General features: G+C 36.0%; 38 protein-coding genes and 2 pseudogenes (1 of these 40 only partly in view). 11 read left to right on the top strand and 29 right to left on the bottom strand.

Features of this window, described 5'->3' with window-relative positions:
• Positions 1–246 precede the first annotated feature (246 nt).
• The 9 genes and pseudogenes from OR571_RS07110 to OR571_RS07075 form a co-directional block, all read right to left on the bottom strand.
• Positions 247–684 carry a YusW family protein gene (locus tag OR571_RS07110; RefSeq protein WP_282242141.1) on the bottom strand — a complete coding sequence of 146 codons (438 nt, stop codon included), beginning with the start codon at positions 682–684 and terminating at the stop codon, positions 247–249.
• 86 nt (positions 685–770) lie between these two features.
• Complete coding sequence (locus OR571_RS07105) at positions 771–998, bottom strand: hypothetical protein (RefSeq protein WP_282242140.1); 228 nt, start codon at positions 996–998, stop codon at positions 771–773.
• A gap of 118 nt (positions 999–1,116) precedes the next feature.
• The gene (locus OR571_RS22785; RefSeq protein WP_348775029.1) at positions 1,117–1,698 is read right to left on the bottom strand and encodes a hypothetical protein; all 582 of its coding nucleotides are present in this window, start codon (positions 1,696–1,698) and stop codon (positions 1,117–1,119) included.
• Positions 1,695–2,114 carry a YecA family protein gene (locus tag OR571_RS22780; RefSeq protein ID WP_348775028.1) on the bottom strand — a complete coding sequence of 140 codons (420 nt, stop codon included), beginning with the start codon at positions 2,112–2,114 and terminating at the stop codon, positions 1,695–1,697. Before OR571_RS22780 ends, OR571_RS22785 begins: the two co-directional genes overlap by 4 nt.
• 266 nt (positions 2,115–2,380) lie before the next feature.
• Positions 2,381–3,145 carry an SDR family NAD(P)-dependent oxidoreductase gene (locus tag OR571_RS07095; protein WP_282242139.1) on the bottom strand — a complete coding sequence of 255 codons (765 nt, stop codon included), beginning with the start codon at positions 3,143–3,145 and terminating at the stop codon, positions 2,381–2,383.
• Positions 3,145–4,089, bottom strand: coding sequence for a 3-hydroxyacyl-CoA dehydrogenase family protein (locus OR571_RS07090; protein WP_282242138.1), 945 nt, complete (start codon positions 4,087–4,089; stop codon positions 3,145–3,147). The genes OR571_RS07095 and OR571_RS07090 overlap by 1 nt, the downstream gene beginning before the upstream one ends.
• 92 nt (positions 4,090–4,181) lie before the next feature.
• A pseudogene (locus tag OR571_RS07085) lies at positions 4,182–5,503 on the bottom strand (GntP family permease).
• A gap of 73 nt (positions 5,504–5,576) precedes the next feature.
• Entirely contained in the window at positions 5,577–6,854 is a 1,278-nt protein-coding gene (gene hisD, locus OR571_RS07080; RefSeq protein ID WP_282242137.1) for a histidinol dehydrogenase, read from the bottom strand.
• Between the two features lie 108 nt (positions 6,855–6,962).
• Positions 6,963–7,949, bottom strand: a complete 987-nt coding sequence (locus tag OR571_RS07075) for a LacI family DNA-binding transcriptional regulator (protein WP_282242136.1) — start codon at positions 7,947–7,949, stop codon at positions 6,963–6,965.
• Positions 7,950–8,249: 300 nt separating this feature from the next.
• Here OR571_RS07075 and OR571_RS07070 point away from each other — a divergent pair, with 300 nt between their 5' ends.
• A complete protein-coding gene (locus OR571_RS07070; protein WP_282242135.1) occupies positions 8,250–10,388 on the top strand; it encodes a sensor domain-containing protein in 2,139 nt (712 codons plus the stop codon).
• A gap of 105 nt (positions 10,389–10,493) precedes the next feature.
• Here the strand turns inward: OR571_RS07070 and OR571_RS07065 are convergent, their stop codons facing one another.
• The 5 genes and pseudogenes from OR571_RS07065 to hxlB form a co-directional block, all read right to left on the bottom strand.
• Positions 10,494–11,327 (bottom strand): SMI1/KNR4 family protein, encoded by an 834-nt coding sequence (locus OR571_RS07065; RefSeq protein WP_282242134.1) that lies wholly within the window; start codon positions 11,325–11,327, stop codon positions 10,494–10,496.
• A gap of 6 nt (positions 11,328–11,333) precedes the next feature.
• Positions 11,334–12,461 (bottom strand): MFS transporter, encoded by a 1,128-nt coding sequence (locus OR571_RS07060; RefSeq protein ID WP_282242133.1) that lies wholly within the window; start codon positions 12,459–12,461, stop codon positions 11,334–11,336.
• A 140-nt stretch (positions 12,462–12,601) separates the two neighbouring features.
• Positions 12,602–13,249: a 3-hexulose-6-phosphate synthase gene (hxlA, locus tag OR571_RS07055; RefSeq protein WP_348775027.1), complete on the bottom strand. Its 648-nt coding sequence runs from the start codon at positions 13,247–13,249 to the stop codon at positions 12,602–12,604.
• Positions 13,250–13,302: 53 nt separating this feature from the next.
• A pseudogene (allD, locus tag OR571_RS07050) lies at positions 13,303–14,312 on the bottom strand (ureidoglycolate dehydrogenase).
• 10 nt (positions 14,313–14,322) lie between these two features.
• Positions 14,323–14,859: a 6-phospho-3-hexuloisomerase gene (gene hxlB / locus OR571_RS07045; RefSeq protein ID WP_282242132.1), complete on the bottom strand. Its 537-nt coding sequence runs from the start codon at positions 14,857–14,859 to the stop codon at positions 14,323–14,325.
• Positions 14,860–15,106: 247 nt separating this feature from the next.
• Here hxlB and OR571_RS07040 point away from each other — a divergent pair, with 247 nt between their 5' ends.
• Both OR571_RS07040 and OR571_RS07035 read left to right on the top strand, forming a co-directional pair.
• Entirely contained in the window at positions 15,107–15,415 is a 309-nt protein-coding gene (locus OR571_RS07040) for a nucleotide pyrophosphohydrolase (protein ID WP_282242131.1), read from the top strand.
• Between the two features lie 125 nt (positions 15,416–15,540).
• On the top strand, positions 15,541–16,683 hold the full coding sequence (locus OR571_RS07035) for a SpoIIE family protein phosphatase (protein ID WP_282242130.1): 1,143 nt from the start codon (positions 15,541–15,543) through the stop codon (positions 16,681–16,683).
• A 745-nt stretch (positions 16,684–17,428) separates the two neighbouring features.
• Here OR571_RS07035 and OR571_RS07030 read toward each other — a convergent pair.
• The 5 genes from OR571_RS07030 to OR571_RS07010 all read right to left on the bottom strand — a co-directional run bounded on the left by OR571_RS07030 (position 17,429) and on the right by OR571_RS07010 (position 24,927).
• The gene (locus OR571_RS07030) at positions 17,429–18,259 is read right to left on the bottom strand and encodes a CheR family methyltransferase (protein ID WP_282242129.1); all 831 of its coding nucleotides are present in this window, start codon (positions 18,257–18,259) and stop codon (positions 17,429–17,431) included.
• A 14-nt stretch (positions 18,260–18,273) separates the two neighbouring features.
• A complete protein-coding gene (locus OR571_RS07025; protein WP_282242128.1) occupies positions 18,274–21,018 on the bottom strand; it encodes a response regulator in 2,745 nt (914 codons plus the stop codon).
• 225 nt (positions 21,019–21,243) lie between these two features.
• Positions 21,244–22,350 (bottom strand): Ger(x)C family spore germination protein, encoded by a 1,107-nt coding sequence (locus OR571_RS07020; RefSeq protein ID WP_282242127.1) that lies wholly within the window; start codon positions 22,348–22,350, stop codon positions 21,244–21,246.
• Positions 22,347–23,426 carry a GerAB/ArcD/ProY family transporter gene (locus tag OR571_RS07015; RefSeq protein WP_282242126.1) on the bottom strand — a complete coding sequence of 360 codons (1,080 nt, stop codon included), beginning with the start codon at positions 23,424–23,426 and terminating at the stop codon, positions 22,347–22,349. The genes OR571_RS07020 and OR571_RS07015 overlap by 4 nt, the downstream gene beginning before the upstream one ends.
• 31 nt (positions 23,427–23,457) lie before the next feature.
• Positions 23,458–24,927, bottom strand: coding sequence for a spore germination protein (locus tag OR571_RS07010; protein WP_282242125.1), 1,470 nt, complete (start codon positions 24,925–24,927; stop codon positions 23,458–23,460).
• A 217-nt stretch (positions 24,928–25,144) separates the two neighbouring features.
• Between OR571_RS07010 and OR571_RS07005 the strand changes: the two genes are divergently transcribed.
• Positions 25,145–26,314, top strand: coding sequence for a hypothetical protein (locus OR571_RS07005; RefSeq protein ID WP_282242124.1), 1,170 nt, complete (start codon positions 25,145–25,147; stop codon positions 26,312–26,314).
• 49 nt (positions 26,315–26,363) lie between these two features.
• Here the strand turns inward: OR571_RS07005 and OR571_RS07000 are convergent, their stop codons facing one another.
• The gene (locus tag OR571_RS07000) at positions 26,364–27,191 is read right to left on the bottom strand and encodes a DegV family protein (protein WP_282242123.1); all 828 of its coding nucleotides are present in this window, start codon (positions 27,189–27,191) and stop codon (positions 26,364–26,366) included.
• Between the two features lie 186 nt (positions 27,192–27,377).
• Here OR571_RS07000 and OR571_RS06995 point away from each other — a divergent pair, with 186 nt between their 5' ends.
• The 3 genes from OR571_RS06995 (at position 27,378) to OR571_RS06985 (ending at position 29,017) form a co-directional block, all read left to right on the top strand.
• Positions 27,378–28,199, top strand: coding sequence for an EcsC family protein (locus tag OR571_RS06995; RefSeq protein WP_282242122.1), 822 nt, complete (start codon positions 27,378–27,380; stop codon positions 28,197–28,199).
• 130 nt (positions 28,200–28,329) lie between these two features.
• Positions 28,330–28,659, top strand: coding sequence for a hypothetical protein (locus tag OR571_RS06990; RefSeq protein WP_282242121.1), 330 nt, complete (start codon positions 28,330–28,332; stop codon positions 28,657–28,659).
• Positions 28,660–28,798: 139 nt separating this feature from the next.
• Positions 28,799–29,017, top strand: a complete 219-nt coding sequence (locus OR571_RS06985) for a YfhD family protein (protein WP_282242120.1) — start codon at positions 28,799–28,801, stop codon at positions 29,015–29,017.
• 48 nt (positions 29,018–29,065) lie between these two features.
• Here the strand turns inward: OR571_RS06985 and OR571_RS06980 are convergent, their stop codons facing one another.
• Positions 29,066–29,674, bottom strand: a complete 609-nt coding sequence (locus OR571_RS06980; RefSeq protein ID WP_282242119.1) for a protein kinase family protein — start codon at positions 29,672–29,674, stop codon at positions 29,066–29,068.
• A gap of 675 nt (positions 29,675–30,349) precedes the next feature.
• On the opposite strand from OR571_RS06980, the gene OR571_RS06975 reads away from it, so the two are divergent.
• Positions 30,350–30,658: an ArsR/SmtB family transcription factor gene (locus OR571_RS06975; RefSeq protein ID WP_282242118.1), complete on the top strand. Its 309-nt coding sequence runs from the start codon at positions 30,350–30,352 to the stop codon at positions 30,656–30,658.
• A 13-nt stretch (positions 30,659–30,671) separates the two neighbouring features.
• The gene (locus tag OR571_RS06970; protein ID WP_282242117.1) at positions 30,672–31,616 is read left to right on the top strand and encodes a cation diffusion facilitator family transporter; all 945 of its coding nucleotides are present in this window, start codon (positions 30,672–30,674) and stop codon (positions 31,614–31,616) included.
• A 70-nt stretch (positions 31,617–31,686) separates the two neighbouring features.
• On the opposite strand, the gene OR571_RS06965 is transcribed toward OR571_RS06970, so the two are convergent.
• Positions 31,687–32,106 (bottom strand): pyridoxamine 5'-phosphate oxidase family protein, encoded by a 420-nt coding sequence (locus OR571_RS06965; protein WP_282242116.1) that lies wholly within the window; start codon positions 32,104–32,106, stop codon positions 31,687–31,689.
• 742 nt (positions 32,107–32,848) lie between these two features.
• Positions 32,849–33,721: a patatin-like phospholipase family protein gene (locus OR571_RS06960; protein ID WP_282242115.1), complete on the bottom strand. Its 873-nt coding sequence runs from the start codon at positions 33,719–33,721 to the stop codon at positions 32,849–32,851.
• A gap of 237 nt (positions 33,722–33,958) precedes the next feature.
• On the opposite strand from OR571_RS06960, the gene OR571_RS06955 reads away from it, so the two are divergent.
• Positions 33,959–35,224, top strand: coding sequence for an Nramp family divalent metal transporter (locus tag OR571_RS06955; protein ID WP_282242114.1), 1,266 nt, complete (start codon positions 33,959–33,961; stop codon positions 35,222–35,224).
• Positions 35,225–35,275: 51 nt separating this feature from the next.
• Here the strand turns inward: OR571_RS06955 and OR571_RS06950 are convergent, their stop codons facing one another.
• The 3 genes from OR571_RS06950 to OR571_RS06940 form a co-directional block, all read right to left on the bottom strand.
• A complete protein-coding gene (locus OR571_RS06950) occupies positions 35,276–35,455 on the bottom strand; it encodes a hypothetical protein (RefSeq protein WP_282242113.1) in 180 nt (59 codons plus the stop codon).
• Between the two features lie 72 nt (positions 35,456–35,527).
• Complete coding sequence (locus tag OR571_RS06945; RefSeq protein ID WP_282242112.1) at positions 35,528–36,619, bottom strand: threonine aldolase family protein; 1,092 nt, start codon at positions 36,617–36,619, stop codon at positions 35,528–35,530.
• 90 nt (positions 36,620–36,709) lie between these two features.
• Positions 36,710–37,426, bottom strand: coding sequence for a gamma-glutamyl-gamma-aminobutyrate hydrolase family protein (locus OR571_RS06940; RefSeq protein ID WP_282242111.1), 717 nt, complete (start codon positions 37,424–37,426; stop codon positions 36,710–36,712).
• 156 nt (positions 37,427–37,582) lie between these two features.
• On the opposite strand from OR571_RS06940, the gene OR571_RS06935 reads away from it, so the two are divergent.
• A complete protein-coding gene (locus OR571_RS06935) occupies positions 37,583–38,464 on the top strand; it encodes an SDR family oxidoreductase (RefSeq protein ID WP_282242110.1) in 882 nt (293 codons plus the stop codon).
• Positions 38,465–38,525: 61 nt separating this feature from the next.
• Here the strand turns inward: OR571_RS06935 and fabF are convergent, their stop codons facing one another.
• The 3 genes from fabF to OR571_RS06920 form a co-directional block, all read right to left on the bottom strand.
• Positions 38,526–39,761: a beta-ketoacyl-ACP synthase II gene (fabF, locus tag OR571_RS06930; protein ID WP_282242109.1), complete on the bottom strand. Its 1,236-nt coding sequence runs from the start codon at positions 39,759–39,761 to the stop codon at positions 38,526–38,528.
• A gap of 134 nt (positions 39,762–39,895) precedes the next feature.
• On the bottom strand, positions 39,896–40,735 hold the full coding sequence (locus OR571_RS06925; RefSeq protein WP_282242144.1) for an aldo/keto reductase: 840 nt from the start codon (positions 40,733–40,735) through the stop codon (positions 39,896–39,898).
• A 4-nt stretch (positions 40,736–40,739) separates the two neighbouring features.
• On the bottom strand, positions 40,740–41,583 hold the 3' portion of the coding sequence (locus tag OR571_RS06920) for an MFS transporter (protein WP_282242108.1). The gene runs 365 nt beyond the window's last position; the window shows 844 of its 1,209 coding nt (coding positions 366–1,209); the start codon falls outside the window, past its right edge — the gene reads right to left on this strand; the stop codon is at positions 40,740–40,742.

Here is a 41,583-nt window from a genome sequence, read left to right as displayed (position 1 = left end):
CAGGAGCGTGCGACGAGGAGGCTCACCGCCCGCCCCGCGGTAAGCGTCCACCTGGAGCGGAAATCAATTGCCTTTGCCGTATCTCTTTAAGTCGCAGTTTCTATATACTGCTTTCCCCTCTATTACTAACAAAATAAAAACTTGCCATTCCTTAGCTACTTGAATAAAGCTATCCACATGTCTAAATCTTTTGTAATTATCTAACCAACAAAAAAAGCCGTGAAATTAATCACGACTCTGTTTCCTTTATTTATGATCTGAAAATTCTTGATCATCGCCATCCGAAAATTCAATTTCCAAATCAAATTCTGTATATTCCTCTACTCCAAAAGCTTTCGAAACCTTTTCAATCACTTCATCTTTACTCATATCTTTCGTTAGAGCTAGATCTTTGAAAATCGGTTCTAATTCAGCATAAGCCTCATCACCTGTCAAATTCTTAGATTCCAATTTATTTTCGTATTCAGCTTCCGTTTCGGATACATCCATATCAAACGAAGCATCAATTGCGTCTTTTTGATCTGCAGTATCGATATCTAAATCGAAGGATTGAAATCCAAATTCATTTTGCATATCACTATTCGTCGGTGCATCTGTCACTTCTTCTTTATCGCCACATGCGCCGAGTAAAAGAGTCGTTGATAGCACTGCACTTCCGATTATCGAATACTTTTTAGTTTTCATACTAATTCTCCTCACTAATTGCGTAATTAACCCGTAAGGTTAGTTATCTCCATTTTTTATGATGGATAAACATCGAATAAGGTTACTTATCCGGGATAGCGTTTTTCGCTTGATGATGTCGATTTTGTATGGTCTTTATCCTCTTCATCTTTTACTTGTTCATTTAATTCCTCTACTGGAATTGGATCCACGTTTTTCATCTGTTCATCTCTATCGAAAATACTTTCTTTTTCTGTGTTCACCAAATCAGGGTTATCTAATATACGACCAGCAATATCCTGTTTTTCACGATCTTCAGTTGGTTTCTTTGTCATATCAATCTCTCCCTTGATTGTTTTTATTTGTTTATCCTATTTTTAAAATGCTAAACATAAAAATAGAGTATGGGAATTATGAAGGTTCCCACACTCTATCTGTTGATAGTTATTCAGTTTACTTGGAGCTAGTCCAGTTTTTATAATACAAATTCAATTCATTATAGTATTTGTTCAATGAAGAAGTGGATACCTCAAATGACTCTGCAATTTCTTTAATTGTCATGTCTAGCGGTTCAAAGAAACCATTTTCCTGACCGAACCTAATAGCACCTGCTGAAATCGCAACTTCTTTACGTGCATTGGGTTGTTGTTCGACTAAATAATCTTCCACTATTTCTAAAAGTTTTTGATAGTCTCTATTATTTTTCTCGAGGAAATCTATTGCCACTTGAAGTACTCCCGCTTCAAAATGTGTATATTCCCCACCTTCGTACCCATTTTCCCCAAGTAAAGTCCACAAGATCGTGGCCTTTTCTTTCATAAATGTCGGAGCTGATAACTTATCCTGAGCTTCGAATTGGCTAACAAAATCGGCAAATACGTTTTCGTGATCTGTCGGGAAGAAGATTAAGCTAGAAATAGCTAAATAATGTTCTTCTTTCGATGTTCCATCTGGCAAGATGAAGCAATACATATGTACACCAACCGGCACTGGTTTCTCGCCTTCGCGTCTTAATCGAATCGTTTCTTTCGTCAAATATGCACTACAGTCATATAATGATCGTCTACGTCTATTACTTCGCCCACGAACACACGTGGCTCCTTCCACTGTTTGATTGCATTCAATGTAGACGGTCGTACGATTTTCTTCCGTTGTTTTTCTAAATAGTTTGTCCATATTTCTGGCTTGTGATGGAAGAAAAACTCATCCAGTACGATGGCTTCAATCATTTCCATATCCAAGTACTGCTTTAACGAGTCATTCCACTTTTCCACTAGTTCCTGGAATGCAGGTACGTCTTTTCGTTCCGGATATTCATCATAAAATGTTTGTAATATACGTTCCAGTTCTTCTGTTTGTACCTCTTCTATTGTAATGGTCTCTTTTGACTCACAACATTTTTTATATTTTTTTCCGCTCCCACATGGGCATGGATCATTTCGACCTATCATTAAAACACGTCCTTCAATAAGTTAAAAATTTGCTGAAGTCTTAGTTTATCATGTTTCGCATGAAATATTAAGGTACGAACGACTTGGGACATACTTCCAAGGAAAATGCCCCTCTCAATATAACTTCCACTTTCCTGGATATTACAACTAAAAGCTCATTTTTTCCAACTAAATACGTCAAAATTCCAACTAAACCATTCAATATTCCAACTAACGAAAAAAGTGCTCTTAAGTCAATGACTAGAAGAGCACTTTTCAAAGCAATATTAAATAGAAGTCCATCCACCGTCTACTTTTAACGTTTCGCCTGTTACAAAATTAGCTAGATTAGAAGCTAAATATAGAACTGCTCCGGATACATCTTCCGGTTTGGATAGCCCTTCTAATAAAATACGGCTGTCCACATCCTTTTTAAATGCTTCATCCGCAAACATCTTTTCCGTAAACTCAGTTTCCACGAATGTAGGTGCTACTGCATTCACTTTAATACCCAGCTTCGCCCATTCAACAGCTAGAGCCTTCGTCATTTGAACGAGCCCACCTTTACTTGAACAATATGCCGCTCGTTTATAATAGCCAACAAACGCCATTTGAGAAGCTATATTAATAATTTTTCCACTTTTTTGAGCAAGCATATATCTTGCAGCTGCTTGACTAGCAAAAAACGCAGATTTCAAATTCAAATCGAGCACAGTATCCCAGTCTTCTTCCGTTACTTCCATTGCTGGCTTTGCGATATTCACACCTGCATTATTTACGAGCACATCTACCGTTCCAAATCGGCTTGCTGCTTGATCGATTAAATCCTTTACAACAGCAATATCGCTCATATCTCCTTGTACAGCAATACAATTTTCATTGAATGCATGTAATTCGCTGAGTGTTTCGTTCAAAACTGCTTCACTTCGTCCGGAAATAACTACATTGGCATTCAATTTAGCAAAAGTGAGTGCAACATCTTTTCCAATGCCTTTACTTCCACCGGTAACGATTATTGTTTTATTTGCTAATTCAGAGAAAAAAGGTTGCATTATTTTTCCTCATTTCTTTTTAAATCATTTTTTAAGAAATGAATAAGCGTTTGCTCACGCTCCGCATTTTTCTGCTCGGAGAACTCGGCATCCCAAGTATAAAATCCTTCTCCGTTTTTATCTCCCAATTTATTCTCTTCTACTAGATTCGAAAGTACCGTGCCTGACTTCTGATCCGTACTTAAATCTTCAAATAAATAATTGGAAATCGCGGAAAATACATCAAGTCCACCCATATCGGCCGTCATTAACGGACCTGTTACCGGCAAACGGCGCCCAATACTATATGTTACCGCTGCATCAATGTCTTCTTTTGTTGCAACTCCTGCATCTAGTAAAGACTGCGCTTCACGGAACAAAGCATATTGTAAACGGTTTCCGATAAATCCTGGAATCTCTTTATTTAGTAATATTGGTTGTTTATTCATATCTTTAATTACTTGCATTGCTCGCTCTACTGTATGTTCATCCGTTTTTTCTCCTTTTACGATTTCTACCAAAGGAATTAAGTGTGCTGGATTCCAAAAATGAGTGACAACAAAACGATTTGGATATTGCATCTCTTCTGCTAGTAAGCTTGGTTTAAATCCAGAAGTATTACTTGCAATAACTACCTCTTCACTTATCATGCTTTCAATTTGTTTATACATTTCTTTTTTCATGTCCAAAACTTCTGGAATAACTTCAAAGATAAAAGTAGAACCTGCAATCGTTTCTTCTAATGAAGTGGATAATACTATTTTCTCTCTAATCTTTTTCGCTGTAGCTTCATCAAAGACATCGCTATCTGTCATGACTTTTAATTTATTATGTAAACCTTTTTCCGCATTTTCCAAGTCTTTTTCATTAATACCATAAACCTTTACAGATTGCCCCGCCCAAGCAGCAGATAATGCAATCGAATGCCCCATTGTTCCACAACCGATAATTGATACGTTTTCCATATAATCCACATCCCCTTCATGTTTGTTATATAAAATATGCCCAACAAACTTTAAAGCATATAGTTTGTTGGGCATGTGTTTACTTCTATTTCTTAAATTCCTAAGCCAAATGAGAATAATATAACAGCTAAAATAACACCTAGTATCGGCACTACTACTGTCAATGCCCCAAATGCAGGATATGCATCTTTGTGTGTTTCTCCACAAATTGAACGGATTGTAGTTACAACATATCCACCTTGTGGCAATGAATCAAGTGATCCAGAAGAAATTGCAACTGAGCGGTGCAACGCCTCTGTGTTAACTCCTAAATCAATATAATGAGGTGCTAAAAGTGGTAATGCAATTGCTTGTCCACCTGAAGAAGATCCAGTAAGACCTGCAATAACTGCTACTGCAAGTGCTCCGCCAATTAGTGGGCTACCTGGAATATCCGTCATAAAGTCAACAGCCGATGTGAAGGAAGGTGTAGCTTTTACGACTCCACCGAAACCAACAACAGCCGCTGTATTTGCAATTGCTATAACAGCTCCCAAAGCCCCCTCACCAAATGCCTTACCAATATTATGGAAATATTTTCTGTTGATTAGATAAGTTGCTATAATACCACCGCTTAAAGCAATGATTAGGGCTGAAGTTCCTAAAGTGTTGTGGAAGAAAAATGAAATCGCTAATACAACAAGTAAAGGAACCATACTTAATAATGGGTCCGGCAGCTTCGAACGAGTAACCGCTTCTTCATCTGTATCTCTACCAACAAATCTCTCTCCTTGAGACTTGGCCTTGGTTATCATTTTTTTAGCCACCAGTAACCAAAAACCATCATAAACACAGCAACAATAAAACTTACTTCCCAACCAGCATATGGAGTCGTCCCTAAAAATTCAATAGGGATCCAGTTTTGAATTTCAGGAGAACCCGCTGAAGTCATTGTAAAAGTTGTAGAACCAAAACCAAGCGCCGCTGGTATAAAGCGTCTTGGCAGATCTGCTTGTTTAAACAAGCTTAACGCCATTGGATAAACAGAGAACGCAACAACGAATAAGCTAACTCCACCATAAGTTAATACAGCACAGGCAATAACAACAGCTAACGCCGCACGTTTCATACCAATTTTGCCAACAATCCATTGTGAAACGCTTTCTGCCGCTCCGCTATCTTCCATTACTTTACCAAAAATTGCTCCTGCTAAGAACATTAAATACCAAGACCCTATAAAACCAGTAAACCCTGACATATAATTCGTTAAAAAGTTTGCTGCACCTTCTTCCGCGAGCTGCGGAAAAATTGGCAAGCCATTTAAAATTGCCACTAACAGCGCCATGAGCGGGGCGGCAATAAGAAGGTTCATCCCCTTCATCGTTAAATAAATCAGCAGTGCTAAGCCACCAAATAAACCAATCATCCCTAACATAACTTTTCCCCCAGTAAGCCTTATCTAATTCGCCTTGGCATTTAAAATCTGTGATACCGCCAGAAGCTTTGTTTTATTTGTTACCGTATCTTCTTACACGTAGTAATGCTTGTTCAGCATGTCCTGCAAAGTTTTCTAATTGGCATAATCGAGCTGCATATTCCCCAATATAAGCACTAGCTTCAGGCGTAACTTTTTGATACGTAACTGTTTTGATAAATTTACCTACCCATAGACCGCCAGTGTAACGTGCTGCACCTTTTGTAGGTAATGTATGGTTCGTACCAATTACTTTGTCTCCGTAAGCTACATTTGTTTCAGGTCCTAAGAATAGGCAACCATAGTTCGTCATATTTTCAAGGAAGTAATTTGGATCTTCCGTTAAAATTTCTACATGTTCAAATGCTAGTCGATCTGCTTCAATTCTAGCTTCTTCAATAGAATCTACTAATAGAATTTGACCGTAATCTTCCCAAGAAACGCGTGCAACATCTGCTGTTGGAAGTGTTTCTAATTGGCGTTCAATCTCCTTCACTGTTTCTTCTGCTAGTTTCTCAGAAGTTGTTATAAGCGCTCCCGGAGAAGTTGGACCGTGCTCTCCTTGACCAAGAATATCCGTTGCAACCATTTCAGCATCTGCCGTATGGTCTGCAACTACTAATGTTTCTGTAGGACCGGCAAATAAGTCGATTCCTACACGGCCATATAGTTGACGTTTTGCTTCTGCAACGAAAGCATTCCCAGGCCCTACAATCATATCTACTGATTGAATTGTTTCAGTACCGATTGCCATTGCAGCCATCGCTTGAATTCCGCCTAAAAGGTAAATTTCATCTGCCCCAGCTAAAGACATAGCAGCGATTGTAGCATGTGGAATTTCTCCATTAATCGGTGGTGTGCAAGCGATTACACGTTTAACTCCAGCAACTTTAGCAGTTAAAACACTCATATGTGCAGATGCTACCATTGGGTAACGACCGCCCGGAATATAACAACCTACACTGTTTACCGGGATATTTTTATGACCTAAAATAACACCTGGAATATTTTCCACTTCCACGTCATGCATAGAAGCAAGTTGTGCTTCTGCGAATTCACGAATATTTTTTTGTGCAAATTTAATATCTTCTATTACTTCTTGTGGAACTTGGGAAACTATTTCATTTATTTGAGATTCAGAAAGACGAAATGATTCCGGTGACCATTTATCGAATTTATCAGATAATTCACGAACTGCTTGGTCTCCTCTTACTTCAACGTCTTTCAATGCCTCTGATACTATTTGAGAAACCTTTAAATCGTTTGCACTAACCTCTTCTTGAGATTTACCTGCTTTCAATACTTTGACCATTATTTATTCCTCCTTTAGATTGTAAACGCATTCATTTCATTTTTGCATACGTATGCAAAACATCCTTACGAGTAGATTATTCTAAATTCAGTGACAAGTCAATAAAAATTATGTAGTTTTTCGCACAATTAATGCTCCATTGACTTCAAGGCTTTCAGTATATCCTGAGAATTCAACCATTTCAGCCATTAAATAATTTACGGTATGTTCCACCATTTTTGTAATTGGCTGCTCCCATGTCGTTAGATTATAAGTTGGCCATGAAGCCATTTCTATATTGTCAAATCCCACTATTTTTGTTTCAGCTGGAATCATAATGGAGTTTTCTCTTAAAGCATCTACAACACCAAGGGCCATAATATCATTTGCCACAAAAATCCCTTCTGGTACTTTCTTTTCTGCAATAATTTTCTTCGCCGTTTTATAGCCACCTTCATATGTATAATCAGAAGTATATTTGTTAAGTGTTACATTATTTTTTTCAATTATGGAAGTGAACCCTTTTTCTCTATCTCTACTCGTAGATGTATTTGCATTCCCTGCAATATATGCTACTTTCGAACAACCTTTTTCGATTAAATACTCCGCAATTTTTTCACTTGCATCCAAGTTATTACAACATACCGAATAGAATTGATCGTTATCTATTTTGCGATTAAAAAGGACGAGGGGGACTTGATTTTCTTTAAAATCTTCGGTCACATTCAACGACAGAGAAGCATCTGTAATAATTACTCCAGCAACATTATAATTTCTTAACATGTCGATATCTTCTTTCTGTATTTCATCATTGTTTGTAGATACAAACAAAATGCTATAGCCAAGTTTATTAAACTCTGTTGTAAATTGCTTTAAAACTTCTGGATAGAAAGGATTATGAATACCTTTCATCACCAATCCGATAATTTTTGTGCGGTTCGTAATGAGGCTTCTTGCAAATTCATTTGGCCTATACCCTAATTCTTTTGCAGCTGCCAATACTTTCTCACGAGTTTTGTTAGACACTGAAGCCCCTTCAAAATAAACCCTTGATACAGATGATTGAGAAACACCCGCAAGTTTTGCAACATCTTTTGCCGTAACATAATACTTCAAAATTCTCACTACCTTTTTCAAATATATTATTAAGACTATACTATGTATCACTCACTTTTGAAATAGATTATTTTTGTAATTTTCAAATCGAATTAAAGCAATTCAAACAAAATAAAAATTTACTATATTTTATGTTTTGTATTATTTACTGTATTAGTGTATTACTTTACAATAATATTGAAGATAACAATAATTCCCGCCCATATTCAATTTTCTATACAAATTAATAGATTTAAATACCTAATAATGAATAAACCAAAAAAGATACAAAGTTACTATGAAACTGAAAGGGTGGAAAAAATGGAATACAATTTTGATAGTCATACTTCTTATCAATCTTTATTTGAATTCAATCCAGATATTGTATATTTTGTAGATGCATCAGGACGCCTAGAAAGAATGAACGATGTGTTTTTCCAAAAGCTTGGATTTAGTAATAATTATGAAATAAGCTCCATTGACTCACTGCTCCCTTTAAGTTATGACCAGATGCATAAAGAGGCATTCCACAAAGTACTTTCCGGTACTCCTCAAAATATGAATATGAAATTCATACATAAAATGGGACATTTATTGGACATCAATTTAACAATGATACCTGCTTATTTAGACGGGGCTATCCAAGGTGTCTTTGGAATAGCAAAAGATGTAACGGATCATATGAAAGCACTACAGTTAAATACCTACTTAGCAAATTACGATCCCTTAACCGGCTTACCAAATAGGAAACTATTTCAAGAAAAGCTCGAACAAGCGATTATCGTTGGAAATACGTTAAACCGAAAAGTAGCCGTAATGTATTTAGACTTAGATCGCTTCAAATATATTAACGACACACTCGGTCATACACTTGGAGATAATTTACTTATACAGATTGCAACTAGACTAAAGCAATGCCTCAGTGAAAATGCAATTATAGCTCGCCTAGGAGGAGATGAATTTGGTATTCTGTTAACGGACTTTTATACCCACCAAGCAGAAGAGCGTTCGAAAAAAATTATTGAATCACTAGATAAACCATTCCTAGTCGAGAATTATAATCTTTTTATAACAACGAGTATTGGAATAAGTATTTATCCCAATGATGGAGAAAACCCGCTTACATTAATGAAAAATGCCGATTCAGCATTATATAAAGCAAAAGAATTAGGAAAAAACAATTTCCAAGTATATTCCTCTTCTTTAAACGCTCAAACGTTTAAAATCTTTTCTTTAGAGTCCAGTCTTCGACATGCAATAGAACGGGAACAATTAGAACTATACTATCAACCAAAAGTTTGCCCTAAAACCTTTGAAATCGTTGGCGCTGAGGCGCTCATTCGTTGGAATCATCCGGAATGGGGACTTGTATCACCCGATGAATTTATACCATTAGCCGAGGAGACGGGATTTATTGTTGAAATTGGAGATTGGGTGAAACGAACTGCTTGCATTCAAATGAAGTTATGGCAAGAATCCGACTTACATAAAATACCGATTTCCGTTAATCTGTCAGCAAATCGTTTTTTAGAAAAAAGCTTAATCTCCAATGTCAAACAAATACTAAAGGAGACAAAATTGGAGTCCAAATACTTGGAAATAGAGATTACCGAGTCATCTATACTAGAGAATGAAAAAGTCGTGTTCTCTGTACTTGAAGAATTGAAGCTTCTAGGTATTAAAGTAGCACTAGACGATTTTGGTACAGGTTACTCGTCCCTCTCTACCTTGAAAAGATTTAAGGGGTTAATAGACATTCTTAAAATCGATCGCACATTTATTCATGATTTAACTTCTTTTGAAACCGACGATTCCAATTTCATCACTAACACTATTATTCAATTAGCACAGCAATTAGATATGGAAGTTGTGGCTGAAGGTGTAGAAACTACTGATCAACTGAAAGTTTTAAACAATTATAACTGTAATTCCATTCAAGGGTATTTATTTTCTAAACCAGTCCCTGCAACAGAGTTTGAGAAACTATTGAGTAAAGGGAAATTGATACCAGAAGAAATGAAAACTAAAGAAGAGAAATTGAAAAGCAACGCTAAAGGTTTCGAAATAATATTAGAAAACCCTTTAAAAGCAACAATGACTCTGACGCAAATCCGTGGAAATAAAGTGGAATTAGGGACAATAGATGTTCTAATAGAGGAAGCTTGTACAAAAAGATTAAAATTTTTATCAGATATTAAATTAGCAGTCAATCATGCGATTATCTTAGAGTTAAAAACAAAGATTCTAAATAAAAACGTAAAGTTTATTGGTTCGATTGTTTCAATAGCAGAGCCTAAACCTCACCTATATCAATATGTTTTGGAATATAAAATGGACGAAACCGAGTTAGTAAATATCACAAAGACTTTAGATGAATTTGGCACTCTTCAAAAACCATCCCTCCTCTCGCAATGCAATTTTATACAAGTGGACCGATATGCATTTTTTAATAAAGATTAGTAATGAAGCCATCCTTTCCAAACACAAGGATGGCTTCTAGCTACTAATATGGAAAACATGGACTTTACTTTTACCAAATTTACGTATACGTATTAGTGAGTTAAACTAATTTTTCAACAATACTCTATCTGCCTCATCTTTTAACTCCAACGATTGTAATAAACTTACAATCAACTGCATCACAGCTTCGTCATAATCAGGAGTTAATATGTACCAATAGTTCGCGTCACGTACAAAAGCTAACTTCTCTTCTTTGTTTGCAGAATATAAAAAAGACTGCATTCTCTCAATTTCTTTTTCTCCACCGTTTCGATCTTTTGCAAACGAAAAACTACGACCGCTATTACTTCCAAGTATTCCGAGCACATCTAATGTCGCTATGGACACTATCTTTTCTCTCTCCATTTTTGCTTGCTCCAGATAATATAAAACATCCACAGATTTTGCGTTGAACGTTTGTTGTAGTCGTTTAAATATGAGTGTGCGCTCCATTTGTAAAGTATTTGAAAGATCGCTAGCATTTACTCGAATTATTTCGTTCATCTCGTCTTTATCTTGTACAGTACAAAATTGTTCTAACATCTCCACATAGGGCACTGAAACTACTAAATTCATAAACTCTTCAAAGTTTTTTGCTACATATCTAACAGGTGGATCATTTGTTGGTGATACACATACAATTGGAGCATCCTTCAGTTTAAGCACTTCATGGAAGTCGGTTAAAAAACCAAAATGAATTCCATTTCCACCTGTTGATGCAAAGGGAATTAAGTCTGGTGGAGTTATAGAGTAGTAATAAAAATAATCATCAATTGGTATTAAACCGATAGTAGCAAGAGATAACCCTTCCTTCTGTAAATCTATTTCAAGCTGAATCAGTCGATATACTTCTTTGGGTATACTATAGGAACCGTAAACATCTTTTAATTCATTTACCATAAGCTATCACTCCTCCTGCTTTCTAAAAAACAAGGAACCTCCTACTAAAAATACTCCACTGAAAAGAAAAATTCCTATCATCCCTATAGAACCACCAATTACTCCAAAAAGGGTTGGTGCGATTAACTGAGAAAAACGGTTCGTAGCAATTCTAAGTCCTAATACCTCCCCTGTTCGATCAGGAGGAGATGCATTGTAGGTAGTCGTCATGGAAATAGGTTGTCCACAGCCTAAACCAAGGCCCATTACAATTGCAAATAAAGCAATCAAGTATACTGAATGACTGAATGGCAACAAGAGAAACGCTATTCCAGCTACTAATATGGACATAAACAGCACCGTATCTCGCTTGTATGCATCTAGCAGCTTCGGCAGTATAAAGCGGACAAACATCGTAGCAAGCCCTTGTAATGCGATAATCCACCCAATTGCAGAAGTGGATAAATGCATCTGCTTTCCTAACAAAGGGAAATATGCGACAAAGATATCTTTCGAATATAACACCAGTGCACTTGAAAATAATGCTTTTCTCACAAGTGGATTTTCAAATAGCTTAAAAGAATCCACTAATTTACTAGGAGGTCTGCTGATTTTTTCTGCAGCCCTTGGAATTCTAAATGAAAATACTATAGAAATAACACCAATAACTATACAAAAAACGTATACTACTTGGAACGATATGTGTTCGGATAAATAACCGCCAACTAGAGGTCCAATAACAGCTCCCAAAGCAACACACAAACTAAACATACTAAAAAAATAATCTCTATTTTTAGGGGTAGATTGGTGCCCTAGCTGATTCTGCAGAGCAATAGGTATACAAATATTAGCTAACCCTAATAACAATTGACTGGCAAATAACGACCATACGGCTGAGTAAAGAGTGGGAATAATCATTCCAGCTATAGAAACTACAAAACCAAAAATAATTGGCATGCGATTCCCAAATTTATCAATTATTTTACCAGCATGAATAGAAAAAATCAGTGGCAAAAATGCAAATGATGAGGTTAAGATACCTATCATAAAAATAGAAGCTCCCAATTCATCAGCTGATAACGTAATAACTGGTCTCGTTGCATTAATAATTGTTTGAAATAAAAAAATAAGTAATAATATTCCTCGTAAATTCATATATATCCCTGCCTATGTCCTTATAAATCTTATTATACTAATTTATGGGATTGGAAGAGTGAATATTTTGACATGAAATTCACTAATCTTTTTAAACAGCAAAAACCATTACTCAATTCACAAAGTAATGGCTTCGAAAATTATTCTTGATTGTATTCATCAATAATATTAGAAAGTAGTATTGCGCTAGTCTCTGGATTTATACTTCCAGTAATAAAACTTCCGACAATAATAACCTCCACTCCTGCTTTTAGCAAGCTAGGCGTGATTTCATCATTTACTCCACCAGCAACTGCAATCTGAATATCATCCAAACCTTCCACAAGTTGTAATAATGTAGACGTCGCAAGTTGTCCGTCCTGTTGCATGTCTTTTCCGACATGCAAACAGAAAAGTCGGGCCCCAAGTGAGTGAATTTCTCTTACTCGCTCGGCACTTTCTATACCGAGCAAATCAATCATTACTTCTCCACTTTTCTCAGCGGCAATTTCCAAGCATTGTTTTATTGTGGCATTTGATGAAAAGCCCATAACCGTCGTTATATTAGCACCTGAATTGAAAGCTTGTAAACTTTCATGTCGTCCAGCATCACATGTTTTCATGTCAGCAACAATAGCTTTCTCAGGAAAATGTTCTCGCATTTTACGGACAACTGTCATCCCGTATTCTTTTATAACACCAGTTCCAATTTCAATCCAATGAATATAATCTTTCGTTTGTTCAACAAGGGTTATACAGTCTTCTATCGTCATACGATCTAAAGCCAATTGAATTTTCACATTACTCATTCGACACCTCTATACTTCACTATCCAAGCCTAATTATTATGTTGCTCTATCAATTATTCCGTTAAATAGTCATAAACACTCTTTGCAATTGTAATTCCGTTCACTCGATTGTTCTCTTCATTTTGTTGTTCTATTTCACCTGGTATGTATACTTTCGAAAATCCCGGTGCTGGTTCTGATTCATGCAATTCATCTATCATTGATCCATTCTAGCTAAGAATGTCTCTAAGTCTATAAAATTTGTTGGATTGAAAACGCAAAAATAATGTCCTAAATGGCGTTTTTTATCCAAATCATCATACATTTTTCCAATATGTGGACCAAACGCTGCCCCTGCAAGCAACCCTGAAAATATATCTACGATAAGTGATAATCCATATCCTTTTGGTCCTCCAAAAGGTGTTAATGAAACTACTTTGTTCGGATCTGTTACCGGCTGTCCATTTTCATCGACACCCCATCCTTCAGGAATAGATTTCCCTTCTTCCTTATGTTGCAACACTTTTCCGAGTGCTACCGTTGACGTTGCCATGTCTAAAATGAACGGTTTATGTTTCTTTGCGGGAATTCCATATGCAATTGGATTCGTTCCTAAAAAAGAGTTTTTTCCACCAAAAGGAACTACAATTTTATCTGTGTGTGACATCGCTATTCCTATTAAATTTGCTTCAGCCGCTTTTTGCACGAAATAACTTAGTGCACCGCAATGGCTACTATTCATCACCGTAACCATACCGATACCATTTTCTTTTGCCATTTGTATTGCCTTTTCTATTGCAAAATCACCGATGACATGTCCAAAACCATTGTCACCATCTACTATACCTGTGGTTGGTGCTGTTTGATTGAATGTAATGTTTGCGTTTGGATTTATGCCCCCAGCTTTTAAACGATTCACATAATGTTCTGTTCTTAAAACTCCATGTGAGTTAACGTTTCTCAAATCAGCATGAATAAGAATTTCTGCTACTTTTTCTGCGTGGGATTCCATTAGACCTGCTCCAACTAATTTATTGATCGCATATTGCTTTGCTTCTTCATGATTTATTGTAACTGTTGACATAATCAATCTCCTATTCTAAATTGCTATGTTTGTTTTTCAATGTGTCGTTGGTTTGCAAACTATCAAGACTATCAATAATGGCTGCATCTAAAATGATATGGGCAGCCTGGTCGAATTGATTGCCTAAAGGTTGAATCGTTTCTGGTTCATTTGGTAAACGGTACTTTGTAGCCGCGGGGATGAGTAATCCATTGTACTGAGCAAGCACTTCTGTATTTGTCGTTATCATAAATATTTGTGAACCTACTTTAGAAGCACCTTCTAAAACATTTAACGTATTTGCAGTCCTTCCCGAGCCTGAAAGGATGATAAGTACATCCCCTCCCGTAATTGCTGGAGTCGTTGTCTCTCCAAGAACAAATACCGTTTTACCACTATGCATTAATCTCATGGCAATTACTTTAGCAATAAGCCCCGATCTACCCTCGCCAGTGAAAAAGAAGCGAATATCCTTTTTAAACAAATCTACTAATTGCTTGTATTCTTGTTCGTTTATACTCGTACAAACATCTTTCATTTCTGTTAGGATCTTTGAAATAGTAACCATACAGTCTCCTTTCTTCTGCTTTCTCTCTATCTCAAAATTTAGTAATTATTTTCTTAAATCTTACTAAACCGATTTAGTGAAAAGTTTAAATGAAACCCCTTTCAAAGTCAACTTGGATTTCGTAATATTCTAAATATAATTTTATTGTTTTTAAAAATCTTATCTTTAAGTAGTAAAATATAGTAATAAGTTGTGTTTTTTAAAAGCAATGAATAATAGATATTTTTAACGAAGTGAGGAGAACATTATGAAAGAACTAACGGAAGAAATACTTAATTTTTGTGAGGAGCGAGGCTGGGGTAGAAACCATGATGCACGAAGTCTTGCAATATCAGTCTCTTTAAAAGCTAGTGAACTACTAGAACATTTTCAATGGTTGGCACCGGAAGAGGCAATTGAAAGAGACAAGCAAGCAATTGTCGATGAAGCGGCGGATGTTTTTATTTATCTACTCCAACTTGCAAACGTATTAGGTATTGATTTAAAAGAAGCTGCACAACAGAAGATGATAAAAAATGCCTTGAAATACCCAGCCCCTGTTAAAACGGAAAGTTAATGGTTAACCTGGACTACTTCAATTATTCAGTAAATAAACTTCTTTTAGCCTACTCGGTTGATTGTTATCCTCATTAGTTCTATCATAGAAAGAACAAAGATTTCATGAAAAGAGGATATATAGAGATGACAATCCTAATGGTAGATGATAATTCAGTAAACTTATTTGTAATTGAAAGCATTCTAAAAAAAGCAGGTTATGAAAATTGTCATCCTTTAAATTCTGCGGAAGAACTATTCCAGTACTTGCGATTGGATGAAAAAGAAGCACCAGCACCGATGGTTGATCTTATATTATTAGACATCATGATGCCAAAAATTGATGGGATAGAGGCTTGTCGACGTATTCAGCAGGATGATAGATTAAAAGAAATACCTATCATTTTTCTGACTGCCTTAAATGATTCCAGACATCTAGTAGAAGCATTTGAGGTTGGAGGAACTGATTATGTCACTAAACCGATCGACAAGTTAGAGTTTTTGGCCAGAGTCCGACTTGCTTTAAGACTAAAATTTGAAAAAGATCGAAATAAAGAACAGGAAGCGAAAATGCAGGAAGATTTATTACTTGCCATGCAAGTGCAAGGTAGTCTCTTAAATGACTCTACCATTGATAAGCACTTAAGTATTCAGGTTTTTCATTCTCCTTCTGATAACCTTTCTGGAGATATGTATCATTGGCATAAATTTAGTGATCATCGATATGGCATTATTCTCTTTGACATGATGGGCCATGGCATCAGCGCCTCTCTTGTTAGTATGTTCATCTCCTCGGTATTAAGAGATGCAATAAAAAACTTAGAAGATCCAGCACTCGTTATTAAAGAACTAAATCGCTACATGACATCCTTACATAATAAAAATAATTTAAATTATTATTTCACTGCAATCTATTTAATCATCGATACCGAAAAAAGAGAGATAGAATATGTAAATGCAGGACATCCTCCAGGATTTTTACGAATTGATGGAACGCTACTAACGATGGAAAGAGGAGCTTGTGCAGTAGGCTTGTTTGACGAGATTCATGTTAGGAAGTCTAAACTTTCCTATAATAGGGATATCCAGCTTCTGCTCTATACAGACGGTATTATAGAGTCAGAGGGTATCGATGAAATGGAAGCACTCGAAAAATTACAAACAATCACTTGCCAAGAATGGAAAGAAGATGAGTGTCTCTTCCAGACTATTCTTAGTGATATTAACCAGTCGAATCAAAAAGATGATATTTGCTTGTTGATGATAAAAACAAAAGAAGAAAAGTGCTAAAGCGCCTGTCGCCTGCTCAATTTAGCTAATAGGAACGTAAAATGGAATAACGTACATGATAGGGAAACTGCGCGGTAGTGAGTTGAATGAAGTGTCCGCTAGGATTTCCGCTACAGGGCGTACGCTTTCCGCCGGCTTGGCTTCAGCCGCTTCCCTCGCTATGCTCAGTCCAGGGTCTTCAGCTCAAGCTATTCCGGCTGGAGTCCACGCCCTTTCGCTCCAATCCATCATAATAGCTAACAACTCAACTTTAACTCTTTCCATTAAGAGCAACAAACTAGTCGCTGAAAGTAACTAAATTAGCAGGAAAGCAATCAAATCTTAAAAGAACAAGTTTACTTCTAAAAGCGATAATTATTAAGCGATGCTATCCCAATAAATGGTTGAGTAATTCGAGCTTTATCCTGCTAAATGCGGATACTAAATAAGCAAGATATTCCCATTGATTGTAGCGCAAGGCGGCGACACCTGCGGGGTAGCGGGACAGGTGAGACCCCGCAGGAGTGTGCGACGAGGAGGCTCACCGCCCGCCCCGCGGTAAGCGTCCGCCTGGAGCGGAAATCAATTGCTTTTGCGTATCTCTTACGTCGCAGTTTCCTTATACTCCTACTCAATTAAAAACATGCCATCCCTTATACTACTTGAAGAAAGTTATCCATCTGTCCTATCTTCTATAGTTTCCTAACAAACAAAAAAAGCAGGGCTACCCTTCCAGTCAATTAGACTGGAGAGATAGCCTCTGCTTTTATTTTTTTCGGTATAACGGTTCGTCTGTTGAAAATTCCTCATAAGAATCCGCGTATTTGCTAATTCTTAAGGATTCCTTATTCCCTAAACCTAAAAATCCATTTGAGGACAGACTTTGGATAAATAATTCATGCACTTTGTTTTGAAGAGTAGGATTGAAATAGATCAATACATTTCTGCAGAAAATTACATGAAACTCGTTAAACGATTGATCCGTCACTAAGTTATGCTGCGCAAAAATAACATTCTTCAAAAGTCTTTCCGCAAAAAACACATTTTGCGAATTTGTTTTATAATACATAGAAAATTCTTTAGTCCCACCGGCTTTAAGATAATTCTTTGTATAATTTTGCATTTTATTCAACGGGACAATTCCTTGCCTTGCCTGTTCTATGGCTACTTTACTCATATCTGTCGCGTAAATCTTTGCTTTGTCTAATAGTCCTTCTTCTTCCAGTAGAATTGCCATAGAAAACACTTCTTCCCCCGTTGCACAGCCAGCATGCCAAATCCGGATCTCTTGATAATTACGAAGAATTGGAACAATATTCGTTCTAAATTCTTTAAAAAAGGAAGGATCTCGGAACATTTCCGTTACAGGAACAGAAAAGCCTTCAATGATTTTCTCTAAAAAACCCGGTTCATGAAACGCCCTTTCTATGAGCGTTGTAATATTTGGAGCGTTTTCTATATTTCTTCTGTTTTCAATTCTCCGTATGATGGAAGCCCGTACATACTGTTTAAAATCATAGCCAGTTAAACGGTAGATTGTTTCCAATAGCAAGTCTACTTCTAGTTCTTTTTTAAAGTTTTCATCTTGACTGTACATTTAATCATCCATTTCTATTCATTAGAAACCCAGACACTTAGAACAGATAGTAGTTGCTCTAAATCTAAAGGTTTACTTACATAATCAGAAGCCCCAGTCTCTAGACATTTCTTACGATCTCGTTCCATCGCTTTAGCTGTAAGAGCAATGATAGGTATATCCGTCAGCTCGTCATTTGCACGTATTCTCTGCATTGTTTCATAACCATCCATATTTGGCATCATAATATCCATTAGAATAATATCAAATAGAGAGGGTTGCTCTTCCAATATCTCCAGACACTCTAATCCATTATTTACGGAACAGACAATCATACCTTCTTGTTTTAAAGCAGCTTCTAGTGCAAAAATATTGCGTAAGTCATCGTCTACGATCAATACATTTTTCCCTTGCAAGACATTTTGCTTCTCTTCCAACAAATTGACTTGTTCTGTGTCTAAAGAAAGAACTTCTTCATCTAATGAGGATGCGGCAACTTCCTCAAGTGAAGTTAACAGAACGTCCTCTTTCCCCAATTTATTAGACAGGCTTGGAAGATACAGTGTAAAAGTACTTCCTACTCCCTCTTCGCTCTCTAAAGTTACATACCCACCTAAATGCCTTGCGTATTCCTGGCAAATCGATAACCCAAGCCCGGTTCCACCATATTTCCTCATAGTAGCACCATCGGCTTGCTGGAATGCTTCAAATATTAATTGGTGCTTTTCTTTTGGAATACCTATTCCAGTATCTTTTATCGAAAACGCAATCCAATAATCAGCCTCTTTGCCTGCAAAAGCTGGTTGTAATTCTTTGTTCGGAACGTTTTTAATCTCTATGGAAATACTACCATTTTCCGTATATTTAAAAGCATTGGAAAGGAGATTCTTTAAAATTTGAAGCATCATCTTTTCATCTGTACAGAAAATATTTGGGATATTTGCTCCCTTTAGAATATTAAACAAAAGCCCTTTTTTCTCTGCAACATGATTAAAGTTCATTTCCAAATAATTCGGCAGATCATTGATATTCATTTCGCCATATATGATCTCCATTTTCCCTGCCTCTACTTTAGATAAATCAAGAATATCATCGATTAAAGCTAAAAGATCTTTTCCTGATGTATGGATGACTTTGGCGAACTTTTCCTCTTCCCCTCTTGATTGCTCCCCAGCATTTTCAGCAATCAATTCAGAAAGGATTAAAATACTATTCAAAGGAGTACGAAGCTCATGTGACATATTTGCAAGGAATTCAGATTTGTATTTAGAGCTTAAAACGAGCTGTTCTGCTTGTTTTTCCAATTCTATTTTTGCTTGGTTTAAAGCTACTGATTTCAGTTCTGCCTCTTTTGAACGCTCTTCTAGCTTTTCATTAATTGTTTGCAATTCCTCTGATTGCATTTGTAATTCTTCTGATTGTGTTTGTAAATCATCCGACTGCACACGTAGTTCTTCTGTCATCGTTTGGGATTCCGTTAGTAAACGCTCTATCTCTTCTCGGTCCTTCGCGCTGTTTAACGTAATACCAAAGTTTTCTATAACATCTCTTATAAATTGTTGATCGGACTCAGAATAATTACTCAAGCTCAATATTTCTATTACTGCGATGACTTCACCTTCATAAAGAATGGGTGCAATAATCATTCCTTTCGGAGGAATACTCCCTAATGCAGAAGGAATAAGTTGGAATTCGTCTAAATCACTTAAAACATGCATACTTTTTTTAAGTGCATACTCTCCGATCAAGCCTTGACCTAATTCGAAATGATTTCTACCTACTGTATCAAATCCATCTGCAAATGTAGCGCTTTTCACGAAAAGATGCCTATCACTTCGAAAATCTCTTACATAAATAGCACCATATGATGAATTTGCTTCTTCCGAAATAGCGGAGATAAATGCTTTACATAATTCAGCGATTGAAGTAATACCTTGGTAGGAATTAAATGTATTGTTAATACGTTGTTGATGCATTTCTCTTAACTCAAGATTTGTCAGCAACTCATTGGTTGCATTCCCTAACTCTCTAATTTCATCTCGTGATCTCAAAGTTATTCTTCGCGATAAGTCTAATGCATTTGTATTGGTAAATGTAGCAATATCTTTTATCGTCGCTATTACTTCATTCATCGTTCTGACAATCGAACGTGATACCAATGTAGACATAACAATAGCTACGATAAATACAAGTAACCCTAACGTGACTAATCCTTGGATTAACGTATCAATATTTTGGTTTAATGCATCCGCTCTATTTTGTCTAAATTCCATTTCTACTTCTCTAAAGTTATCAAACTGACTACGTATTAAATCTATCGTAGCTCCACCTTGATCATTTTCCAAGTAACTCAAAGTGACTCCATTACTTTCTTGTTTCTTTTGATTAATAAGCGGCTCTCCAACCGTGTCTGCCCATTTATTGATATTGTCTTTAATGACCATTAATTTTGCTTGCTGACCCGGGTCATCCACTAACCGATATAATTCATCAAAATTATGTTGCCATTCTCTCTGCCCTGTATAATACGGCTGCAAATAACTTTCTTCTCCCGTAATTATATAGCCTCTTTGTCCCCTCACCATATCCAGTACGTATTTTTCGATTTGGTGGGATAATGTCGTTACTTCAAAATCATGCCCCATTATATAATCTTTATCTGCTTGTACAACAGAAAATTGTTTATTTACAAGAAAGAATGCAAATATGACCATTATGATAACCAATAAATAGCCAGACATGATTTTTGTCCGAATACCGATTTTCTTATTTTTCCCCATGGAATTATGAGCCTACTTTCTATATAGATATCCTATGTTAAGAATATTATACTATAATTTCAGGATGTTTTATCTATAATTCGTAGTTGTTCGATTTATTCCGACTGGAGAATAACGTATGAAAGTATATAGTCGCTATGCAACAAGAAAAACAACGGTTGCCATTTGAAAAAAATGAGGAGTACCGCCATAGATTCAAGCGGTACTCCCTCTCACTTTCTATTATTAATCTAATGTACCAGTACTATTAATCCTTGTTGTAACCTGAATATCAACTTCTAGCTTGCTAATTATTTCTTCCGTCATTTCTCTGTCCCAATTTCCCCTATAGTGCATGCGAAAGTTTTCAGTTAAACCTACTGGGTCAACCTTAAGTTCTTTTAAATCCTCTAAAAATTCCTTAATATCCTTTTCAATTTGCTCACTAATATCATTCTCTAACTTCGTTATACTTGCTAAAGTTGTCAACTCATCTTCTCGATATCCTTTATATTCAATAAGCGTGCCTTCCATTTTCATGTTAATAAATAATTTAGGTGATTCTATACTTTTATTACTTTTCATCTTTACTTTGTTTTTGATAAGATCTATCATCAATTCTTCTTTTTCTTCTCTTTTATCTAATGTAAGATTCAGCGGTGCAAGGTTTTTTTCTCCTAATAAAGCTTGTATTATTAGACCTTCTCGTGGTAGTAATTCTTTAATCATATTATCTTCTTTAAATAGAGCAACTCCGTCAATCTCAATTTTCCCTTCTTTTTTTTCAAGTAGAGGTACTATTGTATCGAAAACTGGATTTGTTTGTGTATATACAAAATCATGGATATTCGTATTTGGCATGAAGGCAGTGTTGATGCTTGGTTGCAATAAATCATTTAAGTATAGGTTGATACTTGGTTTATCCGGATAATTTTCCTTTAATATCTCTTCTCCGTTCTCTTTCACAATAGCCACAAGCACTTTATTACCTACCTCTGCGTTTCTATATAGATGTCTTATTACTTTTTGAACATTTCCATTACGAGCAAATTCCTCATTAAAAACAACAACTCGTAATTGATTCAATACTACCTTTTTGTCTGAAACTGTTTCAATTTCAACAATTCCTTTTGAAACAAAATCGGTAGTCACGGAGAAAATCTGTGTATTTTCTTTGGCTTCTGGCAAAAATTGAGGCATTGCGGCAGATAACTTATATGAATCTTCATCAATATAGTCAAATGCCAAGATGCCAAGCAAACCAACATCCTCCAAAGGTACTTTCAATTCCTTGTCCGCACAACCCGTCAAGCCCATCATAGCCATAATAAGTAGTATTAGCTTTCCGTTCATGTTTGCACCTGCTTTTTCCTCAGTAAATGGATAACAATCAATAATATTGGCCAGCATAGCATGAAGTAAGAAGTATGAAAGGCGACCTCAAATAATTTTTCCTTAACTTCTTTTGACAATGGCATTAATACGATTAAATAGATAGCTATCGTGATTACATAAACATGTGAAGCCTTATTTTTAGATCGAAATGAATCTATACCCTTTTTAGCACACCATAAGTAACCAGTTATCGTAGTTAAAACTAGAAACACCCAGATTGTAATTCCAATTATGTCGATTCTTTCTATATAAGTTAATTCACCCGCTTTAAACAGATGCAAAACTGAATACGTGACATGTTCCAATTGCCATTCTGAATAATACATAACACTTACTGCAGTTACAATAAAACAAAGAACGATACTTATCCAAACTCCTATTAAAGCATGTTTATATGCTTTCTTCTGGTTTGCGATATAGGGAAAATACACCATGATTAGTTCATACCCTAGTATAGACAAATATCCTTTTCTGAAAGCTTCCAAAGCCTGACTTCCATTGAAATTAAATATAGGGAAAAGGTGACTTATATCCCCTTTCTCGATTGCCCAACGTAAAAAGTAAAGTAACGGCATAGTTAGAAAAAACGCCATTATGCAAAACCTTGCGATGGATTTAATTCCACCACTCACAATATAGATGGCTACCAGCAAGAAAAAGAGTATTGGAATAGTAGTACTTTGTTCAGGAAGAGCTGTAGTTTGTATAAGATTCATGTAATCATCGATAATGCCTGCTATAAAAAAGGTTAAGTGTAAAACTATAAACAAATTGATACTCTTCCCAATCCATTTACCTAGTAGTTTTTCATTAATACCAAATACATCTTCATTTTTATACTGTGAATTTATCCAAATCATCGGCCATAAATTAAGACTTGCAACTACTCCAAATAGAAGAGGATAAAGGGCCAGACTATATCCCATCGAACTAAGGTCTTGAGGGAGTGAGAGCATACCGGTACCAATCATTACATTTTGTACTAGAAAAACTACATGATATCCATTCAACTGTTTTCGCTTATCAACATTCAACCTGGCCAACCTCACCTCTATAGAAAGCATTCTACTTTTTCTTTGATCTTGAAATTCCCGATCTCCCTTTCAGGAAAGCCGTTGGAAATCTTATAATTCCATCTAGCAAATCTCCAGCTTTACGAGGAATTACAGGTGTCATAAAAGGAGTACCTAAAGAACTTAAATTCAATAAATGAGCCAACAACCAAGCAAGTGCTAGCATTTGTCCGAACAATCCAAACAAACCTGCTGATAAAATAAAAATATATCGAACAAATCTACTTGTATTACTCATTAGAAAAATCGGTGGTAGAAATGATAGTAATGCGGAAGTTGCAACTAAGACAATTAATATGTTACTAATTAGACCTGCTTCAACTGCTGCGGTTCCAATTACAATACCTCCTACGATACCAATTGTCTGCCCTACTTTTGCTGGCATTCGGGAACCAGCCTCCCTTAAGACTTCTATGATTAGTTCTATAAACAATACTTCTATTAACGGTGGGAAAGGTACTTTACTTCTTGATTCCTGTAAATTTAATAAAAGTTCATAAGGTAATATTTCAGGATGAAACGTTAAAGCAGATACATACATTGGCGTAATCATTATAGTTAAAAAAAATCCAAAAAATCGAAGCATCCTTAGTAAGGTTGCGGTAGTCCAACGATTATAATAATCTTCCACAGAAATAAACATGTCCATAAAGGATGTCGGGCACACTATTGCTGCTTGACTATTATCCATCAGTATTGCAATTCTTCCATCTAATATATAATGGACGATACTATCAGGTCTAACGCTCATATAATATTGTGGAAATGGAGATAAAGGGTTATCTTCAATCAATTGCTTTAAAATAGAAACATCCGGAAATGATGGATAATTAACTTTATCTAATCGATTTTTTAACATCTCTAAATTTTCTTTGTTCACAATATCTTCTACATATAGAAGAGAAATTTCCGTATTCGATTCTGTTCCAATAATACGATTTTCATTTTTCAGCATTGGGTTTTTGATACGCCTTTTAACTAAGGAAATATTTACTTGTAACGATTCCGTAAATGCATCTTGGGGACCGATAACAGTGGACTCTGTTTCCGTGTTTGTAATGGCACGAGTAGATGCACTGTATGTATCTATGCTTAACAGCAAACTGTTATCATGAAAATATAATAGTGTTTGCCCACCCATTAACTTCGAAATAATTTCAGTTTTGTCTGCTGGATCAATTTTCTCAGATACTTGGTGAATTTGATTCAAGTGATTAGCTAAGGGGATGAGGACCATTACTTGCATAGTCATTTTTTCTACAAGTGAATTGCTATAAACAATTGTGACGATACCTTCATTCGTAGGTATTTTCTTAAATACAACATCGTTAATCTGAGTTGTATTTTTCTTTATCAATTCAATTGTTTCTTCTATATCCGCACCGTTAACCTGCTTTGTATTTGACGAAGCTTTATCATTTTCGCTACTTTTGATGGCTCTTATAAACTTTTTAAATTTCACATATACCCCATGCCTTTCATCAAGACAAAAATTTGTATAATCAGCATATCCACTATTAAGAAATTGTATTCTCTTGAATATTTCAATGCAATATTCAATTTAATGGAGTTATAACCAGAATATAACACTAGGAATATCTTCCTCTATAACATATATTTATAAAGGCTTATATTTGAAAATTTTATATAAGACTATTTTATTTTGCAGGAGAATAGAAATGAAGAAATTATTATCTATTGTATTAGCGACTGGAATAGCAGGAGCTAGTGTATTCACACCTTACACAAACGCGGAGGCGGCATCCATTTCTAAAGCAGAAGCTTTAGTAAAAGCAGCAGAACAACATGCTGGTGCTCTAAAATGGCAAATATCTGTTGAACTTACGAAAGAAATTAAGTATCCAGATATGAAAATTTTCAATTTAACAAAAGACGCTTACTTAAATGCGAAAAAAGAGATTGCTAATGTAAGTGCGAAAGATAAAGCAAAATTAGAAAAACGCCTAGAAGATAATGCTGGTATTCACTATACTCGTGCAATGGGATACATTGATGCCATTACATCTGGAAAAAAGATTGTAGATAAAGCAAATCAATTAAATAAATTGTACGCAGCTAATCCAACATCCGATGTAACAGAAAAAAGTTACCATGAATTATCTAGTGAAATTCGTAAACAAGCAATCTTACTTTACCGTGTATATGGAAAATCAACACGTGATGCAATTTTAACGAAATATAAAACTCCTGGTGAAAAAGCACTTGAATCTTCTAAATATGTAATTACTGCAAAAATGGAGCTAGATAAATTAGACAATTTGATCACTAAAAAAGCAGATCAAAAAACAGTAGAAGCACAAGTTTCTACCTTCCTAGATTCGTTAGATGCAATTGAGGACGATGCAATCATTAGTGACCTTTATAGTGCTTATTATGACAGCATCAGAGAAGATGAGAACTTTATAGCACAAGAGAAAGAAATCACTGAATTCTTTAAAAAAGCTACAGAGTATGCAAATGAGGAAAAACTTGAGGAAACACTTAGCCTATACAGCAAAGACTTCCCTGGCTATGCGTCACTTAAAGAGAGTTTAGAAGAGACTTTCAAAGATTATAATGTAAGATACCAAACTTTAGGTCTTGAAGTTCAATACATTATTGACAATACTGCAGCAGTTGTACACGATCAAAAAACAATCTTCAATACTACAGATTCACTTGAACATACTACTATTTACCTTTTAGAAAAAGATAAAGATGGTAACTGGAGATTCCTGGATTCATCAGATATTACGGTTGAACCTAGTGATTCTACTGATGAAGACACTACTGAATCACCAGTTGAATCTGATTCACAAGAGAATTCTGACGTGCAAACTGTAGAATAATAGATTAATAACTGTAGCTATTAGTAGAAATACAAATAGCTGCAGTTTTTTATTTAAAAGAAATAATCATTCCACCTCTGCCTGCATAAGTTCCCATTGTTGCACCCATGTAACGCACAACGACATCCTTTGGATGAAATTGTTGAATAAGTTCTGCTTTGAGCGCTTCCGCTTCTTCTACGTTTCCAGTATGAGTAATTCCAAAAATGGTATTAGAAAAATCTTCTTTTTTATGACGAATAACTTCAAGCGTCTTTTTATGAAATCTCTTCTTCCCTTGAACTTTTTCAAGAATTTCTACTTTGCCATTAACCCCTTCTAAAATCACCTTTATATTAAGGATTTTGGCTATGGATCCTTGAAATTTGCTTAGCCGTCCACCTTTTACAATGTTTTCTAAAGTATCTAATAGGATTAGAATATTCATTTTTTCTCTATCCCGCAAAAGTACTGCAATAATTTCTTCTACCGAATATTCCTTTTGAGCAAGTTCGGCTGCATGGATAATTTGGAAGCCGTGAGCAAGGGAACCCGCCAAAGTATCAAACACAGTAACATTAGCCCCTGAAAGCTCTTTCCCCATACATGCCGATTGATAAGTACCGCTTAATCCGGAAGAAATTGTAAGACATAACAGTTCATCGTTCTCCCCAAATTTAGAGAAAGCTTCGGCAAATGCTGCCGGTGAGGGTTGAGAGGTTTTTGGGAGTTTTTCTGAAGAAAATAACTTAGCGAAGAAAACTTGAGGAGTTAGATCAATACCTTCTAAATAGTCCTTTCCATCTATATTAACTTTCAATGGCACGACCGTAATATCATATTTCTCTATTATTTCATTCGATAAATCGGAAGAACTATCCGTTAAAATTTTTATCATTTTGTTACCGCCTTTATGTTAAAGATATACAGCTGTTTTGATTATAATTATAGCAAATGGATATTTTTTTCATCGTTTAGACGCTTAGAAATTTTTTATGATTTTTCCTATTACTAAATTGCCATCCGAAACTTTTTTCGCACGAATTCGTGAGATGAGTATACAAAGAAAGAGGCGAAACTAACAATGCATGATTCTAAAGAGTGGTTACTAGACGAACTTAAACAAGTGGAAAAATGGGAGAAAGATCAAAATGATTTGTGGTTTTGGGAAAAGCTTGGTCGCCTTCCTTTTAAAATTATCGATAAGTGGACTCCATCCTTCATTCAAAATAAAATAGGAATCATAGTAGATGAACTCGGTCAATATGTTCAAACAGGTGGCAGCTATTTAAGCTCTACATCTAAAATCACTTCCTATTTTCCCGAAACGGAAGTACAAACACTAGAAGAAGTAAAAAACTTACCTATCGCCCAAATGGATGAGGCTGCAGAAAAGCTAACTGGAAACAGAAAGAATTTAGCAACCATACAAGGTGCTAGTACAGGTATCGGCGGGGTCTTCACATTATCTATTGATATTCCGCTCCTTTTAAGTTTGCAGTTAAAAACCTTACAAGATATTGCAATTTGCTATGGCTACGATCCAAATGACAAAAAAGAACGATTATTTATCATAAAATGTCTTCAATTTGTCTCTGCAGACATTGTAGGAAAACAATCCATTCTCGCACAATTGTCTATGTTTGACCAACAAGATGAACATGCAAGACGAGAAATCTTATCCGAAATACAAGGATGGCGAGAAGTTATATTTTCTTACCGTGATCAATTTGGGTGGAAAAAACTATTTCAAATGATTCCAATAGCTGGACTTGTATTTGGTGCGTTCATTAACCGGTCGGCTATCAAAGATATTGGAGAGGCTGGTCAAATGCTATTCCGAAAAAGAAGAATTATTGAAAGACTTGGGAATCATACAAGCGACGAGATTTTTCACGAAAACTAAATATTCTCTGCTACTTTTCATTCATTTCTTCAATTTACTTAAGAAGATATTCCCAAAAGTGAATTTATTATGTGTCAAATAGGATATACTATTACTATAGACCGTAAATAAAAGAAGAGGAGGTATGAATATGTCAGTTGCTAGTGAAGCATCTCAAGTAAACCTAGATTTTTTAATAAATGATTTGGGCCTTCGACAAGTATCAAATACCGCCCTGTTTCGAAAGGGAAATATATTAGTTATTTCGCCATCTGTTCAAAACAAATCAAACACATTTGAACTTGGTGAATCACTTATGAAAAAATATGATCCCGAGACGGATGAAGGATATTTACTCATTCGTATAAAAGATAAGTTCTTAATGGCAAAGCTTCATCCTTTTCAAAGAAAAATGATGACTGCCGAAACAGAAAAGAGTACAAAAAGTAAACCTTCTTTTTGGAAAATTCAATGTTATTGAATCCATTATTCCTCGCATCGAAAATAATGGAGATCGTGAGCTAACATACAAAATTCAAGCTCCAACTTCAAAACAATTAGTTTCTTTTTTTAACAAGATGAAATAAATTGCACTGAGAAATTATTCTCAGTGCTTTTTTATGACTAAAATAACTGTTTCGCGCCATATTAAGATAGAACAAAACATAGAAAGGAGAATTAACATCGGTAGAGACAATAAGCAAGGTAAAAGTAAGAACAAAGACACGCTTCCTCAAACACCTAAAAATCAAAAAATAAACCCAAATAATGTGCAAGAAGAATTTGCAGCGGAGTTTGCAGAGCTTCGAGAAAATCATTCGAAGAAAAAAAGAAAGTAGAAAAGCCTTTTCGAAGGCTTTTTTACTTTTCTACTTACATCCATTTTTTTATTCCCTATAAAATGGTATTAGCCCTTTTTTATACAGGTAGGCTATGGTATTTAGGATAAAAGCTGAAATTTTCTTTGGAAAATAAGCTTTAACATAATATCTTTGATACGCTTTTTTTAAAAAATACCACTGAACACAATCCTTTGCTTGTCTAAAACGTGCAACATCTATTATTTTTATCTCTCCATTGGAGGTGATAAAAATATTTCGCAAGTGAATATCAGAAGGGTTTAGTCCTCGGGCTGAGGCTAATGATAATGCATAATCGATTTCCTTTATATGCCCCACCGTTATTTCCTCTCCATAGGTTATACATTCAAATAGAGTGTGCCCATCTATAAAGTCCATAACTATATGATTTACTCCAGAAAAATAAATGGATGGATAATAAGAGACTCCTTGAAGTATTTTATAGATCTCCCCCTCTTCTTTTGCAAGATGTGTAAATCTAGGGAAAAATATTTTCATTGCTTTATCTGTTGTTTTTATTTTAAAAACAAATGCACTTCTTCCTGTACCAATTAGTTGTAAAGAATCATCATATCTAAGCAGACGATTCTCCTTGCTAATAATAACTGTACTTGCAAGTGCTTCATAAGTATTCACAATTTGACCTCCAATATAATAGAAAAGTACAAAAGCACTAAAGTGTTTGTCTCTGCCACAAGATAAATGGAATACCGTACATAATAGGGATGCTGGGCGGTAGCGTGCGATTGAAGTGTTCGCTAAAATTTCTGCCCTACAGTGAGAAAATAATAGGGTTGCTATTCCAACTGATCCGATAAATGGTTTAACGAGACAGAACATACCGTAAACGCGACAAACTCCTCTCTAACCACCACAAAACCAATCAAACGGATGCTTTTTGCCCTAGTGCGAATGCTTGTAGTGAATACAGTAAGAAATGTCGCGCACTATTCTTATGTCATATAAGTTACCCACATCTCGAAATCAGCAATATTTTCCTAACCAATAAAAAAGACGATAAACCAAGATCTGGTCCATCGTCTTTTAATAGAAAAGAGACATCACCAAATAATTGGTAAGGTCTCGCAAACAACAATCGTTGCCAACAAAGCCGAGGAGATAAATCCTGTATTGACGACTTTGCTGTATAGCTACTCCCCTTAACGGAAGCTAAATTATTAATTTTGTAGGCTAATTATAAGCTCTGGATGCCTTCGAGTCAATTTTTTGAATTGACCATCCGGCTACTTATTGCGTATAATGTATATGAGCATATGTTCATATACATTATGATGGAAAAGAGGATTTATTATGGAACAACAAGAGCATGCATTTTTATCTTCAAATACGGTTGAGGACGCTTCTCGTATTTTTAAGGCACTAGCCGATCCAACTCGTATAAAAATATTATATTTGCTATCTCAAGAAGAATGTTCAGTAAGTCATATTACGGAAGTGTTGAATATGACACAATCCGCTGTATCCCACCAACTCAGCTTACTTAGAAACTTACGACTCGTTAAATACAGACGGGACGGAAACACTTTTTACTACACGTACGACGACGAACATGTGATTACTATTTTAAATCAAGTCATTTCGCATATTGAGTGTAAATAAGGAGGAAAATTTTATGGGTCACCATCATCATCATGGTCACGACCACCACGGCCACTCACATCACCATTTTGAGGAGTCTCGGGAAGGAAATAAAAAAGGGTTGCTAATTGCTTTACTTATTACGACCGGAATTATGTTTTTAGAGTTCTTTGGAGGCTTATTTACAAATAGCTTAGCTCTGTTATCTGATTCCGGACACATGTTAAGTGATGCAAGCGCTTTGCTTTTAAGCCTGATAGCCATCTGGTTTGCTTCAAGAGCTCCTTCTCCTCAGAAAACATTTGGGGGTTATCGCTTTGAAATATTAGCCGCACTATTTAATGGTATTACGTTATTTATTATTGCCGGATTTATCGTTTGGGAAGCATTTGGTCGATTTGTCGAACCTCAAGCAGTTGCAAGCGGCACGATGATGCTGATTGCTGCAATCGGTTTGTTCGCAAATTTATTGAGCGCCTGGGCATTAATGCGTAAAGGCGATGTAAAAAATAATGTAAATTTACGTGGTGCTTATTTGCATGTACTTGGAGACGCTTTAGGATCTATCGGTGCAATTATAGCAGGAATCTTCATGCTATTATTTGATTGGTTTATCGCCGATCCTATTATTTCCGTTCTCGTTGCTTTATTAATATTGCGAAGTGCTTGGGGAATTATTAAGCATTCTGTTCATATCTTGATGGAAGGAACGCCAATCTCGATCGATCAAACCGAAGTAAAGGCTGAATTAGAAAAAATCGAAGGCGTTAATCATGTCCATGACCTCCATATATGGACGATTACTTCTGGGTTAGATTCATTAAGCTGTCATATTGTTATTGATGAGGAAAGGAATAGCCAACATATTTTACAACAAGCCATTGATATATTAAAAGAGAAATTCCACATCGAGCATGCAACAATTCAAATAGAGACTGATCAGATCAAACACAGTGAATTGAAATGCAGGTTGGAATAACGTCATATACAATTCAAGCAGCCCCTTCCTTTAAACGGAAGGGGGATGCTTGAATTGAAATGGTTGAATTCTAAATTTCTACTACTTGTGGTTCTTCCCCTTTAGTATTCATCACTCGGATTTGTGTAGGGGTAATTTTTAAAATGATGAGATTTGGATCTTCTGGACCGTTAAACCAACCTTCTAATGCCTTATTCCATACCTTTTTCTTCATACTCTCATCATCATGTTCTTCAACTGTTCCTTCAATTTCTAAGAAAGCATCGCCTAATCCTTTTCCATCGTATCCTAAAAGAATATGAGTGTTTGGATTCTTTTGAAGCTCCTCTACTTTATGCGTCTTTTTACTTGTCGCTGTGTAAAGAAAGAAATCATCGTTAAAAAAGGTCATATAACGGGAATGCGGTTTGTTTTGTTCAATCGTTGCCATCGTACCAATTAAACTATCCTTTAAGATTTGTTGTGCCAGCTCTTTCGCATCTTTTGCCATGAATTAATCTCTCCTTTATAATGACTTTCCCTTTTATTATTCCTTTTCTGATGTAAATTAATCCTTCAGTAACATAAAGGGAAAAATCCTGTTTCTAATCGGTGCGACCTGTGGAAATGATAAAGGAATACCGCATATATTGAGGATAACTATGGAGTGTAGAGATAATGCGTTATAAGACAGAGCTATTAAGTGTCCGCTGGGATTTTCGCTACAGGGTGGACGCTTTCGCTACAAATCCAGTAGAATTTGCTAATTACTAAGAAATGATGCACTAGTTCTAGTACTATGTTGCATTTTCTATAGCTAAAAACCTTTGATTAGTGGAATAAGATATACTATCTAGCGTTTGGTATCATTTATTGGAAACTATCATTGCTTGAATGGCTAATAACAACCTTCCTTGTAATTTATACAGTATATAAAATAATTCTAAATAAGAAACTGCAAGGCAGATATTAGTTAGCAAGTTCTATTGATTGAAGCGCAAGGTGGCGACTCCTGTGGGATTAGCGAGACAGGTGAGACCCCGCACGTAGCGTTAGTGGAGGAGGAGGCTCACCGCTCGCCCCACGGAAAGCGTCCGCCTGGAGCGGAAATCATGGCGGACATCTTAGTATCTTGACGACGCATTATCCCTATAATACGCATGAGGTTCTAATAACCTAATGCGTTCGTTTCAATGACTAAATAATCTTATTCTATATATCTTTTAATTTCATAAAGCATGAATAAAAACGAATCACCACATTTTCAAAAATTGTGTCGCTCGATTTCTCCCCTTTTCTAATAGCTTTGACTTCATCTCTCTATCTAAATCAAACTGTGTAGCGCTATATTCATCAACCGGGATAAAAACAACATTCTTCTCAAGCTTGCGAGAGATATATCTTTCATCATGTGCATTTTTCATCGTGGAAAAAAGCGCTTCGAATAACTGCAAACCATTCTTAATCTTATGTGGTTGCATCTCCTCTGAGCTACTACTTAGCTTCAAGCCAACGATTGGACGCTCTTTGTTTCCATTATCAAAAATCCACATTGGGAAATTACTTAATACTCCTCCATCTACAACAATTGTGTCTCCAGATCCTACTCTCATTTTAACTGGCTCAAAGAAAAACGGAATTCCACAACTCATACGTAAAGCTCTAGCAACAGGAAAGCTATCTGGAGATACACCATACTTCTCCAAATCATCGGGGAGTACCATCATTTTCCCATTCGTTAAATCCGATGCTACAAGTTTCAAAGATCCTGGCGGTAAATCAGAAAAGGAGTAAACTCCTTTTGCAGCTAATTTTTCCAGAAACCAATTTTCTAAAGCCTTACCTTGGTATAAACCTAACCCCCAATACAAATTCAACCACTTCATAAATGGGATAGGAATAACAGTTTTACGTGGATCTAGTAGAGATACAAAGTCTTGCTCTACCATTATTTCTTCAATTTCCTTTCCCGTGTATCCCGCAGCTATAAAACACGCCAAAATTGCACCGGCACTCGTTCCAGCTACTCGTTTAAATTCATATCCCTTTTCTTCTAATATTTGAAAAGCTCCTACTAACGCTATACCTTTCATTCCCCCACCCGAAAATACCCCGTCTATTAACATACATGACCTACTCCCTTTTCATGTCGTTATAACAATGTAAGAAAAAAGGAGAGGAATTAGAACAATATCCGACATTTATTTACCTATTATTCTAATATGTCAGATTTTCATGTTGCTATAACGAATATTTCTCGTTATAATTAAACAAAATACAAAATACGTACCATTGTACACTATGCGTACATAAATGTAAGGGGTTACAGTAATTATCATTTCTAAGAACAAAGGGGATATAATATGACATTAGAAATTAATCAACAATTGCTTCCACCACAAACCTTTGGGGAAAAGCTAAAAAGTATCGGTCCGGGGATCGTTGTAGCAGCAACTGGTGCAGGAACAGCGGATTTAGTCACTTCGCTCGTAATTGGGACACAATTTGGAATGACATTCGTTTGGGCAATTATCATTGGATCTGTTTTAAAGTATTTTCTAAATGAAGGGGTTGGAAGATTATACTTAGCGACCGGGGAAACGATGTTACAAGGTTGGCATCAACTCGGCAAATGGGCTACTGGTTATTTCGGAGTCTATTCAATAATTTGGGGATTTGTATACGGAGCTGCTGCCGCCTCCACATCAGGTATGGCGATGCATGCTATGTTCCCAATCATGCCAGTTTGGGCATGGGCTATCATTCATGGGGTTGTTGGATTTATATTAGTTTGGTTTGGCCGTTATTTATTATTCGAAAAAGTAATGACTGTATTAATAGGTGTTATGTTTGTGACGATTATCGGTACTGCCGCTTTATTTTTGCCAAGTTTCGGTGAATTTTCATACGGTTTAGTACCGCGCGTACCTCAAGGTTCCTTCTTCCTTATGCTTGGATTAGTAGGTGGTGTTGGAGGGACAATTACAATGGCATCCTATGGTTATTGGTTAAAAGAAAAAGGATGGAGTGGCAAACAGTGGATTTCTGGAATGCGCACAGATTCAAAAATTGCGTATTTGTTGACTGGACTATTCACATTTGCCGGGCTAATTATTGGTGCCCAATTTTTAGCAGGTTCTGGAGTTAGTATACGAGATGACGAAGGATTAATAAAGTTAGCGCATATGCTAGGGGCAGAGTTTGGTACTCCAATGAAATGGATGTTCTTAGTTGCTTTCTGGTCTGCTGCCTATTCATCACTGATTGGTGTTTGGAATGGTGTTCCTTATCTTTTTGCTGACTTTGTTAAAACAGTACGTAAAAAGAAAACAGCTGTTAACGGTGAAGTATCAACTAAAGATCCTGCCTATCGGTTTTTCTTATGCTGGTTGACATTTCCACCGATGATTTTATTTTATTTTGGTAAACCAGTTGAACTTATTATTCTTTACGGAGCGTTAGGATCCTTATTTATGCCATTTTTAGCAGCATCCTTGCTCATCCTATTAAATTCGAAGAAAGTGGCAAAAGAATTTAGAAACAAATGGGTACCTAATACTGTACTTACTAGCTGTCTCATTATGTTTGGATTCCTTGGTATTAGAGAACTCATAAAACTTTTCAATTAACTAATTAAGAACAAAAAAAGGTGAGGGCATGTTGCTCTCACCGTTTATTTTTTAAATATTTAATCTAGAAGGACTATTTTTATTGGTAGGTTTGGCTTTGTTTTCGTTATCATTGGCTGTCTTTGCTTCTTTGTTTTGTCCTCTTACATCTAAATCATCTGGGCTTATATCATAACCAAATCCATATTCTTCACGATCTAGTGATTTTCTCGGGTTTTTACCTTTTGTCATGTATCTTCACCTCCATGACAAATAATTTGTGCATTAGGACAGCTTTTATTCATGTGTAATTAAGAGTTAAAGTTAAGATTTTCTTAGTTTTTCATCCAGTAATTGAAATACTCGTTTCAATTTTTCTTTTGGTAAAATTGCATACTGATTTCCAACATTCACTTCAAAACCACATGACTTTTGTGTCATTTCTTTTAAATAGCCTGTTAATCCGATACTTGTTTCCTTATATAATTCTGCTAATATAGGTTCTACTTTTTCTAAAGATGCTTGAAAATGGACATGGAACATATTGGAAACAGGTACTGGTGGGATAGTTGAAACAGACTCACAGGAATTGAAAAAGAGGGCAAGTTCTATAGCGTCGTGGTAAAACTGATTCATCCTCTGTTCATTTTCATCGAAATAATAATTAGCACTGACGATATATGGATATAAACTGATTAGGTCTCCACCATGTCGTCTTTTCCATATTTTCGATTTGTCCGTAAACGCTTTGTCACCTGCAAGAATTGCACCGGCGACTCCTCCAATTCCTTTATAAAAGGATACATACACGCTATCAAAGAGACTACAAACTTCAGCAGCTGTTTTTTCATAATAAGGTAGTATTTCAAAAAGTCTTGCTCCATCCAAATGTAGTCTAATTCCTTGATCACGACAATATGTAGAAATTTTTTCTATTGTTGCATAATCGGGCAATTGGCCACCAATCTCCCGTTGAGGTAATTCAAGTAATATACAAGCAACCTCTTCATCCATATTCGCTATATCTTCTAACTCTATTAATCTATCTTTATTCGCTAACAAAATAGACTGGATATGATGCAATTCTTTTAGCCCATCTTCCTCATGTATTTCTAAATGGCAAAGCGGATGATATGCAACCTTTTTCAAACCTTTATCATCACACCATATCCGCAATGCGATTTGTTGGGCCATTGTTCCACTTGGAAAAAACACTGCTTTTTCTTTTCCAAGATATTCTGCCATCTTTTTCTGAAATTCTTCGATAATACGACCATTACCATAAATATCACTTTCCTGCTTGCTATCTAAGTTTTGCAAGGCACTCTTCAAGACTTGTATATTTCTCTTTCCATGTCCTGATACTTGATATTTAGTCTCCTTAAATGCTTCGAACAGTAATTTTGCTTCACTCATTTTGTTATCTCCAGTCCATTTTTCGAATAATTGCAATACATTCAATTTACAATAATTCTGGAACTCATACAAATGAAAAGTGTACGGCGTTTATCTATTTCTCCGTTTTAAAGCAGCCTGTATGTAGGCATGGAATACACGTTTCGAAGCCTCGTCACCATCCACTGCAAATTCTTCTGGATGCCATTGAAAGCCAAAAACAAAATGATGTTTCGTGCTTTCTACACACTCGATAATGCCATCTGTTGCTCTTGCAACTACATTTAAGTTTTCCCCTACTACATTTACAGCTTGATGGTGGAATGAATTCACCTTTAACTCGTCTTGTTGCAATAATTCATATAACTGACTTTCTTTCTCTACTTTTACCGGATGAGATCTATGCGTACGAATTGCTTTTTGAGCATGCTGCATTACTGGTTCTTCGCGCTGAGAGTGAATAGATTGATAAAGTGTTCCTCCTGAAGCGACATTTAACATATGTAGTCCCCGACAAACACCTATATATGGTTTATCCAATTCGAGCATTTTTTGTACAAGTTTGAACTCCATCTGATCTAACATCGGCGTAATTCTACCAAGATGTATATGTGGTTCAACATTGTAATAGGATGGATCGATATCTTCCCCTCCTGTTACAAAAAGACCGTCGATTTGTTTTGCTAGTTCTTCTATATCTTCTTCTGGTATAAGTGGTATCAATACCGGAATTCCTCCAGCTTGTATAATTGCTTGTCCATAGACAGGTGGCATAAAATAATTGCCATCCTCTTTCACTTCTGCCGTTATTCCAATGATCGGTTTCATTTTTATTCTCCATTCTCCTATTATGTATACGGTAATAAATATACCCAATTTTTCTCTAACAGAAACGAAACTTACAATTCCGACAAACTACTTTGGAAGTTTGTTTTTTTTCTAACGAGGGAATAATAAAATTAACCAATTAAAAGGAGGAGTTACATGACTACAGATAAATACACAAAAATCGATCAAGAGGTTTCTGGACAAACTCAAAGCAAGCAACCTGGGGCAGAGACAAAAATGACTCCACAACCAATTTATGATGATGAAAATTATAAAGGCTCCGAGAAACTTTCCGGTAAAGTAGCGCTTATTACAGGTGGCGACAGTGGAATTGGAAGAGCTGTAGCCGTAGCTTTCGCTAAAGAAGGCGCTAATGTTGCTATTGTATATTTAGATGAAAATGAACAAGAAGACGCGGAAGAAACAATTCAAGCAATAGAAAAATACGGAGTTAAAGCACTTAAAATTAAAACAGATTTAAGTGACGAGGAGAATTGTCAAAACGCGGTTGACGAAGTGGTTCAACAGTTTGGACAACTAAATATATTAGTAAACAATGCCGGAAAACAATTTCCGACAGACGACTTTTTAAAAATTACACCAGATCAATTACAAGAAACGTTTTCCACAAATATATACTCCATGTTTTACCTAACACAGGCAGCATTGCCTCATATGTCGAAGGGAGATACGATTGTAAATACTTCTTCCATCACAGCATATAATGGTTCACCAGAGCTAATCGACTATTCTGCAACAAAAGGGGCGATTACTGCATTTACCCGCTCCCTTGCATTACACTTAATCGAAAAAGGGATTCGTGTAAATGCTGTAGCACCTGGTCCTATTTGGACTCCGCTTATTCCTGCTACTTTCGATGAGAAGAAAGTAGAGCAACACGGGGCAAATACACCAGTAGGTAGACGTGGTCAACCAGCTGAACTAGCACCTGCCTATGTGCTTTTAGCCTCTGCCGATTCGAGTTATATGTCAGGACAAACTATTCATGTCGATGGCGGGGACTTTGTCAACTCTTAAAATTAATAGAAATAAGAAGCTTTTTGCACTGGCAGAAAGCTTCTTATTCTATTTTCTCAATTTACTCAACGATTTTTTTGAACGCAAGGACGGCGTTATGTCCACCGAAACCAAAACCATTTGAAAGCGCATAGTTTATTTCTGTTTCAACAGCTTCGTTTGGTACATAATTCAAATCACATTCTTCGTCCGGAGTTTCATAATTGATAGTAGCTGGTGCAATATTCTCTAACATACTATTAAGCGTAATAATTGCCTCGATACCACCCGCTGCGCCAAATAAATGACCCGTCATCGATTTTGTAGAGCTGACTTTTAAATTATAAGCATGATCTCCAAATACGGCTTTAATAGCATTCGTTTCAGATTTATCCCCTTCCGGAGTACTTGTTCCATGTGCATTAATATAATCTATTTCAGTAGGAGCAATTTGCGCCATATCTATAGCTAGCTTCATCGCTCTTGCTGCTCCATCAAAATCAGGTGATGTAATATGGAATGCATCTGTAGTTGAGCCATATCCCACTAGTTCACCTAGAATGGTTGCACCTCGTTTTTTCGCATGCTCGTACTCTTCCAACACTAAAATACCTGAACCTTCCGACATAACAAACCCATCACGATTCTTGTCAAAAGGACGACTAGCTTTTTCCGGTGCATCATTTAATGTGGACATCGCTCTCATTCTGGAAAACGCTGCGAAAGATAATGGATTTATAGACGCCTCTGCTCCTCCTGCTATAATTGCGTCTGAATAACCATGTAAAATATTTAAATAGGCTTCCCCTATTGCATGGTTTGCCGTAGCACAAGCAGAAACTGGTGAGAAACTTGGTCCTTTAAATCCGTATTTAATGGCAATAATCCCTGTTGCCATATTACTGATCATCATCGGTACCATAAATGGCGATACTCTTCTTGGTCCTTTTTCAAGCAATACTTTATGATTTTCTAGTGTTGTGTTTATTCCTCCAATTCCCGAGCCAATATAAACACCAACGCGTTCTTTATTTACCGTCTCCAAATCGAGCTGCGATTGATCTAAAGCTTGTTTTGTTGCTGCATATGCGTATTGTGTATATAAATCATATTTTGCTAAATCCTTTTTATCTAGGTATTCCTCCGCTGGAAAATCATTTATAATCCCTGCTATTTGTGTATTAATGTCTTTAAAATCATCCGATTCAATTTTTTTAATACCAGATTTACCTTCTTTAATGTTTTTCCATAGTGTAGGCACATTATTTCCTAATGGAGATACGACTCCATAACCAGTTACAACCACTCGACGTTTCATATACATCCTCCTATCTTTTTCCCTTATTTTTATGTTAACTTACTAACAGCTAAATGCCAATTTTAAAAAAACATATGATCCATTACAATATTTGCAATGAATCATATGTTTAATCAAAAAATAGTCTGTATGGATCAAAAATCAAAGTTGTCTGGATCTGGTCCCACACGGTGATTTTGATTTAAGCTTTCAATAAGCTGCATCTCTTCCTCTGATAGTTCAAATTCAAACACATCTGCGTTTTCTACTATTCGATGTGCTTTCGTAGATTTAGGTATTGTAATAACCCCGTTTTGTAAATCCCAACGTAAAATAACTTGTGCAATAGTTTTACCATATTTATTTGCAATTTGCTGAAGCTCTTCATTATCGAGCAATTGCCCTTGCATGAGTGGAGACCAAGCTTCCAGTTGGATATTGTTCTCCCTACAAAATGCTTTGAGCTCATTTTGTGTCAATCGCGGATGATATTCCACTTGATTCACCATCGGCTTAATTTCTGCGTCTTCCATTAGATCCTTCAAATGATGAATTTGAAAATTACTGACGCCGATTGCTTTTACTCGACCTTCTTTATAAAGTGTTTCTAATGCTCTCCAAGCCTCTTTGTATTTACCTTCTACAGGCCAATGTATTAGAAATAAATCCAAATAATCTAAGCCAAGCTTAGACAAACTTTCTTCGTAAGCTGCAATCGTCTTTTCATATCCTAACTCTGAATTCCAAACTTTAGATGTGATAAAAAGATCTTTTCGTGTAATTCCCGTTTCTTCCATTGCTTCTCGAATACCTTGTCCAACTCCAGTTTCATTGCCATAAATAGCAGCCGTATCAATACTGCGGTACCCATGTTTAATAGCAGTTTTCACAGCATCCACTAGTTCTTGCCCTTCTTCTACTTTAAATACTCCTAGACCAAACCAAGGCATTTCCACACCATTATTTAGAACTGCTCTAGATTGTAAATTTTTCATCATTTTATCGTTCCTCCAATTTGATTAATTGTTTTTTATCTTTTCTTTCTAGCATTCGACTAACACCTGTTAGTATTGCGGCAATTACAACCATTAATGCACCTACCCATGTAGTATGGATAAGTCCAATAGATTCTGCCACAACTCCACCTAAGTAAGAGCCAAGTGCGATTCCTGCATTAAACGCGGCAATATTCATGGCAGAAGCAACATCTACTGCACTGGGAACAAAACGCTCTGCTAATATGACAACATATACTTGAAGACCTGGGACATTCATAAATGCAAACAATCCCATAAAGAAAATCGTTATCAAGCCCGCTACTTTTAATGGTACTGTAAATAAAAGTATAAATAACACAATTGCTTGTACAATAAACATATAAAATAGTGAACCGATTGGGTTTTTATTAGAAAGCTTCCCACCTATCATATTGCCGATTGCAATCGCAACTCCGTAAAAAAGCAAAATAATTGCGATTGTTGCTTGATTAAATCCAGTTATCGTTTGAAGTAATGGGGATAAATAGGTGAAAACGACAAATGTACCCCCGTAACCAAGCGCTGTAATACTCAAGATTAATACGATTCGACTGTTTGTCACAAGCTTTACTTGATCCCGCAATGTTGTTGGATTGCCTTTTCTTAGATCAGATGGAACGAGTACACTATTAGCAATAAACCCTATTATTCCAATTACGACAATTGTCACAAAGGCAAATCGCCAGCCAAACTGTTGACCAATAAACGTACCAAATGGAACACCTGTAATAGTAGCAACGGTTAGCCCTGTAAACATAATGGAAATCGCACTTGCTCTACGATTTTCTGGAACTAAGTCAGCAGCA

This window comes from Psychrobacillus sp. NEAU-3TGS (assembly GCF_029955155.1).
Classification (GTDB): Bacteria; Bacillota; Bacilli; order Bacillales_A; family Planococcaceae; genus Psychrobacillus.
This window is presented reverse-complemented; position numbering and strand designations above follow the sequence as displayed.

Excerpts from the sequence above, each read along its gene's own strand:
- OR571_RS07105 (WP_282242140.1), bottom strand. The coding sequence starts at position 998 with ATGACAAAGAAACCAACTGAAGATCGTGAAAAACAGGATATTGCTGGT.
- OR571_RS22780 (WP_348775028.1), bottom strand. The coding sequence starts at position 2,114 with ATGATAGGTCGAAATGATCCATGCCCATGTGGGAGCGGAAAAAAATAT.
- OR571_RS06995 (WP_282242122.1), top strand. The coding sequence starts at position 27,378 with ATGCATGATTCTAAAGAGTGGTTACTAGACGAACTTAAACAAGTGGAA.
- OR571_RS06965 (WP_282242116.1), bottom strand. The coding sequence starts at position 32,106 with ATGGCAAAAGATGCGAAAGAGCTGGCACAACAAATCTTAAAGGATAGT.
- OR571_RS07005 (WP_282242124.1), top strand. The coding sequence starts at position 25,145 with ATGAAGAAATTATTATCTATTGTATTAGCGACTGGAATAGCAGGAGCT.
- OR571_RS07095 (WP_282242139.1), bottom strand. The coding sequence starts at position 3,145 with ATGCAACCTTTTTTCTCTGAATTAGCAAATAAAACAATAATCGTTACC.
- OR571_RS06940 (WP_282242111.1), bottom strand. The coding sequence starts at position 37,426 with ATGAAACCGATCATTGGAATAACGGCAGAAGTGAAAGAGGATGGCAAT.
- fabF (WP_282242109.1), bottom strand. The coding sequence starts at position 39,761 with ATGAAACGTCGAGTGGTTGTAACTGGTTATGGAGTCGTATCTCCATTA.
- OR571_RS06925 (WP_282242144.1), bottom strand. The coding sequence starts at position 40,735 with ATGAAAAATTTACAATCTAGAGCAGTTCTAAATAATGGTGTGGAAATG.
- OR571_RS06950 (WP_282242113.1), bottom strand. The coding sequence starts at position 35,455 with ATGACAAAAGGTAAAAACCCGAGAAAATCACTAGATCGTGAAGAATAT.
- OR571_RS07070 (WP_282242135.1), top strand. The coding sequence starts at position 8,250 with ATGGAATACAATTTTGATAGTCATACTTCTTATCAATCTTTATTTGAA.
- OR571_RS07030 (WP_282242129.1), bottom strand. The coding sequence starts at position 18,259 with ATGTACAGTCAAGATGAAAACTTTAAAAAAGAACTAGAAGTAGACTTG.
- OR571_RS07035 (WP_282242130.1), top strand. The coding sequence starts at position 15,541 with ATGACAATCCTAATGGTAGATGATAATTCAGTAAACTTATTTGTAATT.
- OR571_RS07090 (WP_282242138.1), bottom strand. The coding sequence starts at position 4,089 with ATGGAAAACGTATCAATTATCGGTTGTGGAACAATGGGGCATTCGATT.
- hxlA (WP_348775027.1), bottom strand. The coding sequence starts at position 13,249 with ATGAGTAATGTGAAAATTCAATTGGCTTTAGATCGTATGACGATAGAA.
- OR571_RS06960 (WP_282242115.1), bottom strand. The coding sequence starts at position 33,721 with ATGTTAATAGACGGGGTATTTTCGGGTGGGGGAATGAAAGGTATAGCG.
- OR571_RS06935 (WP_282242110.1), top strand. The coding sequence starts at position 37,583 with ATGACTACAGATAAATACACAAAAATCGATCAAGAGGTTTCTGGACAA.
- OR571_RS07060 (WP_282242133.1), bottom strand. The coding sequence starts at position 12,461 with ATGAATTTACGAGGAATATTATTACTTATTTTTTTATTTCAAACAATT.
- OR571_RS06985 (WP_282242120.1), top strand. The coding sequence starts at position 28,799 with ATGACTAAAATAACTGTTTCGCGCCATATTAAGATAGAACAAAACATA.
- hisD (WP_282242137.1), bottom strand. The coding sequence starts at position 6,854 with ATGGTCAAAGTATTGAAAGCAGGTAAATCTCAAGAAGAGGTTAGTGCA.
- OR571_RS06990 (WP_282242121.1), top strand. The coding sequence starts at position 28,330 with ATGTCAGTTGCTAGTGAAGCATCTCAAGTAAACCTAGATTTTTTAATA.
- OR571_RS07020 (WP_282242127.1), bottom strand. The coding sequence starts at position 22,350 with ATGAACGGAAAGCTAATACTACTTATTATGGCTATGATGGGCTTGACG.
- OR571_RS07110 (WP_282242141.1), bottom strand. The coding sequence starts at position 684 with ATGAAAACTAAAAAGTATTCGATAATCGGAAGTGCAGTGCTATCAACG.
- OR571_RS07000 (WP_282242123.1), bottom strand. The coding sequence starts at position 27,191 with ATGATAAAAATTTTAACGGATAGTTCTTCCGATTTATCGAATGAAATA.
- OR571_RS07040 (WP_282242131.1), top strand. The coding sequence starts at position 15,107 with ATGAAAGAACTAACGGAAGAAATACTTAATTTTTGTGAGGAGCGAGGC.
- hxlB (WP_282242132.1), bottom strand. The coding sequence starts at position 14,859 with ATGGTTACTATTTCAAAGATCCTAACAGAAATGAAAGATGTTTGTACG.
- OR571_RS06955 (WP_282242114.1), top strand. The coding sequence starts at position 33,959 with ATGACATTAGAAATTAATCAACAATTGCTTCCACCACAAACCTTTGGG.
- OR571_RS06975 (WP_282242118.1), top strand. The coding sequence starts at position 30,350 with ATGGAACAACAAGAGCATGCATTTTTATCTTCAAATACGGTTGAGGAC.
- OR571_RS07065 (WP_282242134.1), bottom strand. The coding sequence starts at position 11,327 with ATGGTAAATGAATTAAAAGATGTTTACGGTTCCTATAGTATACCCAAA.
- OR571_RS06945 (WP_282242112.1), bottom strand. The coding sequence starts at position 36,619 with ATGAGTGAAGCAAAATTACTGTTCGAAGCATTTAAGGAGACTAAATAT.
- OR571_RS06970 (WP_282242117.1), top strand. The coding sequence starts at position 30,672 with ATGGGTCACCATCATCATCATGGTCACGACCACCACGGCCACTCACAT.
- OR571_RS07025 (WP_282242128.1), bottom strand. The coding sequence starts at position 21,018 with ATGGGGAAAAATAAGAAAATCGGTATTCGGACAAAAATCATGTCTGGC.